At 58.0% G+C, this 56553-nt stretch carries 56 protein-coding genes (2 of these 56 running past the window's edge); 23 read left to right on the forward strand and 33 right to left on the reverse strand.

Annotated features, from left to right (window positions below; translation table 11 throughout):
• Positions 1–1591, forward strand: the 3' portion of a protein-coding gene (locus VSX58_RS12390; protein WP_327618356.1) for a hypothetical protein. The gene continues 587 nt to the left of window position 1, outside the view; 1591 of the gene's 2178 nt are visible here — the last part of the coding sequence; its start codon lies beyond the left edge, outside the window; its stop codon occupies positions 1589–1591.
• Complete coding sequence (locus VSX58_RS12395; RefSeq protein ID WP_327618357.1) at positions 1561–2310, forward strand: DUF3142 domain-containing protein; 750 nt, start codon at positions 1561–1563, stop codon at positions 2308–2310. The genes VSX58_RS12390 and VSX58_RS12395 overlap by 31 nt, the downstream gene beginning before the upstream one ends.
• Positions 2311–2325: 15 nt before the next feature.
• Here the strand turns inward: VSX58_RS12395 and VSX58_RS12400 are convergent, their stop codons facing one another.
• Positions 2326–2790: a tRNA (cytidine(34)-2'-O)-methyltransferase gene (locus VSX58_RS12400; RefSeq protein WP_327614198.1), complete on the reverse strand. Its 465-nt coding sequence runs from the start codon at positions 2788–2790 to the stop codon at positions 2326–2328.
• 219 nt (positions 2791–3009) lie between these two features.
• On the opposite strand from VSX58_RS12400, the gene VSX58_RS12405 reads away from it, so the two are divergent.
• Positions 3010–3300, forward strand: a complete 291-nt coding sequence (locus tag VSX58_RS12405) for a hypothetical protein (RefSeq protein WP_327618358.1) — start codon at positions 3010–3012, stop codon at positions 3298–3300.
• A 23-nt stretch (positions 3301–3323) separates the two neighbouring features.
• On the opposite strand, the gene VSX58_RS12410 is transcribed toward VSX58_RS12405, so the two are convergent.
• From VSX58_RS12410 to ygbI, 7 genes are all read right to left on the reverse strand, one after another.
• The gene (locus tag VSX58_RS12410) at positions 3324–4280 is read right to left on the reverse strand and encodes an AEC family transporter (RefSeq protein WP_327618359.1); all 957 of its coding nucleotides are present in this window, start codon (positions 4278–4280) and stop codon (positions 3324–3326) included.
• A 56-nt stretch (positions 4281–4336) separates the two neighbouring features.
• Positions 4337–5086 carry a glycerophosphodiester phosphodiesterase gene (ugpQ, locus tag VSX58_RS12415; RefSeq protein ID WP_327618360.1) on the reverse strand — a complete coding sequence of 250 codons (750 nt, stop codon included), beginning with the start codon at positions 5084–5086 and terminating at the stop codon, positions 4337–4339.
• Positions 5087–5089: 3 nt separating this feature from the next.
• The gene (locus VSX58_RS12420; protein WP_327618361.1) at positions 5090–6163 is read right to left on the reverse strand and encodes a sn-glycerol-3-phosphate import ATP-binding protein UgpC; all 1074 of its coding nucleotides are present in this window, start codon (positions 6161–6163) and stop codon (positions 5090–5092) included.
• Between the two features lie 49 nt (positions 6164–6212).
• Positions 6213–7058, reverse strand: a complete 846-nt coding sequence (ugpE, locus tag VSX58_RS12425; protein ID WP_327618362.1) for a sn-glycerol-3-phosphate ABC transporter permease UgpE — start codon at positions 7056–7058, stop codon at positions 6213–6215.
• Complete coding sequence (gene ugpA / locus VSX58_RS12430) at positions 7055–7942, reverse strand: sn-glycerol-3-phosphate ABC transporter permease UgpA (protein ID WP_327618363.1); 888 nt, start codon at positions 7940–7942, stop codon at positions 7055–7057. Before ugpA ends, ugpE begins: the two co-directional genes overlap by 4 nt.
• 82 nt (positions 7943–8024) lie before the next feature.
• Positions 8025–9362 (reverse strand): sn-glycerol-3-phosphate ABC transporter substrate-binding protein UgpB, encoded by a 1338-nt coding sequence (ugpB, locus tag VSX58_RS12435; RefSeq protein WP_327618364.1) that lies wholly within the window; start codon positions 9360–9362, stop codon positions 8025–8027.
• Positions 9363–9658: 296 nt separating this feature from the next.
• Positions 9659–10420 carry a DNA-binding transcriptional repressor YgbI gene (ygbI, locus tag VSX58_RS12440; RefSeq protein ID WP_327618365.1) on the reverse strand — a complete coding sequence of 254 codons (762 nt, stop codon included), beginning with the start codon at positions 10418–10420 and terminating at the stop codon, positions 9659–9661.
• A 305-nt stretch (positions 10421–10725) separates the two neighbouring features.
• Here ygbI and ltnD point away from each other — a divergent pair, with 305 nt between their 5' ends.
• The 5 genes from ltnD to VSX58_RS12465 all read left to right on the forward strand — a co-directional run bounded on the left by ltnD (position 10726) and on the right by VSX58_RS12465 (position 15883).
• Positions 10726–11640, forward strand: coding sequence for an L-threonate dehydrogenase (gene ltnD, locus VSX58_RS12445; protein WP_327618366.1), 915 nt, complete (start codon positions 10726–10728; stop codon positions 11638–11640).
• A complete protein-coding gene (gene otnK, locus VSX58_RS12450; protein WP_327618367.1) occupies positions 11637–12905 on the forward strand; it encodes a 3-oxo-tetronate kinase in 1269 nt (422 codons plus the stop codon). Before ltnD ends, otnK begins: the two co-directional genes overlap by 4 nt.
• A 14-nt stretch (positions 12906–12919) precedes the next feature.
• Positions 12920–13543, forward strand: a complete 624-nt coding sequence (gene otnC, locus VSX58_RS12455; protein WP_327618408.1) for a 3-oxo-tetronate 4-phosphate decarboxylase — start codon at positions 12920–12922, stop codon at positions 13541–13543.
• 2 nt (positions 13544–13545) lie between these two features.
• Positions 13546–14334: a 2-oxo-tetronate isomerase gene (gene otnI / locus VSX58_RS12460; RefSeq protein ID WP_327618368.1), complete on the forward strand. Its 789-nt coding sequence runs from the start codon at positions 13546–13548 to the stop codon at positions 14332–14334.
• 190 nt (positions 14335–14524) lie between these two features.
• Positions 14525–15883, forward strand: coding sequence for a GntP family transporter (locus VSX58_RS12465; protein WP_327614211.1), 1359 nt, complete (start codon positions 14525–14527; stop codon positions 15881–15883).
• Positions 15884–15987: 104 nt separating this feature from the next.
• Here VSX58_RS12465 and livF read toward each other — a convergent pair whose 3' ends face one another.
• The 5 genes from livF to VSX58_RS12490 all read right to left on the reverse strand — a co-directional run bounded on the left by livF (position 15988) and on the right by VSX58_RS12490 (position 20848).
• Positions 15988–16689, reverse strand: a complete 702-nt coding sequence (gene livF, locus VSX58_RS12470; RefSeq protein ID WP_327614212.1) for a high-affinity branched-chain amino acid ABC transporter ATP-binding protein LivF — start codon at positions 16687–16689, stop codon at positions 15988–15990.
• A gap of 5 nt (positions 16690–16694) precedes the next feature.
• Positions 16695–17465 (reverse strand): high-affinity branched-chain amino acid ABC transporter ATP-binding protein LivG, encoded by a 771-nt coding sequence (gene livG / locus VSX58_RS12475; protein ID WP_327618369.1) that lies wholly within the window; start codon positions 17463–17465, stop codon positions 16695–16697.
• The gene (locus VSX58_RS12480; protein ID WP_327618370.1) at positions 17462–18733 is read right to left on the reverse strand and encodes a high-affinity branched-chain amino acid ABC transporter permease LivM; all 1272 of its coding nucleotides are present in this window, start codon (positions 18731–18733) and stop codon (positions 17462–17464) included. The genes livG and VSX58_RS12480 overlap by 4 nt, the downstream gene beginning before the upstream one ends.
• Positions 18730–19656 carry a high-affinity branched-chain amino acid ABC transporter permease LivH gene (gene livH, locus VSX58_RS12485; protein ID WP_327614215.1) on the reverse strand — a complete coding sequence of 309 codons (927 nt, stop codon included), beginning with the start codon at positions 19654–19656 and terminating at the stop codon, positions 18730–18732. The genes VSX58_RS12480 and livH overlap by 4 nt, the downstream gene beginning before the upstream one ends.
• A 79-nt stretch (positions 19657–19735) precedes the next feature.
• The gene (locus tag VSX58_RS12490; RefSeq protein WP_327618371.1) at positions 19736–20848 is read right to left on the reverse strand and encodes a branched-chain amino acid ABC transporter substrate-binding protein; all 1113 of its coding nucleotides are present in this window, start codon (positions 20846–20848) and stop codon (positions 19736–19738) included.
• A gap of 533 nt (positions 20849–21381) precedes the next feature.
• Between VSX58_RS12490 and panM the strand changes: the two genes are divergently transcribed.
• Positions 21382–21792: an aspartate 1-decarboxylase autocleavage activator PanM gene (gene panM / locus VSX58_RS12495; protein ID WP_327618372.1), complete on the forward strand. Its 411-nt coding sequence runs from the start codon at positions 21382–21384 to the stop codon at positions 21790–21792.
• A gap of 64 nt (positions 21793–21856) precedes the next feature.
• On the opposite strand, the gene rpoH is transcribed toward panM, so the two are convergent.
• The 4 genes from rpoH to ftsY form a co-directional block, all read right to left on the reverse strand.
• Entirely contained in the window at positions 21857–22714 is an 858-nt protein-coding gene (gene rpoH, locus VSX58_RS12500; RefSeq protein WP_327614218.1) for an RNA polymerase sigma factor RpoH, read from the reverse strand.
• Positions 22715–23062: 348 nt separating this feature from the next.
• Complete coding sequence (ftsX, locus tag VSX58_RS12505; protein WP_327618373.1) at positions 23063–24031, reverse strand: permease-like cell division protein FtsX; 969 nt, start codon at positions 24029–24031, stop codon at positions 23063–23065.
• Entirely contained in the window at positions 24021–24692 is a 672-nt protein-coding gene (gene ftsE, locus VSX58_RS12510) for a cell division ATP-binding protein FtsE (RefSeq protein WP_327618374.1), read from the reverse strand. The genes ftsX and ftsE overlap by 11 nt, the downstream gene beginning before the upstream one ends.
• Positions 24693–24697: 5 nt before the next feature.
• Positions 24698–26050: a signal recognition particle-docking protein FtsY gene (ftsY, locus tag VSX58_RS12515; protein ID WP_327618375.1), complete on the reverse strand. Its 1353-nt coding sequence runs from the start codon at positions 26048–26050 to the stop codon at positions 24698–24700.
• A gap of 324 nt (positions 26051–26374) precedes the next feature.
• On the opposite strand from ftsY, the gene rsmD reads away from it, so the two are divergent.
• Positions 26375–26950 (forward strand): 16S rRNA (guanine(966)-N(2))-methyltransferase, encoded by a 576-nt coding sequence (rsmD, locus tag VSX58_RS12520; RefSeq protein WP_327618376.1) that lies wholly within the window; start codon positions 26375–26377, stop codon positions 26948–26950.
• A gap of 36 nt (positions 26951–26986) precedes the next feature.
• Positions 26987–27262 (forward strand): DUF1145 family protein, encoded by a 276-nt coding sequence (locus VSX58_RS12525; protein ID WP_327614264.1) that lies wholly within the window; start codon positions 26987–26989, stop codon positions 27260–27262.
• 3 nt (positions 27263–27265) lie between these two features.
• Here VSX58_RS12525 and VSX58_RS12530 read toward each other — a convergent pair whose 3' ends face one another.
• Together VSX58_RS12530 and VSX58_RS12535 are read right to left on the reverse strand one after the other, a co-directional pair.
• Positions 27266–27622: a DUF2500 domain-containing protein gene (locus VSX58_RS12530; protein ID WP_327618377.1), complete on the reverse strand. Its 357-nt coding sequence runs from the start codon at positions 27620–27622 to the stop codon at positions 27266–27268.
• A gap of 3 nt (positions 27623–27625) precedes the next feature.
• Positions 27626–27946: a DUF1820 family protein gene (locus tag VSX58_RS12535; RefSeq protein WP_327614224.1), complete on the reverse strand. Its 321-nt coding sequence runs from the start codon at positions 27944–27946 to the stop codon at positions 27626–27628.
• A 241-nt stretch (positions 27947–28187) separates the two neighbouring features.
• Here VSX58_RS12535 and VSX58_RS12540 point away from each other — a divergent pair, with 241 nt between their 5' ends.
• Positions 28188–28817, forward strand: a complete 630-nt coding sequence (locus tag VSX58_RS12540) for a lysoplasmalogenase (RefSeq protein WP_327618378.1) — start codon at positions 28188–28190, stop codon at positions 28815–28817.
• A 91-nt stretch (positions 28818–28908) separates the two neighbouring features.
• Positions 28909–31212 (forward strand): zinc/cadmium/mercury/lead-transporting ATPase, encoded by a 2304-nt coding sequence (locus VSX58_RS12545; protein ID WP_327618379.1) that lies wholly within the window; start codon positions 28909–28911, stop codon positions 31210–31212.
• 50 nt (positions 31213–31262) lie between these two features.
• Here VSX58_RS12545 and tusA read toward each other — a convergent pair whose 3' ends face one another.
• The gene (gene tusA / locus VSX58_RS12550; RefSeq protein WP_327618380.1) at positions 31263–31508 is read right to left on the reverse strand and encodes a sulfurtransferase TusA; all 246 of its coding nucleotides are present in this window, start codon (positions 31506–31508) and stop codon (positions 31263–31265) included.
• A gap of 214 nt (positions 31509–31722) precedes the next feature.
• On the opposite strand from tusA, the gene VSX58_RS12555 reads away from it, so the two are divergent.
• The 7 genes from VSX58_RS12555 (at position 31723) to aguA (ending at position 38964) form a co-directional block, all read left to right on the forward strand.
• A complete protein-coding gene (locus VSX58_RS12555) occupies positions 31723–32400 on the forward strand; it encodes a 7-cyano-7-deazaguanine/7-aminomethyl-7-deazaguanine transporter (protein ID WP_327618381.1) in 678 nt (225 codons plus the stop codon).
• 147 nt (positions 32401–32547) lie between these two features.
• A complete protein-coding gene (locus VSX58_RS12560) occupies positions 32548–33114 on the forward strand; it encodes a DcrB family lipoprotein (protein ID WP_327618382.1) in 567 nt (188 codons plus the stop codon).
• 278 nt (positions 33115–33392) lie between these two features.
• Positions 33393–34580 carry a sugar transporter gene (locus tag VSX58_RS12565; protein WP_327618383.1) on the forward strand — a complete coding sequence of 396 codons (1188 nt, stop codon included), beginning with the start codon at positions 33393–33395 and terminating at the stop codon, positions 34578–34580.
• Between the two features lie 39 nt (positions 34581–34619).
• Positions 34620–35522, forward strand: a complete 903-nt coding sequence (gene fieF / locus VSX58_RS12570) for a CDF family cation-efflux transporter FieF (protein WP_327618384.1) — start codon at positions 34620–34622, stop codon at positions 35520–35522.
• Positions 35523–35790: 268 nt separating this feature from the next.
• Positions 35791–36753, forward strand: a complete 963-nt coding sequence (pfkA, locus tag VSX58_RS12575) for a 6-phosphofructokinase (RefSeq protein WP_327618385.1) — start codon at positions 35791–35793, stop codon at positions 36751–36753.
• 234 nt (positions 36754–36987) lie between these two features.
• Positions 36988–37872: an N-carbamoylputrescine amidase gene (aguB, locus tag VSX58_RS12580; protein WP_327618386.1), complete on the forward strand. Its 885-nt coding sequence runs from the start codon at positions 36988–36990 to the stop codon at positions 37870–37872.
• Positions 37873–37875: 3 nt separating this feature from the next.
• On the forward strand, positions 37876–38964 hold the full coding sequence (gene aguA / locus VSX58_RS12585; RefSeq protein WP_327618387.1) for an agmatine deiminase: 1089 nt from the start codon (positions 37876–37878) through the stop codon (positions 38962–38964).
• A gap of 252 nt (positions 38965–39216) precedes the next feature.
• Here aguA and tpiA read toward each other — a convergent pair whose 3' ends face one another.
• Together tpiA and VSX58_RS12595 are read right to left on the reverse strand one after the other, a co-directional pair.
• Complete coding sequence (gene tpiA, locus VSX58_RS12590; protein ID WP_327618388.1) at positions 39217–39984, reverse strand: triose-phosphate isomerase; 768 nt, start codon at positions 39982–39984, stop codon at positions 39217–39219.
• 111 nt (positions 39985–40095) lie between these two features.
• The gene (locus VSX58_RS12595; RefSeq protein WP_327618389.1) at positions 40096–40692 is read right to left on the reverse strand and encodes a DUF1454 family protein; all 597 of its coding nucleotides are present in this window, start codon (positions 40690–40692) and stop codon (positions 40096–40098) included.
• A 173-nt stretch (positions 40693–40865) separates the two neighbouring features.
• Between VSX58_RS12595 and VSX58_RS12600 the strand changes: the two genes are divergently transcribed.
• Positions 40866–41288, forward strand: a complete 423-nt coding sequence (locus VSX58_RS12600) for a DUF805 domain-containing protein (protein ID WP_327618390.1) — start codon at positions 40866–40868, stop codon at positions 41286–41288.
• A gap of 6 nt (positions 41289–41294) precedes the next feature.
• On the opposite strand, the gene fpr is transcribed toward VSX58_RS12600, so the two are convergent.
• Both fpr and glpX read right to left on the reverse strand, forming a co-directional pair.
• Positions 41295–42041: a ferredoxin--NADP(+) reductase gene (gene fpr, locus VSX58_RS12605; protein WP_327618391.1), complete on the reverse strand. Its 747-nt coding sequence runs from the start codon at positions 42039–42041 to the stop codon at positions 41295–41297.
• A 146-nt stretch (positions 42042–42187) separates the two neighbouring features.
• The gene (gene glpX, locus VSX58_RS12610) at positions 42188–43198 is read right to left on the reverse strand and encodes a class II fructose-bisphosphatase (RefSeq protein ID WP_327618392.1); all 1011 of its coding nucleotides are present in this window, start codon (positions 43196–43198) and stop codon (positions 42188–42190) included.
• Between the two features lie 434 nt (positions 43199–43632).
• Here glpX and VSX58_RS12615 point away from each other — a divergent pair, with 434 nt between their 5' ends.
• Positions 43633–44946 (forward strand): L-cysteine desulfidase family protein, encoded by a 1314-nt coding sequence (locus tag VSX58_RS12615; RefSeq protein WP_327618409.1) that lies wholly within the window; start codon positions 43633–43635, stop codon positions 44944–44946.
• A gap of 99 nt (positions 44947–45045) precedes the next feature.
• Here VSX58_RS12615 and glpK read toward each other — a convergent pair whose 3' ends face one another.
• Together glpK and VSX58_RS12625 are read right to left on the reverse strand one after the other, a co-directional pair.
• Positions 45046–46557, reverse strand: a complete 1512-nt coding sequence (glpK, locus tag VSX58_RS12620) for a glycerol kinase GlpK (RefSeq protein ID WP_327618393.1) — start codon at positions 46555–46557, stop codon at positions 45046–45048.
• A gap of 52 nt (positions 46558–46609) precedes the next feature.
• A complete protein-coding gene (locus VSX58_RS12625; protein WP_327614241.1) occupies positions 46610–47449 on the reverse strand; it encodes an MIP/aquaporin family protein in 840 nt (279 codons plus the stop codon).
• Between the two features lie 525 nt (positions 47450–47974).
• Between VSX58_RS12625 and zapB the strand changes: the two genes are divergently transcribed.
• On the forward strand, positions 47975–48214 hold the full coding sequence (gene zapB / locus VSX58_RS12630) for a septal ring assembly protein ZapB (RefSeq protein WP_327614242.1): 240 nt from the start codon (positions 47975–47977) through the stop codon (positions 48212–48214).
• A 191-nt stretch (positions 48215–48405) separates the two neighbouring features.
• Here the strand turns inward: zapB and rraA are convergent, their stop codons facing one another.
• The 7 genes from rraA to priA form a co-directional block, all read right to left on the reverse strand.
• Entirely contained in the window at positions 48406–48891 is a 486-nt protein-coding gene (gene rraA / locus VSX58_RS12635) for a ribonuclease E activity regulator RraA (RefSeq protein ID WP_327618394.1), read from the reverse strand.
• Between the two features lie 138 nt (positions 48892–49029).
• On the reverse strand, positions 49030–49947 hold the full coding sequence (locus VSX58_RS12640) for a 1,4-dihydroxy-2-naphthoate polyprenyltransferase (RefSeq protein WP_327614244.1): 918 nt from the start codon (positions 49945–49947) through the stop codon (positions 49030–49032).
• Positions 49948–50091: 144 nt separating this feature from the next.
• Entirely contained in the window at positions 50092–51423 is a 1332-nt protein-coding gene (gene hslU / locus VSX58_RS12645) for an HslU--HslV peptidase ATPase subunit (protein ID WP_327614245.1), read from the reverse strand.
• A gap of 9 nt (positions 51424–51432) precedes the next feature.
• Positions 51433–51963 (reverse strand): ATP-dependent protease subunit HslV, encoded by a 531-nt coding sequence (gene hslV / locus VSX58_RS12650; RefSeq protein WP_048636608.1) that lies wholly within the window; start codon positions 51961–51963, stop codon positions 51433–51435.
• A gap of 82 nt (positions 51964–52045) precedes the next feature.
• A complete protein-coding gene (ftsN, locus tag VSX58_RS12655; RefSeq protein WP_327618395.1) occupies positions 52046–52879 on the reverse strand; it encodes a cell division protein FtsN in 834 nt (277 codons plus the stop codon).
• 85 nt (positions 52880–52964) lie between these two features.
• Entirely contained in the window at positions 52965–54008 is a 1044-nt protein-coding gene (gene cytR, locus VSX58_RS12660; RefSeq protein WP_327618396.1) for a DNA-binding transcriptional regulator CytR, read from the reverse strand.
• Between the two features lie 472 nt (positions 54009–54480).
• Positions 54481–56553, reverse strand: the 3' portion of a protein-coding gene (priA, locus tag VSX58_RS12665; RefSeq protein WP_327618397.1) for a primosomal protein N'. 123 nt of this gene lie beyond the right edge of the window; the window shows 2073 of its 2196 coding nt (coding positions 124–2196); its start codon lies off the right edge, out of view — the gene reads right to left on this strand; its stop codon occupies positions 54481–54483.

Here is a 56553-nt window from a genome sequence, read left to right on the forward strand (position 1 = left end):
GGATGACGGGCGCGCGGGAGAGCTAAAACGTTACCTGATCAACACGCAGGCCTTCTATCAGGGCGAATTCGCGCAGGCGCAGAGCGGCTTTCTGGCGCTGACGCAGGCCGCGCAGCCCTGGGTCGCCGAAACGGCGCGCTATATGCTGATTCGCGTGGCGCTTAACGCGGCGATGCAATCCGCGCTGGACGAATACAATATGTTCGATGCCGGCAAAGCCGATAAAAACATGGCATCGTCCGCCCTGCGGCGGATTGATGACTATCTGCGACAGTATCCGCGCGGCCTGTACGCCGCGTCCGCGCAGGGGCTCTACCGGCGGGCGTATTGGATCCTCGGCGATCTGGCGGCGCTGCCCAAGATTTATCAACAGGAGCTGGATCGCGCCGACAATGCCGGCGATCTGCAGGCATTAAGCGATGAGATCGACAACAAGCTGCTGGAGCGGGAAACCTTCGCCGCCACGCCGGACAGCCCGCTATTGGCGCTGGTGCAGGATCTTAAACGGCTGCGCGGGGAGCGCGGCGGCTGGGGACGCTTCCCGGAGCTCTCCGTCGCAGAGCTGGCGGCCCAGCAAACCTTGTTCGACCAGGCGGGAATGCAAAACGAATTTCATTATCTACAGACCGCCTACCGGTTTTATCGGCTGAAAGATTATGCGGCGGTGGCGAATGACGTTGCGCCGGCGCGCGAGCGGGATCTTACCGATACCACGCGCTTCAGCCTGCAAGTGCTGCGCGGCCGGGCGCTTCTGCAGCTGGCGCGCTGGGATGAAGCGGAGGCGCACTGGCGTCACCTGTTAAGCCTGGAGACCAACTATACCCAGCAGCAGTACCTGCAACTCGCCCTGGCGGAAACGCTGGCTAAGGCCGGCCGTCCAGAAAAAATATTCGCCGCCGACAGCCCGGTTAAAAACCTGCGCTTTCGTTCCGCGGTATTGAAAGTGAGCGCCGACGCCGATCTGCTGCGCCAGCAAACGGGGCCGCAGCAAACGCATGAGGAGCGCGCCGTCGCCCTGCATACGCTGCTCACCAAGTCGCTGACGCGCGCCGACTATGCCGGCTATCTGCAAGATAGCGCGCTCAGAAAAGCGATTCCGCCGTTGGAAGAGACGGAAAATATGGACTGGAGCCTGGACGACCCGGCCGTTTTCGACTGGAACGGCGCTGATACCGAAGCCGGGTATCAATGTCCGGCGCTGGACAGCGTGGTGAGCACGCTGAATCAGCGGCCGAACGATGCGCGCGCCATTAACTGCCTCGGCGAATTCTTCCTGCGAACCGGCGATATCGTCGGATTCGACTGGGGAGAGAGTAATATGCTGGATGAGTTAATCAACGCGCCGACGCAGTTCAAAGGGAAGGAATATAACCGGCTGGATGGATATATGCGGGTTATCGCCGATCCCGGCGCGCCGCCGGAGGATAAAAGCTACGCGCTCTACCGGGCGGTGTATTGCTATGCGCCCAGCGGTTTTAACGACTGCGGCGAACAGGATATCGCCAAAGAGACGCGCAAAGCCTGGTTTACCCAGCTGAAAACCGAGTTTAAAGGCAGCCTGTGGGCAAACAAGCTCAAATATTACTGGTAGCCCGGATCGTTCTCCTTGCCTGGCCGTTATGGAGCGGCGCGGCGGCGCGGGCCGATAGCGTCGATGCCGCGCAATATCAGGCTTTCTGGCTGTGGGCGGCGGTGCGGCCGCAGCCGGTGCTGCATCATGCCCATACGCTCTATCTGCATCAGGGGGAGATCGCCCGCCGGCAGGGGAAGGTGGTGTTTTTGCGCCAGGGCATCCCCGTCAGCAAATTGCGCGTCGCCCATCTGTGGCTCTCTTACCGGATGACGACGCTGTCGCTGTCGGACGAGCATCTGCGGCGCATACTGGCGTTACAGGAGAGCTGGCGGCGTCACGGCAATCGGGTCAGGGGAATCCAGCTGGATTTTGATGCCCAAAGCTACCGGCTGGCGGAGTATGCGGCGTTTTTGCGGCAATTGCGCCGACGGGTGCCGGATGACTGCCGCATCAGCATTACCGGATTGCTCGACTGGGCGCGGACCGGCGACGTGGCCGAGTTGAACCGGCTGCGCAGCAGCATTGACGAACTGGTGATCCAAACCTATCAGGGACGCGGCACCGTGACCAACTACGCCGACTATCTGCCGGCCTTGAACAAGCTGACCATCCCTTTCCGGCTGGGATTGGTGCAGTACGGTAAGTGGGACCGCGTTTGGCAACGGCGTCTCGCGGCGTCCCCCTACTACCGGGGTGAAGTGGTTTTTCTGGTTAATCCCCCGGGCAAAAAACGCTGACCGCCGGTGGCGCGATCAGGTTCGTCCGCCGAAACCGTTCTGCCGCCAGGCTTCGTAGCTGATGATGGCGACGGCATTGGACAGGTTGAGGCTGCGGCACTCCGGCTGCATGGGAATGCGGATACGGAAATCCGGCGCAAAGCCATCGCGGATATCATTCGGCAGGCCCGCGGTTTCCGAGCCGAACAGCAGCACGTCGCCGGGCTTATAGTCCGGCCGATCGTAAGGGCGGCTGCCTTTGGTGGTGCAGGCGAAAATGCGCTGTCCCGCGACCGCGGCCAGAAAATCCTGATAATTTTTATGGCGGCTGACGCTGGCGAGATCGTGATAATCCAGGCCGGCCCGGCGTAGCTTCTTCTCTTCAAAATCAAAACCCAGCGGCTCAATCAGATGCAGCGCGCAGCCGTTATTGGCGGCCAGGCGGATGATATTGCCGGTATTCGGGGCTATTTGTGGCTCATAGAGCGCAATATGAAACATGAGGTAACTTCAGTCGCAAAGAAAAATTCCGCCGCAGTATATAACATTCCCGGCGGGCGACCCAAAGCCTGACGCAGACGGAATACGGATAACTCCGCGCGACGTTTGCGCCGGCAGCGATTACACTGCTTTTAACGGCGCCGTGCACTTTCATTGAAATGCGGGCGGCGCCGAGAGATAGCTGGATGGTTTGGCACATTCCGTGCCTTGGAGGAGTGAATGAAACACGCAATCACACTGACGGCATTATCCTTTGCCCTGTTATCGCTGCCGCTGGCGGCGTCGGCCGACGCCGCGAAAGCGCCGTCGGCGCAGCAGCAGCAGTATGAAAACGGCATCAATAGCCAAAAGCAGTTACAGCAGCGCATGCAGCAGAACCAGCAACTGCGCCAGCAACAGCTGAATCAGCAGTTACAGCAGCGCAACGCCCAGCTACAGCAGCAGCAAAAACAGCAGTTGCAGCAGGAGAGACAACGCAGCGCCCAGCCGAAAACGCAGCCGCAGCAATAAACGCCCCTCGCCGCTGCGCGCGGCTATAATCGCACCCCCATCAGGGTTAGGATCAGCGGGGTAGTCAAGGCGGCCAGCGCCGTCGACATCAGCAGGCTGGTCGCTACCGGGCCACCCAGCACGTTGAACTGGCGCGACATCAGATAAACGTTTACGCCCACCGACATCGAGCCCAGTAAGACTACCGCCCGCGTCTCCATTTCCGGCAGACCGATCGCTATCGCGATGGCCCAAATCACCAGCGGCTGTACCAATAGCTTGATGACGCAAATAGCGGTGCTGATTTGCCAGCCATCGCGGATCTGATATTCCGCCAGCCCCATTCCCAGGGCAATCAGCGATAGCGGCATCGCAATCTGCCCCAGCATGCTCAGCGGCTGGTCGACATAGGACGGTAGGGGAAAACCGGTCAGGCTGAACGCCGTACCGGACAGGATGCCGATAATCAGCGGATTTTTCAGCACCCCCAGCGCGGTTTTGGTAAAACCCTGCAGCGAAAGCGCGCCGTTGCGCGCCCACTCGACGGAAACCGTCACCAGCGTCCAGAGGATCAGTCCGTTAAACACCACCACCAGCGCCACGGAAGGTATCGCCTCTTCACCCAACATCAGCGCAGCGATCGGCAAGCCGAGCACCACATTGTTGGAAAAGATGCCGCTTAGCGAAAAGATCGATCCGGAAACGCCGTCGAGATGAAAAATTTTACGCGCGACAAAACGGCCCAGTATAAAAACGATCAGGCAACTGCCGAAAAAGGCGATCAGCAGCCGGGCGTCGACCACCGGACGTTTGGAGAAATCGCTCATCAGGCGGAATAGCATGGCGGGCATCGCCACCGAGAAGACAAAACGGCTCATGCCATCGGTAATGGTCGTCGGCCATTTGCCGTAGCGGATCAGCGCGTAACCCAGGGCGATCAGAACAAACAGCGGTAGAGACAGAAAAATCTGGTGCCAGAGGGAAACCATAAATGCGAGCATCGCATCACTTCCTTAATCAACCGGCACCTTGGGATTCCTGTAAAAGCCGACAGATTTCAGCCGGTAGCAAAATCTGGCCCGATTAAATCTATCCGGTCAGTGCAGATACAGTCAACGCCCCAGTCAAGCAACGTCTTCGCCCGCGCCGGCTGATTGACGGTATAAACCAGGATCCGCAGTCCGGCGGCCTTCAGCGACGCCGTCCGTTCCGCCGTCAGCAGCCTGTGATTAAGGTGAATGGATGCGCACGCTAGCCGGCGGGTCAGGTTTTGCCAGTCGCGATCCCATTCGTCCAGCAGCAGGCCGCGCGGCAGTTCGGGCGCCGCCTGTCGGGCCGCTTCCAGCGACGTCGGCGAAAATGAAGACAGCAGCGGCATGGTGGGATGATCCCGCCACAGCCGGCGCGCCGCAAGGGCGACCTGGCGTCCGGTTTCCCGTTCGCGGCCCGTGGTGGGCTTAATTTCAATATTGGCCGCCATGCCGTACTGTTTACAGCGCGCGGCGACTTCCGATAGCAGCGGCAGCCGCGCGCCTGAAAATTTGTCGCCGTACCAGCTTCCCGCGTCCAGCGCGGCCAGTTGCTCCCACGGCAGGTCGCCAGCGATCCCCCAGCCGTTGCTGGTGCGCTCCAGCGTATCATCATGGAGTAAAAAAATTTGACCATCCTGCGATAGCTTGGCGTCAAACTCGATCATCTTATGACCAAACTCGGCGCCGACGTCAATCGCGGCCAGGGTATTTTCCGGCGCCAGCGCGCCGCCGCCGCGATGGGCGACGATTGCCGGATAAGGCCATTGCGTTACCATTATTTACTCCACCCGTAATCCGCTTTGCGAATCGAACAAATGCCATGACTGTGCAGGCAGATGCAGCCAAAGCGTTGAGCCCACCGCCGGACAGTGTTCGTAGGAGAGGCGCACGATGGCGTTCTGTCCGCCCCACTGTCCGTGCGCCAGATTGTCCGCGCCCAGCAGTTCCAGCGTCGACACCCGCAGCGGAATGCCGCCGCTTTCGCGGGTCGCCAGTTGAATATGCTCCGGCCTTACCCCCAGCGTCAACTCGCGTCCGCGCCACTGCGGTTTCGCCGCCGCCAGCGGCAGGGCCAGCTCGCCGTCTATTTCAAACCGGCAGCCGTCGTCGCTGATTCTGCCCGACCACAGGTTCATGGCGGGCGAGCCGATAAAACTGGCGACGAACAGCGATGCCGGGCGGCGATAAATATCGGCGGGCGCGCCAATCTGTTCGGCGACGCCTTTATTCATCACGATCACGCGCTGCGCCAGGGTCATGGCTTCAATCTGATCGTGAGTAACGTAGAGGCTGGTGGTCTTCAGGCGTTGGTGCAACTGCTGCAGCTCAAGCCGCATCTGCACCCGCAGCTTGGCGTCCAGGTTCGACAACGGCTCATCAAATAAAAATACCGCCGGCTCGCGCACGATGGCCCGTCCCATCGCTACCCGCTGGCGCTGTCCGCCCGATAGCTCGCGCGGCTTGCGCTCCAGCAGCGGAGCCAGCTCAAGGATGCGCGCCGCCTCGTCCACCCGCTGGCGAATTTGCGCTTTGCCGAAGCCGCGGATTTTCAGCCCGTACGCCATGTTGTCATACACGCTCATATGAGGATAGAGCGCATAGTTCTGGAACACCATCGCGATGCTGCGATCTTTGGGTTCAAGATTGGTAACGCGCTGGTTATCGATATAAATATCGCCGCTGGTGGTCTGCTCCAGCCCGGCGACCATCCTCAGCAGGGTGGATTTCCCGCAGCCGGAGGGGCCGACCATCACGATAAATTCGCCGTCGGCCACGTCGAGATCGATCGGGTGAATAATCTGCGTTTTGCCGTCGTATGATTTGGTGACGGCCTGAAGTTTTAAACATGCCATGATAAGGTTTCCGGGCAAATGTTAACGCCGCGCGGCGGCGATCCTGGGATTATTTCTCACTCTCGACCAGCCCGCGCACGAACCAGCGCTGCATCAGCAGCACCACCAGCAGGGGAGGCAGCATCGTCAGCAGCATCGCCGACATCACCTGATTCCACTGGGTGGCGGAATCGCCGGAGGCGACCATGCTCTTGATGCCGGCCACCGCCGTACCCAGGTTCGCGTCGCTGATAATCAGCAGCGGCCATAGATACTGGTTCCAGCCGTAGATAAAGGTGATGACGAACAGCGCCGCCAGATTGGTTTTCGACAGCGGCAGAACGATATCGAAAAAGAAACGCATCGGGCCAGCGCCGTCGATGCGCGACGCTTCCAGCAGTTCGTTCGGCAGCGTCATAAAAAACTGGCGGAACAGAAACGTTGCCGTGGCCGACGCCATCAGCGGCAGCGTCAGCCCGGCGTAGCTGTCTATCATGCGCAGGCTGGAGATCACTTCTACGGTAGGGAAAATACGCACTTCTACCGGCAGCATCAGCGTGAGAAAGATGGTCCAGAAAAACAGATTGCGCAGCGGAAAACGAAAATAGACGATGGCGTAGGCGGATAAGATGGAGACGACGATTTTGCCCAGGGTGATCGCCAGCGCCATCACCAAGCTGTTAAACAGCATCAGCCCGAAGGGCGTGGGGCTGTTCGCCAGGCCGTGCAGCCAGATATCGCGCAGGTTTTCCCACAGGTGGGTACCTGGGATCAGCGTCATCGGCGCCCGAAACACCTGTTCGTTGTCCAGCGTGGCGGCCACGATGGCGACATAGAGCGGGAACAGCACGGCGACAATGCCGACGGCCAGCATCAGGTGGCTGAAAATATCCAGCCCGCGGCGATTTTCAATCATTGGTAGTTCACCTTCCGTTCAACAAAGCGGAACTGGATCACCGTCAATCCGATAACCAACAGCATCAGCACCACCGACTGGGCGGCGGAGCTGGAGAGATCCAGCCCGGCGAAACCTTCCCGGTAAATCTTGTAGATCAGCGTGGTGGTGGACTGGACGGGGCCGCCGGCGGTGGCGGCATCGATGATGGGGAAGGTATCGAAAAAGGCGTACACCAGATTGACCACCAGCAGGAAAAAGCTCACCGGCGAGATGAGCGGCAGCACCAGATTGAAGAAACGGCGCACCGGCCCTGCGCCGTCAATGGCCGCCGCTTCGATCAGCGAACGGGGAATCGACTGTAACGCAGCCAGGAAAAACAGGAAGTTATAGCTTATCTGTTTCCAGACCGAAGCCAACACCACCAGAGACATCGCCTGGCCGCTGTTTTGCGCGTGGTTCCATGAGTAGCCCAGCACGCCCAGAAAATGGGTAATCAACCCCAGACCCGGGTTAAACAGAAACATCCACAGCACGGCGGCCACCGCCGGCGCGACGGCGTACGGCAGCATGATCAACGTTTGATACAGGCGGCTAAAGCGTAAAACATAGTCAACCAGCGCGGCGAGAAACAGCGAAATCAGCAGGCCGAAGCCGGCCACCAAAAAACTGAAGAGCAGCGTGGTGTAAAACGACGCCAGATAATAGCCGCTGCCGAATAGCTGCCTGAAGTTCTCCAGCCCGACAAATTCGCTGGATAGCCCGAACGGATCCATATTCTGCACCGAGTACCACAGCGCCTCACCGGCGGGCCAGATGAAGAAAATGACGGTGATCAGCAACTGGGGAAAAACCAGGGCATAGGGTAACCAGCTACAGCCGAAAACAGGACGGGATGATGTCATGCGTAACTCATTACTGATTTAAAAGAAACGGGAGCGGCGTTTAACCGCGGTTCCCCTGGCGCAGGGAAGCCGCGGTTCCCGACTATTTGGTTGACTGTTCAAAACGGCGCAGCAGCGCATTCCCGCGTTCAACCGCGCTGTCCAGCGCCTGTTGCGGATTCTTCTTGCCGGTCCAGACGCTTTCCAGCTCTTCATCCACTACGGTGCGGATTTGCGGCATATTGCCCAGGCGCAGGCCTTTGGTGTACGGCAGCGGCGGTTTGTTCAGCATTTGGCGAGTGGCGATATCCGCGCCGGGATTCTTAGCGTAGTAGCCCTGCTGGCGCGTCAATTCATAGGCGGCGGTGGTGATAGGCAGATAGCCCGTTTTCTGATGCCACTCCGCGGCGATTTCAGGCTGCGCCAGGAACCGCATGAATTCGGCGACGCCCTTGTAGGTGGCTTCATCTTTGCCGTTCATCACCCACAGGCTGGCGCCGCCGATACTGGCGTTCTGCGGCGCGCCTTTCACCTCGGCGTCATACGGCATCATGCCGACGCCGTAATTGAATTTGGCGTTCTTGCGGATGTTCGCCAGCGAACCGGAAGAGGCCGTGGTGATCGCGCACTCGCCGCTGTAGAACTTCTCCGTCGGCTCGTCTTTACGCCCGTAGTAGGTGAAATCACCTTTTTTATTCATATCTTCAAGCAGTTGAATGTGCTTGACCTGAACGGGCTTGTTGAATTCCAGCACCGCATCCGTGCCGTCGAATCCGTTGTTTTTGGTCGCTATCGGCAAAGCGTGCCAGGCGCTGAAGTTTTCGATTTGAATCCAGCCCTGCCAGCCGCTGGCATAGCCGCATTTCATGCCTGAAGCGCGCAGCTTGGCGGTGTATTCGGCCATTTGCTGCCAGGTTTTAGGCGGTTGTTCGGGATCGAGGCCGGCTTTTTTGAACGCGTCTTTGTTGTAGTAGAGCACGGGCGTCGAGCTGTTAAACGGCTGCGACAACAGGTGCCCGCTTTTGGCGTCGGTGTAGTAACCGGAAACCGTGGGAACGAAAACGGATTCATCGAAATCGATGCCCGCCTGCTTGAACACTTCATATACGGGTTTGATCGCCTTGCTGGCCATCATGGTGGCGGTGCCGACTTCGTAAACCTGTAGAATCGCCGGGGCGTTGCCCGTGCGGTAAGCGGCGATCCCGGCGGCCAGACTCTGTTCGTAGTTGCCTTTAAATACCGGGACGATTTTGACATCGCTGTGCGACTGGTTAAAACGGTCGGTCAGTGAGTTGACTTCGGTTCCCAGCTCCCCCTCCATTGAGTGCCAGAAAGGGATTTCGGTAACCGCCAGCGCATTGGCGTGGTAAGCCAGCGCTAATACAATGCATGCCGCGGTTTTATTGATGACATGCGCCTTACGAAATAGAGGATGAAGCATGCTTGTCTCCTGGGGTTTTAGCCTGACTTGGACAGAGAGCGCTTTTTATTCGGGGAGTAACATGACACGCGTGCATGACAGAAAAATAACTGATAAATGACGGTGCGATGACGAAACGGTGAACGAGGGCGGCGGCGGACAGAAGCGCCTAATAGGAAAAGGGGGAGTGAATAAGATAGATTTCAACGATTAATCAGTCGAGAATGCGGCCTGATATTACCGAGGGAAGCCAGCGCCGCCCCTATTTTCGTCGGGGGCGGCAAAATTTTTATCGCGCGGCCGATGGCGGGCGCCTTTCACCTGGCCACCAGCACCTCGATCGCCATTTTCCCCAACGCATCTTTCGCCGCGGCCGGCAGGGCGTCGTCGGTAATAATGCCGTCCAGGATCGTCAGCGGCGCGATCAGATAGGTGGCGATGCGGCCGTATTTTGACGTGTCGCAGAGCAGAAAGCGTTTGCTGCTGGCTTCCACCACCGCGCGTTTGACCGCCACTTTGTCTTCATTCGGCGTGGAGAGGCCGCGCAGGCTCCACGATGAGGCGGAGATAAAGGCGATATCGATAAACAGGTTGCGCAGCGCCTGCGCGGCGGCTGCGCCGACGCAGGAGCGGTTTTCCCGGCACAGCGTGCCGCCGGTGTGGATCAGGCGGCACTGACTGGATTCAATAAGAAAAGCGGCAATCACAAAATCGTTGGTCACGATCAGTAAATCATCCCGATCGGCCAACTGGCGCGCCAGCGACAGCGTGGTGGTGCCCGCGTCCAGATAGATGCAGCTGTTGGGCGGGATCTGCCGGGCCGCCAGCCGGCCGATCGCCTCTTTTTGCTGGCTGAACATCACGGATTTATCCTGATGCGACGGCTCAATCGTCAGCCGTTCGGGCGAACGTACGCCGCCGGAGACGCTCAGCAGCAGGCCGTCCTGTTCCAGTTTTTGCACATCCCGCCGCACGGTCATATGCGATACCCCGAGCCGCTCGGTCAGTTCCGTGATGCTCACTACGCCGCGTTCGGCGATCAGCGTCAGAATCTGTTGATGACGTTCTACTGGAATCATCCCTGCTCCTATCCGGTTTGATAAATATTGTGATAACCCGCGCAGTTATGGACGATTATTATCATAAATTCACGTGTTAAACCACGGTGTACGTAACGTCTTGGCGTTATTTCGCAGAATATAAAATCATAATATATTGATTTTAAAATAATAATGACTTTTCACTTTCCCTGGACGATCGGCGTAGGCGGTCGGATTAATGCAATGTTAATTTATGTGAGTTTAATCACCGCAGGTGAAGGGTTAAGGAATTATATTTAACACCATAGAACAAATAATCACTAAAATTAACAAAGGTGACGCAGATGAAAGAAAACGTAGAGTATGCCGTAGCGGTTATTGGTCTGGGTTCCATGGGCTTCGGCGCCGCGACATCCTGTATCAACGCCGGGCTGACCACCTATGGCGTCGATATTAATCCGCAGGCGCTGGAGCGTTTACGCCAGGCGGGCGCCGCGCAGGCCGAATCAAGCATCGACGCTTTCGCCGACCGGCTGGATGCGGTGCTGCTGCTGGTGGTCAACGCCGCGCAGGTGAATACGATTCTGTTCGGCGGGCCCAATGTCGCCGCCAAGCTGCGGCCCGGCACCGCGGTAATGGTCTCCTCAACCATCTCCGCGCAGGATGCCAAAAGCATCGCGCAGCGTCTGGCCGAACATCAGCTCATCATGCTGGACGCGCCGGTATCCGGCGGCGCGGTCAAAGCCGCTGCGGGCGATATAACGGTGATGGCGGCCGGTGCCGATCCGGCATTCGAAAAACTGAAGCCGGTGCTTGACGCCGTCGCGGGTAAGGTTTATCGCATCGGCGAAGAGATCGGGCTGGGAGCGACGGTGAAAATCATCCACCAGCTGTTGGCCGGCGTGCACATCGCCGCAGGGGCGGAAGCGATGGCGCTGGCGGCCCGCGCCGACATCCCGCTTGATATCATGTACGACGTGGTGACCCATGCCGCCGGCAACTCCTGGATGTTCGAAAACCGTATGCGTCACGTGGTGGACGGCGACTACACGCCGAAGTCCGCCGTTGACATCTTTGTCAAAGATCTGGGGCTGGTGACCGATACCGCCAAAGCGCTCCATTTCCCGCTGCCGCTGGCCTCCACCGCGTTCAATATGTTTACCTCCGCCAGCAACGCCGGATTCGGTAAAGAGGACGACAGCGCGGTGATTAAAATTTTCAGCGGCATTACGCTGCCGGAAAAGAAGGAGGCGTCATGATCAAACTGGGGGTCATCGCCGACGATTTTACCGGCGCCACGGATATCGCCAGTTTTCTGGTGAATAACGGGTTGCCGACCGTACAGCTAAACGGCGTGCCGCCGTCCGATTTTCAGGTCGAGACGCAGGCGGTGGTGATTAGTCTGAAGTCGCGCTCCTGCCCGGCGGAGCAGGCCGTGGCGGATTCGCTTAAGGCGCTGGCGTGGCTGCAACGGCAGGCGTGCCGGCAATTTTACTTTAAATACTGCTCAACGTTCGACAGCACCGCGCAAGGCAATATCGGCCCGGTTACCGATGCGCTGTTGGAGCAGCTCGGCGAAACGCAGACCGTTATCTCCCCGGCGTTGCCGGTGAACGGCAGAACCGTCTATCAAGGCCATCTGTTCGTGATGGAGCAACTGCTGTCCGAATCCGGCATGCGTCACCATCCGGTAACGCCGATGACCGACAGCAGCCTGCTGCGGGTAATGGAAAGGCAGGCGACAGGGCGTTGCGGGTTGGTTCCCTATCCGGTGATGGAGCAGGGCGCGGCGGCGGTTCAACAGCGGCTGGCGCAGTTGCGGGAGCAGGGCGTGCGCTATGCGGTGCTGGACACTCTGAACGAGCAGCATCTGCTCACTCAAGGCGAGGCGCTGCGCGACATGAAACTGGTGACCGGCGGCTCCGGTCTGGCGATCGGTCTGGCGCGTCAGTGGGCGCATGCCGCCGGCGCCTCCGCCACCGACGCCGGCAAACCGCTCTCCGGCCCCGGCGTGGTGCTGTCCGGCTCCTGTTCGGTGATGACCAATAAGCAGGTCGCCCGTTACCGCGAACAGGCGGCCGGCCGCGCCATCGATGTTGCGCGTTGCCTGCAAGGGGATGAAGCGCGGCGAGAGTATGCCCGCGAACTCGCCGCATGGGTGAATGAGCGCCGCGCTGAGGCGCTGGCGCCGCTGCTGTACGCGACCGCCTCTGCGGACGATCTCGCCCAGATTCAGCGGCGCTGGGGGGCGCAGGCCAGCAGTCAGGCGGTGGAGAGCCTATTTGCCGACGTCGCCGGCCAGCTACGGCGGCTTGGCGTTAGGCGCTTTATCATCGCCGGCGGCGAGACCTCCAGCATTGTGGTGCAGACGCTGGGCATCCATGCTTTCCATATCGGCCCGTCGATTTCTCCCGGCGTGCCTTGGGTCAGATCCACCAGTCATCCGCTATCGCTGGCGTTGAAATCGGGCAATTTCGGCGATGAAGATTTTTTTGCCCGAGCACAAAGGGAATTCGCAGTATGAATGAGTATTACCCTATGGATGAGCGGCGCGCGCGCGACGAGATGGTCAAACTGGGCGCCTCTTTCTTTCAACGCGGTTACGCCACCGGTTCGGCGGGCAACCTTTCGTTGTTGCTGGATGACGGCGCGCTGTTGGCGACGCCGACCGGCTCCTGTCTGGGGGAGCTTGAAGCGGACCGTTTATCCAAAGTCAGCATCGGCGGCGAATGGATTTCCGGCGATAAGCCGTCGAAAGAGGTCAGCTTTCACCTGGCGATTTACCGTAATAGCCCGGAATGTAAGGCGATTGTTCATCTGCATAGCACCTATCTGACGGCGCTTTCCTGCCTGGAAGGGATTGACCCGCAGGATGCCGTCAAGCCGTTTACGCCCTACGTGGTGATGCGGGTCGGGCAGGTTCCGGTCGTCCCCTATTATCGTCCGGGGGATGCGCGGCTCGGCGAGGATCTGGCCAAGCTGGCCGCGCGCTATCGAGCGTTTCTGTTGGCCAACCATGGCCCGGTGGTCACCGGTAAAAATTTGCGTGCGGCGGCGGACAATATGGAAGAGCTGGAAGAAACCGCCAAGCTGATCTTTATTCTCGGCGACCGGCGTATTCGTTATCTCACCGCGGAAGAAATTGCTGAATTGAGGAGTTAATCATGCCTAAGTTTGCCGCCAATCTTTCCATGCTATTTACCGAGTTGCCATTTATCGATCGTTTCAACGCTGCGGCCGAGGCCGGCTTTGCAGCGGTGGAATACCTGTTTCCTTATGAATATCCGGCGGCGCTGCTGGCGGAAAAGCTGCGGGAAAACGGCCTGAAGCAGGTGTTGTTCAATACCGCGCCCGGCAATGTCGCGGCGGGGGAGTGGGGCGTTGCCGCGCTGCCCGGTCGCCAGGACGAGGCGCGCCGGGATATCGACGCCGCGCTGGAGTACGCGCTGGCGCTGGCGTGTCCGTCGGTGCATGTGATGGCCGGCGTGGTGCCGGACGGCGCCGATCGCGACCTCTATCGGCAAACCTTTATCGAAAATTTGCGTTACGCCGCCGATAAATTTGCGCCGCACGGCGTCAACATCATGATTGAGGCGTTAAGCGCCAAGGTGAAAGCCAATTATCTGTTTGCCAGCCAGTATCAGGCGTTGGAATTGGTAAACCGGATCGAACGGCCGAATGTCTATATTCAGTTGGATTTTTTCCATGCGCAAATTGTGGATGGCGGCCTGACGCAAATTATTCACCATCTTGGCGACCGTATCGGACATATTCAAATTGCCTCGGTTCCGGCGCGGAACGAGCCGGACGAAGGGGAAATTAATTATCCTTTCCTGTTTGACGAGTTAGACCGGGTGAATTACTGCGGGTGGATTGGCTGTGAATATAATCCGCGGGGCGATACCGTAGCTGGGCTAGGGTGGGCGAAGCCCTGGTTGAAAGAGAAAAAATAGTACCGCCCGCCAGTTTTTATTATTAACGCCAGAGAAGCGTTTATTGAAAAAACGAGAAAAGAGCCGGTTTCCGTATTATTTCCATGCGGAAATCCGGGCGTCTTTTCCTTTAAATAGCGCATTAATACCCTATAGATTTCCGCGTGGTCGATATTGTCGCGCCGGGGTATATATTAATGAGAACATAAATATGGCCACCTCACTGTTACTCTGCATCGCCATCGCCGGGGTGTTATTACTGCTCCTGATGATTATTAAATTTAAGATACAGCCTTTCGTGGCTCTGCTGGTCGTGAGTTTACTTGTCGCGTTGGCGACCGGCATTCCCACCGGCGAGGTCATGAAGGTGGTTACCTCCGGCATGGGCGGTATTCTCGGCTCGGTGGCGATTATTATCGGTCTCGGCGCCATGCTGGGCCGGATGATTGAGATCTCCGGCGGCGCGGAGTCTCTGGCGCATCGCTTCGCCCAGTTAATGGGCCCCGGCCTGATGGTGGCGGCATTGACCATCGCCGCGTTTATTCTGGGGATCCCGGTCTTTTTTGACGTCGGGTTTATTATTCTCGCGCCGATTGTTTACGGCTTTGCCAAAGTCGCCAAAGTCTCGCCGGTAAAATTCGGTCTGCCGGTGGCGGGCGTGATGTTGACGGTACACGTCGCTCTGCCGCCGCATCCCGGTCCGGTGGCTGCGGCGGGCTTGCTGAACGCGGATATCGGCTGGCTGACGATGGTCGGCCTGCTGGTGTCCATTCCCGTCGGAGTGATTGGCTACTGGATCGCTAAATTTATGAATCGCCGCAACTATACGCTCTCCATCGAGGTGTTGGAGCAGTTACAGTTAGCGAAACCGGAAGATGCCACTCCGGCGACCGCGCCGCTCTCCGCGCCGTCGGCGGGGTTGATCGCCGCCCTGATCGTCATTCCCATCGCCATTATTATGCTCGGCACCGTATCGGCCACCGTGCTGCCCGCCGGCCATGCGGCGCGCGACGCCATGTCCCTGATCGGCTCGCCCGCGGTGGCTTTGCTGATTGCGCTGGGTCTGGCCTTTTGGCTGCTGGCGCTGCGCCGCGGCTGGTCGCTGGAAAAAGCCGGCGGCGTCATGGGCGACGCCATGCCCGCGGCGGCGATGGTGATTATGGTGACCGGCGCGGGCGGGGTGTTTGGTAAAGTGCTGGTGGAGTCCGGCATCGGCAAGGCGCTGGCGGATACGCTGAGCAGCATTCATCTGCCGCTGGTGCCCGCCGCGTTTATTCTTGCTCTGGCCCTGCGCGCCTCGCAGGGGTCGGCGACCGTGGCGATCCTCACCACCTGCGGCCTGTTAAGCGAAGCCGTTAGCGGCCTGAATCAGATGCAACTGGTGCTGGTGACGCTCTCCGCCTGCTTCGGCGGATTAGGACTCTCTCACGTCAATGATTCCGGATTCTGGATTGTGACCAAATATTTGGGGCTGTCCGTTGCCGACGGTCTACGAACCTGGACCGTGCTGACCACCGTGCTGGGGCTGGCCGGTTTTATCTTTACCTGGGCGCTGTGGTTCTTCTGCTGATCGCGCTCCGCCGCCTGTTCGCCAATGGCCGCTCGATGCGGCCGTCGTCGGCGGCGGCGGAGCGTCCATCTGGGATGCAGGCCGGGAAACCGGCCTGATATCAATCAACCGCCCAGATAGGCCGAGCGCACCGCTTCATTCGCCAGCAATGCCGCGCCGCTGTCTTCCAGCACCACATGGCCGTTTTCCAGCACATAGCCGCGATCGGCCAACCGTAACGCCTGATTGGCGTTTTGCTCGACGAGGAAAATGGTCATGCCTTCTTCGCGCAGTTGCTGAATCGTATCGAAAATTTGCAAAATGATGATCGGCGCCAGCCCCAATGAGGGCTCGTCGAGCAGCAATAAACGCGGCTGACTCATCAGCGCGCGACCGATGGCCAGCATCTGCTGCTCGCCGCCGGACATGGTGCCGGCGCGTTGGGCGCGACGTTCGTACAGGCGGGGAAACAGATCGTACACCCGTTCGATCCGCTGTTGATACTGGCTGCGGTCGGCAAAAAATCCGCCCATCGCCAGGTTCTCTTCCACCGTCATGCGGGAAAATACGCGGCGCCCTTCAGGCACGATGGCGATCGCTTCCCGCATGATTTTCGCGGTCTGCCAGTGGGTGATATCTTTCCCATCGAACGTAATGACGCCTTCCGTCGCGCGCGGGTCGCCGCACAGCGTGCCCAGCAGCGTGGTTTTCCCGGCGCCGTTGGCGCCGATAAGCGTAACGATCTCGCCCTGTTCGATATGCAGGCTCACCTGATGCAGCGCCTGAATCTTCCCGTAGTGGGCCGAGACCTGATTTAATGACAGCATAAACGTTATCCTTCACCCAGATAAGCACGGATGACATCCGGGTTATTGCGAATTTCGGCCGGCGTTCCGTGGGCCAGCGGCGTTCCCTGATTGACGACGTAAATCCGATCGGAAATCCCCATCACCAGCTTCATATCATGTTCAATCAGCAGCACGGAAACCTGATGGCGGTCGCGCAGCTCGACGATCAGCTGGTTCAACTCCTCGGTCTCTTTCGGGTTGAGCCCGGCCGCCGGCTCATCCAGCATCAGCAGTTCCGGGCGGGTAACCATACAGCGGGCTATCTCCAGGCGGCGCTGCTGGCCGTAGGCCAGATTGCCCGCCTGACGGTTGGCTAACGCCAGCAGCCCGACGCGTTCCAGCCACTCGGCGGCCCGCTGCTGCGCGTCGGCCTCCGCGCGCCGAAAGCCCGGCGTTTTCAGCAGCCCGGCGAATATGCCGCTTTTGAGGTGCTGATGCTGGGCCACCAGCAGGTTTTCAATCACGGTCATTTCACGAAACAGACGCACATGCTGGAAGGTGCGCACCACGCCCATCCGGGCGATTTTCTGGCCGGACAGGCCTTCCAGATGCCGATCGCGCAGCATGATGGCGCCGCCGGTGGGGCGATAAAAACCGGTCAGACAGTTAAATACCGTGGTTTTCCCGGCGCCGTTCGGGCCGATGAGCGAGACGATCTCTCCCGCGTTTAAATCCAGTTCAACGTTGTTGACCGCCAGCAGACCGCCGAAACGCATCATCAGACCTCTGACGGATAGTAATGGCTGCGTACTCATGCCTGCTCTTCCTTCTCGCTAACTTTCAGCTTCATCTGCGGGCGTTTCATCGGCAACAGACCTTGGGGACGCCAAATCATCATCAGGACCATCAACGCGCCCAGCAGCAGCATGCTGTATTCGTTCAAATCGCGCATCAGCTCGCGCGACACCACCAGCAGTACGGCGGCGAGGATCACCGCGAACTGCGAGCCCATGCCGCCCAGAACCACAATCGCCAGGACAAACGCGGATTCGGCGAAGGTGAAGGATTCCGGGCTGACGAACCCCTGGCGGGCGGCAAACAGCGTGCCGGCAAAACCGGCGAACGCGGCGCTGATGGTAAACGCCGTCAGCTTGATGCGCGTCGGGCTCAGCCCCAGCGAACGGCAGGCGATCTCATCGTCGCGCAACGCTTCCCAGGCCCGGCCCAGCGGCATGCGCAGCAGGCGATTGATGACAAACAGGGTCAACACCACCAGCAGCAGCGCCACCAGATAGAGGAAGATAATACGGTCGCTGGGGTCGTACTTCAGTCCGAAGAAGTTATGGAAGGTATCCCAGCCGTCGCGCGCGGTGCGGCTGAACTCCAGGCCGAAGAAAGTCGGCTTGGGGATCTGGCTGATGCCGTTCGGACCGCCGGTGATTTCGGTGTTGTTCAGCAGCAGGATACGGACGATTTCGCCGAACCCCAGCGTCACGATGGCCAGATAGTCGCCGCGCAGACGCAATACCGGGAAGCCGAGCAGAAAACCGGACAGGGCGGCGGTCATGCCGGCCAGCGGCAGACTTTGCCAAAATCCCAGGCCATAGTAGCTGTTCAGCAGCGCATAGGTATAGGCGCCGATGGCGTAGAAGCCGCCATAGCCTAATACCAGCAGACCGGACAGGCCGACGACGACGTTTAATCCCAGGCCCAGCATCACATAAATCAGGGTCAGGGTGGCGATATCCACCGTTCCGCGCGACACCAGAAAAGGCCAGGCGATGGCGGCGATGATAAGCAGGGCCGCCAGCAGTTTCTGCCGCGGCGTGCTGCCGTCGAAGCTCGGCAGCACCAGCGACGGACCGGAAAACCGCTGCATGCTCTGCTGGAGGAGCGGTCGGATTAACTGAAAGAAGAAAACCACCAGGCAGCCGACGCCGATCCAGTGCCAGCGCACCCGATCGGCGCCCCTGACGACCAGTCTGGTGCCGTCGAGCTCTAACTGCATGCCCATGATAAAAGCGGCCAGCACCAGCAGCGTGAATGCCGAAATGCACGCATTGAGAAGATTGAGCTTTTTCATACTTTCTCAACCTCCGGACGGCCGAGAATACCGGTGGGCATCACCAGCAGCACCACGATTAGTAGCGCGAAGGAGACCGCGTCTTTGTACTCGGTGCTCAGATAGGCCGACGTCAGCGCTTCCGCCACCCCCAGAATCAAACCGCCGATCATCGCGCCGGGAATGCTGCCGATGCCGCCAAGCACCGCGGCGGTAAAGGCTTTCATCCCCGCCATAAAGCCAATGTAGGGGTTAATCACCCCGTAGAACTGCCCCAGCAGCACGCCGGCCACCGCGGCCATCGCCGCGCCGATCACGAACGTCAGCGAGATGACCCGGTCGGTGCTGATGCCCAGCAGGCTGGCCATTTTCAGGTCTTCGGCGCAGGCGCGGCAGGCGCGCCCCATGCGCGAATAGCGAATAAATAGCGTCAGCGCCAGCATCGCCAGGAAGGTGACGATCCAGATGGTTAACTGCATGGCGCCGATGGTCGCGGCGAAGCCATTGCTCTCGCCCAGCGTCCACTGTCCGGTGACCAGGCTCGGCAGCGCGAGGTCGCGGGAGCCCTGGGTAAGACTGACGTAGTTTTGCAGGAAAATTGACATCCCGATGGCGGAAATCAGCGCGATCAGGCGCTTGGAGGTGCGCACCGGTTTGTAGGCGACGCGCTCGATGCTCCAGCCATAGGCGCTGGATATCACCACCGCGGCGATAAACGCCACGCCGATTAATAGCCAGCCCGCATCGATGCCCATCATCATCAAGGCGGCGATAACGATAAAAGAGACATAGCTGCCGATCATATACACTTCGCCGTGGGCGAAGTTGATCATGCCGATAATGCCGTAAACCATGGTATAGCCAATGGCGATCAGCGCATAGGTGCTGCCCAACGTCAGGCCGTTGAACATCTGCTGAAGAAAATAGAGGAACTGCTCGGACATACCTTAACCTTAAATTCTGCCCCCGCCTGTTGTGAGCGCGGGGACACCGGTATTGAGGGGTTAATACAGATGCGGTTGATTATTTCACTGCGCTGGACGTACCGTCTGCATGCCACTCGAACACGCCAAACTCAAACCCTTTCAGGTCGCCTTTTGCATCCCAGCTCAATGGTCCCATGACGGTATCAACGGCTTTGGCCTTCAGATCGCTCACCAGCTCTTCCGGCTCCATGCTGCCGCTGCGCTGCATGGAAGTGGTCAGAGATTGTATGGCGGCATAGGTGGTCCAGATGAACGGGCCGCTCGGATCCAGTTTTTTCGCCTTCAGCGCATCGACGATCGGCTGGTTGGCGGGGACCTGATCGTAACGCTTGGGCAAGGTAACCAGCATACCTTCAGAGGCTTCGCCGGCGATGTTGGACAAGGAGGAGTTGCCTACCCCTTCCGGCCCCATAAATTTGGTGTTCATGCCGGCATGGCGGGCCTGACGCAAAATCTGCCCCATTTCCGGGTAGTAGCCGCCAAAATAGACGAAGTCCACGTTTTCTTTCTTCAGACGCGCCACCAGCGTGGAGAAATCTTTATCGCCCGCGGTCACGCCTTCAAACAGCACTACATTAGCGCCGGCTTTTTTCAGGTTATCCTGAACGGCGCGGGCCAGGCCTTCACCGTATTGCTGCTTGTCATGCACCACGGCGATGCGCTGAGGTTTAATCGTATCGACAATGTATTTGGCCGCGGTCGGACCCTGATCGGAATCGAGGCCGGTGGTGCGCAGCACCAGTTTATAGCCGCGGGTGGTGAGATCGGCGTTGGTTGCGGCCGGCGTAATCATGATCACGCCCTCTTCTTCATAAATATCGGACGCGGGCTGAGTGGAGGATGAACACAAATGGCCGATCACATAGCGAATGCCGTCATTGATCACTTTGTTGGCGACGGCGACCGCCTGTTTCGGGTCGCACGCGTCATCATATTCAACGCCAACCAGCTTATTCCCGTTGACGCCGCCTTTGGCATTGATATCGGCGATGGCCTGGCGCGCGCCGATGAATTCCATATCGCCGTACTGCGCGACCGGGCCGGACATCGCCCCGACCACCGCGATTTTGACATCTTCGGCGTTTGCGGCCTGACTCAATGCGATGGCCATACAACCCATCAACAATGCTTTACCTTTACTAAATTTCATCCGTTTACCCCATGTATCGTTATTATGGATACTGTCGAAAAATTGACGGCCCTGCGTCATAAGATAACCTTTTTCCTGATAGACAAGAATAGGTCAGGTCTGTTATTCGTGATATTTTATAATAAGGCTTTATTTTTCATGTTATTAAACAGGCGTTTTATGCTGCGAATCAATCGGCTCCCGCAGGAATAAGCTGTATGATCAGCATAAAATACTAGTTTTAATGTTCGGTATTTATTTTATTTATAGTGACTTGTGCTGCATTACGCGTTAATTAATGATGTTTTGCTCGAAAAGTCGGTCGATCGAAAAAACGTTTCCCTGCTATACCCTAAATAATTCGAGTTTCAGGACAAAAATGCCAAAGCGTTTTTGAACGCCGCTTGCGGTGGCCCCACGGATGGGGCGAGCGTTAAAGCTAACGCACATGAAGCTTGAAGTATGACGGGTATAACCGTAATGAATGGATTGCGTCACCGCCTCACCGCCGATCAGATACACTATGCTTCACTCATTTAACGGAGTGCCAGTAAATGAAATTAACCGTTGAGCGTCTCACCGTATTCAGCGCCCAGGATAAAATGGATTTATCTAAAATCTGGCCGCATCAGCATATTGAGCTGTTGGAAAAAGAACTTACCGAGGAGCGACGCTTGTTCGTCGCCCGTTTTAACGACCGGCTATTGGCCGGCGTGTTAGTGGAAATCAAAGGAGAATACGCGCAGCTAAACGATCTTATGGTGCGCGTGGAGACCCGAAGACGCGGCGTCGGGCTGTATTTGGTGGAAGAGACGCTCAGGGCGCTGCCCGGCATTAGGGAGTGGTGGCTGGTGACCGCCGACCACGCGACGGTTAATGAGTCGGTGCTGGGGAGATTTATGCTTAGCTGCGGTTTCTCGCCGGTATCCGGCGGCTGGCGCTATGTAAAGAATGAAAATCAGTGAAGACGGACAAAAGCAAAACGACCGGGCGGAGGCACCGGTCGTTTATGCGTTAATGCGGCTATAATCAGGCTTCTATCGCCGCGCGCAGCTTTTTCATGGCGTTCTTTTCCAACTGGCGCACACGTTCGGCGGAGACGCCGTACCGATCGGCCAATTCCTGCAGCGTCGATTTGTTGTCATCGTCCAGCCAGCGCGCGCGGATAATGTGCTGACTGCGCTCGTCCAGTCCTTCCAACGCGTAGGTTAGCTTATCGGCCGCGTGGCTTTCCCAGTTGTCTTCCTCAATGCCGTCGGCGAAATCGGATGACTTATCCTGTAGATAAAGCATCGGCGACATGGCTTTGCCGTCGTGCGTCTCTTCGTCCGGCGTCGGATCGAAAGTCATATCCTGCGCCGCCATGCGCGACTCCATCTCCAGCACGTCTTTACTGGTCACGCCCAGCTCGCGGGCCACCAGTTCGACCTCATCCTGATTGAACCAGCCAAGGCGCTGTTTGGATTTCCGCAGGTTGAAGAACAGCTTACGCTGCGCTTTGGTGGTCGCGACTTTCACAATACGCCAGTTACGCAGTACATATTCGTGGATTTCAGCCTTGATCCAGTGCACGGCAAAGGAGACCAGACGAACCCCCACTTCAGGATTAAAACGGCGCACCGCTTTCATCAGGCCGATGTTGCCTTCCTGAATCAGATCCGCCTGCGGCAGGCCGTATCCGGCGTAATTGCGGGCTACGTGAATAACAAAACGCAGGTGCGACAGGATAAGCTCTTTGGCGGCTTCCAGATCGCCCTGATAATGCAGCCGTTCAGCCAAAGCCCGCTCTTCCTCCGCCGTCAGCATCGGATAGGCATTGGCGGCTCGAATGTAACCTTCCAGACTGCCCTGGGGAACTAAGGTGAAAGTTTGCATATCTTTGGTCATTCAACCTCTCTCATGACTACGGTTTATGCGACGCTCCTGATGAGGAGCTCGCTCGTGCGATGGTTAAAAAACAGCGCGTAAAAACAGCGTGTTTAAAACAGGTCGCGATATTCATATTGCGCACTTCGACACCTTACGGCAATTCGTCAAAGCTCATCGCGCTATTCAATCTACTCAGACTGTGATTTTTCTCACAAGTTCCCTATTTTTATCCATCTTATTTAACATATCAAGACGAATCGCTGGGGGAAATCTTGAACCGGCGGGGGCGAAAAAAACGCGATGGCCGAAGGGGGTTCCCTTGCGCGCACAGCCCGACGCACAAGGGAAGAGTATAGCAAAAAAAGATTACTCCGGTGTAAAACGACGTAAATGTTGGACGGTCGCCAGCCACGCGGCCAGCCAGCCAATCATCGCGGCGATAAGCAGCAGCAGCAGGGATTCATCCCAGCTAAGCCCCTTGACCGCAAACGTGGTGCCGAAGACCGACGCCACCTGGGCGACGACCGCGTCAAGCCGCCACACCAGCGCCTGAGACAGGATTAACGACAGCACGGCGCCCGCAAACCCCATAACGGCGCCGCCGTTGAGGAACGGGCGCAGAATAAAGCCGTCCGTCGCGCCAATCAGCTTCATGACGTTAATGGTTTCCCGCCGGCTAAAGATACTCAGGCGCACGCTGTTGCCGATCACCAGGAAGACGGCGATCACCATCAGTACGCCGATCGTCGCGGAAATCTGCCCAACCAGGCTGGTCAGGGCCACCAGACGGGCGAACCAGCTGTCGTCCATCCGCACCTCGTCCACGCCCTGGGTGGCGGCGACCCGATCGCGCAGCGAGGTGAGGGTTTCCGCGCTTTGGAAGGTCATTTTCGGGGTAATGACGGCCACCGCCGGCAGCGGATTCTCTTCCAGCATATCCAGCGCGCCGCCAAAGCCCGACCAGTTACGGAATTCGCCCATCGCCTCATTGCGCGACAGATAATTGACTTTTTCGACCCCGTCTTCCGCTTGAAGCCGGGTAATCACCGCCTGCGCGGCGTTGTCGTCCAGGGATTTGTCCAGATAGACGGTGAGCTGCGGCGTGGGATACCACTGCGCGGCGGCCTGGCTGACGTTTTTCCACACCAGATAACAGATGCTGGGCAACGCCAGAGAGATCGCTATCACCATAACGGTTAACAGCGTCGCCAGCGGCTGACGCAGCATATCGGCCAGCGTATTCATCCAGGCATAACGCCACTGCTCCTGCCAGCCGCCGCGTAACGACCTGGCCTTCGTTCCCGGTTTTTTCACATTACGGGTATTATTCGCCATGGCGGTTTCCCCCGATCATGCGGCCGTTGGACAGCGTCAGGACGCGGTAATTTCGTCGGGATATCAGCCCGGTATCATGGGTCGCCATCAAGACGGTGACGCCCACCCGGTTGAACTCTTCGAACAGGCGGAGAATGCCTTCGGACAGCGCATCATCCAGATTGCCGGTAGGCTCATCGGCCAGCAAAACCGCCGGTTTGTTGACCACCGCCCGCGCGATGCCGACCCGCTGCTGCTCCCCGCCGGAGAGCTGGATAGGGTAGTTTTTGGCTTTATCCAACAGGCCCACTTTATCGAGCGCGGCGGAGACCCGGCGGCGAATGTCTTCGCTGCTGGCGCCGGCGATGATGAGCGGCATGGCGACGTTGTCGTAAACGGTACGCTCCATCAGCAGATGGTGATCCTGAAAGATCATCCCGATCTGGCGGCGCAAGAACGGCACTTCACGCTTTTTCAGGCGGCTGATGTTATGTCCGCCGAACAGAATTTGACCGGCGCTGGGACGTTCAATACCGCAAATCAGCTTCAGCAGGGTGCTTTTCCCCGCGCCGGAATGGCCGGTCAGGAAGGCCATTTCCGCCGGGCGCAGATGAAAATCCACTCCCTGCAATGCTTGACGTCCACCGAGATAAGCTTTACTGACCTGTTCAAAGCGAATCATCCGTTTTAATCCTCACGGGCAAAGAGTGCCTCAATAAAATCGTCGGCCTTAAACGGCCGCAAATCTTCGATGCCTTCGCCGACCCCGATATAGCGAATAGGAATGCTAAACTGGTCGGCGATGGCGAAAATCACCCCGCCTTTGGCGGTCCCATCGAGCTTGGTGAGCGAAATCCCCGTCAGACCGACCGCCTCGTTGAAAAGCTTCGCCTGGCTCACCGCGTTTTGTCCGGTGCTGGCGTCCAGCGTCAGCATTACTTCGTGGGGCGCGTCGGCGTCCAGCTTCTTCATCACGCGCACAATCTTCTTCAGCTCTTCCATCAGATGGGCTTTGTTCTGCAGGCGGCCGGCGGTATCGGCAATCAGCACGTCCACCCCTCGGGCTTTCGCCGCCTGGATGGCGTCGAAAATGACGGAAGCCGAGTCGGCTCCGGTGTGCTGTGCGACCACCGCGACATGGTTGCGCTGGCCCCAGACCTGAAGCTGTTCAACCGCGGCCGCGCGGAACGTATCCCCCGCCGCCAGCATGACGGATTTACCCTGCGCCTGAAATTGCCGCGCCATTTTGCCGATGGTGGTGGTTTTACCCACGCCGTTGACGCCGACCATCAGGATAACGTAGGGGGTTTTGCCCTCGATATTCAGCGGTTCATCAACTTTAGCAAGTATCGCCGCCATTTCTTCTTTCAGCTTGGCAAAAAGCGTATCGGCATCTTTCAACTGCTTACGGTTGGCGTGCTCCGTCAGGTTGGCGATGATCTTACGCGTGGTTTCGACGCCGACATCGGCAATCAGCAGCTGCTCTTCCAGCTCTTCGAACAGATCATCGTCGATTTTCTTGCCGCGAAACAATCCGATAAATCCTGAACCCAGATTCTGGCGGGTTTTTACCAGGCTGCGTTTCAGGCGCGTAAAGAATCCTTCCCGGGTCGGCCGCTCCTGTTCGCGCGCGGCGGGCGCGTCGTTCTCGGCGCGGGACGCGTCCTCCGGCTCATTTTCCACGGCCGGCGCGTCTTCCGCCGCCGGCGTCTCTTGAGCAGCCGGAAGCGCGCTATTCTCGCCCGGCTTTTCTTCCTCTTCGACGGGCGCGCTTTCCCGCTGCGGTTCTGTCTCTGTCGCTGCGGCGTGCGCTTCTTCCGGCCGCGGCTGTTCGACCGGCTCGGGGGTTTCCGCTGCGGGGGTTTCCGCTGCGGGAGTTTCCTGCGCCGCGGCCGGATGGGTATCGGCATCGGCGGCGGGTTCTGCGGCCGGTGTCTCGGGGATCTCAGACTTCTCTTGCGGTTGCTCCTGTTGTTCTTCTTCCTGGCGGCCTAGCCCAAGCCAGGAAAAAAAACCGCGCTTTTTCTTCTCTTTTGCCATCTTGCAATCGCGCTCCACGCCGCCTACTGCGGCGAATAAATAATTAAAACCAATCTATTTTGACGATAAGCCACGAGTTTAACACTTTCCTGCCGACAGCAACACGCGGCCGGTGGGGGCGGCGGCAGACAATCTCGGTAACGAAGTATGTCAAATTGCGCATTTACGCGCTCAAGGCCGGCGCGCTTTTCAAGGCGCGCCGCGACGGACGAGGCAAACCCGCCATAAATCTATTGGGTATCTGCCTTAAGCGCCGTTAGAATAGCGCCTAAATTTTCCTGACAATACCGCGCCGGCCGCCAGGCGCGGCAAGCAATAGTGCGTATGGCTAAAAAAAATGCATCGTCAGCCGCCGGGCAGATCCGAATTATCGGCGGCCAGTGGCGCGGCAGAAAACTTCCCGTGCCCAATAGCCCCGGCTTAAGGCCCACCACCGATCGCGTGCGTGAAACCTTGTTCAACTGGCTGGCGCCGGTTATCCAGCAATCGCGCTGCCTGGATTGCTTTGCCGGCAGCGGCGCTCTGGGACTGGAGGCGCTGTCGCGTCACGCCGCTCATGCCACGCTTCTGGAACGGGAGCGTAGCGTGGCGCAGCAATTAACGCAAAATCTGGCGCTGCTCCGGGCGGAGAACGCCCGCGTCGTGAATGCCGACGCCCTGCAGTGGCTGGCTCAGGCCGGCGAGCCTTTCGATGTGGTATTCCTCGATCCGCCGTTCCGCAAAGATTTATTGAATAATGCGCTATCGCTGTTGGAACGGCAGGGCTGGCTAGCGCCTGACGCATGGATCTACGTGGAAACCGAGGTTGAAAACGCGCAATTGGTTATTCCGGACGGCTGGCAGCTGCATCGGGAAAAAATCGCCGGTCAGGTGGCGTACCGCTTATATCTCCGCCAATAATCATCGTAGAGAAAAGATAATAAGGTGAACGTGATGATATGGATTAATCTTGGCCGATTATTGATGTTGGGAGTATGGGGATTTCTGCTGTTTAACCTGATTCAGCCTTTTCCCAGACCGCTGAATATTTTTATGACGGTGGCGATGGTATTCACCATTCTGATGCACGGTTTCCAACTGCTGTTGCTCAAGGCCAGCCAGCCCAAAGAGAGTCCGGCGTTGAGCCGGGCGCTTCAGGCGCGCATTTTTTTATTCGGCGTGTTTGAACTGCTCGCCTGGCAGAAAAAGCTGCCGAAACAGCCGAAGAAGTAACGGTTATTCCCGTTCGGGCGCGAAGCTGATAAAGCGCGCGCCCTTAAGCTGCAGCGTGCCCCGCATCGCGTGATCGAGCCGGTGGTAATCGCCCGCGTTAAGCCGCAGCGTGATGTCGGCGCCGCCGTTTACCGGGCGAAAGGTGGCCTCATAACGCATGTCTTCCAGCCTGTCCTCATCGCCGTGGGCGCGGCTGCGCGTTTTGGGAAATTCCCGTTTGGTTTTTACTTCCGCCAGTATCGTTTGCAGCGGCGCCGCGTCGTTGCGCGCCTCCTGATTGCGCTGGTGCTGATATTGGCGCCAGGCCAGCGCCAGAATCAGTGCGATAGCCAGTAGCAGTAACGGCGGGAGATCGCGCATACGTTAGGGTTTTTTGCCGGGCAGATAGGGGAAGTGCGTGACGTTATCGCCGAGTTCGGAGATCCGGGCGCTGCCTCTTTCCGTCACCGCGTCGATGCGGATCACCGCCTGTAAAGGGATGAAGCTGCGGCTGACGCCGGAAAATTCGGTTTTCAGCTTTTCGGTGGAGGGGTCGACCAGCACCGTTGACTGGCTATCGAAAACGAAATCGGCAATTTCAATAAAACCAAACAGATTGCTTGATACCAATTCACGCACGTAAAGCTGGTAGTTTTTACCATTATTCATAAACTGAATACGATAAAGTGCGGGTTCATTGCTCATTCAACCATACTCTCCTGCAAGATAGTGACATGCGCCGATCCGCAGTCTATATGGACCGATAACATAGCATGAAGCGCCGATGCACGCATCTGTCTCGCCCGATGTTGTTGATCCTTGCCGCCATCCCCTACACTGAATGCATAGAGCGACGGACGCCGTAATAAAATCAATCATTCCGGAGGGATATACGGCTGATTCCGGGCTTGTATCCGGCTTGTTTAATACCGAATAAGGATAATTTATGCTTTGGTCGTTTATCGCCGTGCTTTTTTCCGGCTGGTTGTATGTCGACGCCAGCTACCGTGGCCCGGTATGGCAGCGCTGGCTGTTCAAACCCGTCACCCTGCTATTACTGCTGGCGCTGGCCTGGCAAACGCCGCTGCTCAGCGTGCCGGGCTATCTGATCGTCGTCGGGCTGCTGGCGACGCTGGTGGCCGATACGCTGATGCTGCTGCCGACGCAGCGGCTGCTCTATGCGTTCGGCGCCTATTTCGTCTCCCATTTGCTGTATACGATAAGCTTTGTCACCAGTCAGACGACTCTCACCGTTTTCTGGCCGCTGGTGCTGGCGCTGATCATTCTGGCGGCGGTGCTGATTGCGATCGTTTGGAGCCGGCTGGATACGCCGCGTTGGCCGGCGTGCGCGTTTATCTTGATGACGACCGTCATGGTCTGGGTCGCCGGCGAGCGTTATTTCGCCCTCGGCACGGATTATAACTTCTCGCTGCTGGCGGGCGCCGCGCTGCTGTTTATCGCCCATGCGGTCTGGTTTATTCACCACTATCGAATAAATTTTCGCGCTCATCAGGCCATTGTGGCGGCGTGCTATTTCTGCGGCCATTTTTTAATCGTCCGCTCTCTCTATTTTTAGCGTCGCCGGGGCGAGCGAAACGCTGGATTAGCCCGATATGACGGTGTAAAGTTCAGGATGAGAATCACTATCATCAACACGGGAGGAAGGTATGCATTCTCATCACCACCATAGCGCTGAAAAGTCGGCCTGTTGCCATGAACACGCCCGCCATCCGTCGCGCGCGGAGAAAAGCTGCTGCGCGGCGAAACATGCGCCAGGCGCGGTAGCCAATACCGGGCGGGGGCCGGATCAAAGCCCGTCGGAAGGCGGCGATAACGCCGATTCCGACGACCCCGATGGGAGCGACGGCGACCGACCGTCGTTATGCCAGCGTTTCAGCTGGAAAATCAGTGGGATGGACTGTCCCAGCTGTGCTCGAAAAATTGAAAACGCCGTAAAAAATCTTACCGGAATAGAACAGGCCAAAGTGCTGTTCGCCACCGAAAAACTGGTTGTTGACGCCCGTAATGATGTCCGCCCGCAGGTGCGGCACGCGGTTCAGCAAGTCGGTTTCGCCCTACACGATCTCGCTCCGCAAACTCCTCTTTCTCCTGATTCACGCCGTTTTATCCATGAATATGGCTTCCTGGCGCTTTTTTCGCTGCTGACGGCGGCGAGCTGGGGGTTTTCGCTGCTGAACGGGCCCGGCGGACAGGTCGCTTTTATCGCCACCACCATTTTGGGCCTGATTCCGATAGTGAAAAAAACGGCGCGGCTTATCCGTTCCGGTACGCCTTTCGCGATTGAAACGCTGATGAGCGTGGCGTCCATCGGGGCGTTGCTGATTGGCGCGACCGCCGAAGCCACGTTCGTCCTGCTGCTTTTTATGCTGGGCGAGCAACTGGAGTCTTACGCGGCCAATCGCGCCCGACGGGGCGTTACCGCGTTAATGGCGCTGCTGCCCGAAGAGGCCACGCTGATCCGCGATGAGCGGCGTTTCAGCGTGCCGATCGCCAGCCTGGCGCCCGGCGATGTGATCGAAGTGGCGCCCGGCGGCCGCCTGCCGGCCGATGCGCGGCTGCTGACCGCCGAAGCCGGTTTTGATGAAAGCGCGTTAACCGGCGAGTCGGTGCCCGTGGAGCGCGAACGGGGCGATAAGGTGGCTGCCGGGAGCCTGTGCGTCGATCGCACCGTGCGGCTGCGTGTGGTGTCGCAACCGGGCGATAGCGCCATCGATCGTATTCTGCAATTGATCGAGGAAGCGGAAGAGCGACGCGCGCCGATAGAGCGTTTCCTCGATCGCTTCAGCCGTTACTACACGCCGGCCATTATGCTGCTCTCTTTGCTGGTGATTCTGATCCCGCCTCTGTTTCTGGCCCAGCCCTGGCAGGAGTGGATTTATCGCGGTCTGACGTTATTGCTGATTGGCTGCCCCTGCGCGCTGGTGATCTCCACCCCGGCGGCGATTACTTCCGGCCTGGCGGCGGCGGCCCGTCAGGGCGCGCTGATCAAAGGCGGTGCGGCGCTGGAGTCGCTGGAGGGCATCCGCGCGGTGGCGTTCGATAAGACCGGCACGCTAACCGAAGGAAAGCCGCAGGTTACGGATATTTTACCTGCGGCGGGAGTCAGCGAGGCCGCGCTGCTGGCGCGCGCCGCCGCCATAGAATCCGGCTCGTCTCATCCGCTGGCAAAAGCCATCGTGCAGCGGGCGCTGGCGACCAGCGCATTTTTACCTGTCGCGGACGATCTACGGACGCTGGCGGGCGTCGGCGTCGAAGGCACGATTGCCGGTAAGCGTCTGCAGATTAGCTCTCCGGCCAAACTACCGGCGGATATGCTGGATGCCGACTGGCGACAGCGCGTCGCAGCGTTGGAAAATGAAGGGAAGACGACGGTCGTCGTACATGAAGACCGCCTGGTGATGGGGCTGCTGGCATTGCGCGACACATTGCGTCACGACGCCGGCTCGGCGCTGGACGCGCTGCGAGAGCTGAACATTCGCTGCATTATGCTGACGGGCGATAATCCCCGCGCGGCGGCGGCGATCGCCGGCGAGTTGGGCATCGAGTACCGCGCCAGCCTGCTGCCGGCGGATAAAGTGGCGGCGGTCGGCGAGCTTAATCGCCTTCACCCCACGGCGATGGTGGGGGACGGCATTAATGACGCCCCGGCGATGAAAGCGGCCGCCATCGGCATCGCCATGGGCGGCGGCACCGACGTCGCGCTGGAAACGGCGGACGCCGCGCTAACCCACAGCCGCCTCGGCGGATTAGCCATGATGATCCGTCTATCGCGGGCCACGCAGCGTAATATTCGGCAGAATATTACGATTGCGCTGGGGCTGAAGGCGCTGTTTCTCATCACCAGCGTGCTGGGGATAACCGGCCTGTGGCTGGCGGTGCTGGCGGACTCCGGCGCCACGGCATTGGTCACGGCCAACGCTTTGCGGTTGCTGAAAAAACGGGATGGATAGAGATCCTCGGCGGCGTCAGGGGGTTATCTCCTGACGCCGGAGACGGGCGGTTAGCCGCCCTTACGCAGCAAATAGCGATAGGGCAACCGTTCGGTCGCCTGCGCCAGCAGGCGATGGTCCATATACCGGCAGAATCCGGGAATATCGCGGGTTGTCGCCGGATCGTCCGCCAGGATCAATAGCGTTTGTCCGGGACCCATCTGGCGTACCGTTTTGCGTACCATCATCACGGGTTCGGGACAGCGTAATCCCTGCGCATCAAGGGTCTTATCGGGATTGGCGAAAGGATCGGTCATCAACGTTCTCTGCAGTTAAGGAGCAATAAATAAAACCAGCATAGTTTACGCCGGGGATTTTCAGGCGCAAGCCACGACAACGTTTGCGCAAAAAACAACCATTGCATTGCGAAGATAAATGCGTATCATGCGGCGCGCATGCACAGACGTGCGGCATGGCCGCGCGAAATATTTCTTGGGTTCCCTCACCCCAATAACCAAAAAGGTCGCAGACATGTATCGATTTACCGCCCAACAGCGGCTGACGGCGCTGGTATGGCTTTCGCTATTTCATATTCTGATCATCACATCCAGTAATTATCTGGTGCAGCTTCCGGTGTCGATTTTCGGTTTTCACACCACCTGGGGCGCGTTTACCTTTCCGTTTATTTTCCTGGCTACCGACCTAACGGTGAGGATTTTCGGCGCGCCGTTGGCCCGCCGCATCATCCTGACCGTTATGGTGCCCGCGCTGCTGGTGTCCTATCTGATCTCCGTGCTGTTTTATCAGGGAGAATGGCAGTCGTTCAGCGCGTTGGGACAGGTCAATATCGTGGTCGCCCGCATCGCCATCGCCAGCTTTATGGCCTATGTCCTGGGGCAAATTCTGGATGTTCACGTCTTTAACCGGCTGCGCCAGCGTAACGCCTGGTGGGTGGCCCCCGCCGTTTCGACGCTGTTCGGCAATCTCAGCGATACGCTGGCTTTTTTCTTTATTGCGTTTTACCGCAGCACCGATCCCTTTATGTCCGCCAACTGGGTTGAAATCGCCATGGTGGACTATACGTTTAAACTATTGATAAGCATGCTGTTCTTTCTGCCGATGTACGGCGTGATGCTGAATATGGCGCTGAAACGCCTGAGCGAGCGGCAGCCCGGCATGCCTTATCTATCAGTGGAAAACCGCCGCTAAACGGCGTTTTGCCGGCCGAATAGGGCGGCGAAACGCTGCTAGGCTACGCGTCTGAATTTATGGTTTGTGACAACAATCCGCTTGTTTTTACTCGCGGAATAGCGTGCGATAATGATTTATCCGTTCCAGCAACAGAAAGAGAACCCTATGCCGAATGTAGTGAAGTACCTCGGAATGAGTCTTTTGGTCGTTATGCTTGCCGCCTGTGACGGCAACAAGGATGATAGCGCGGCGGCGCCAGCGCAGGATAAACCGGCGGCCGAAGCCCCGGCGGGCGTGGCTATTGAACTGATGTCCGGCAAAATCGCATTCACCCTGCCGGCGGATATGCGCGACCAAAGCGGCAAACTGGGTACTCAGGCGAATAATATGCACGTTTACGCCAACGAAAACGGGCAAAAAGCGGTGATCGTAATCCTGGGCGATAACACCACGGAAGCGCTATCCGTGTTGACGCAGCGTCTGGAAGATCAGCAGCGTACGCGTGACGCCAACCTGCAGGTGGTGACCAATAAAACCATCGATGTAGACGGGCAGAAACTGCAGCAGCTGGATAGCATTATCACCAGCAGCGGACAGCAGGCCTACTCATCCATCGTACTCGGCAAGGTGGACGAACACCTGCTGACGCTGCAGATTACGCTGCCGGCGGGCGATCAGCAGCAGGCCCAGACCGACGCGGAAAATATTATTCGTACGCTGAAGCTGAAGTAATCAGGCAACCCTAAACGCCCGCGCGGACGCATACTCTAAATCATTCGAGCGGCGCTTGCGCTGGCCCCAACGGGGCGAGCAACAAAGGCGGCGCGCATGCGGCTTGAAGTATAACGAGTATAGCGTGCGGGACGGGGGCCGGCGGGTTAGAAAGCATCCGTTACTGATTACAGTTTGACATCAGAACGTTATACTTTTCCGGTAACATTAAGGCTTCGCGTAATCCCCTCACTGAGCTGATTTTCGCATTCTTCCATTTTAACGTTTGATACCAACATATGACTCGTTCTCCCAGATCGACCGCATGGCTGCGGGTTGTCAGCCTTGCTTTGGCGGCATTCATCTTCAACACCGCTGAATTTGTTCCCGTGGCGCTCTTGTCCGACATCGCCGTCAGCTTTTCGATGAGCGCCGCGCAGGTTGGGCTTATTATTACGATCTATGCCTGGGTGGTGAGTCTTATGTCGCTGCCGTTTATGTTGCTTTCCAGCAAAATGGAGCGGCGCGGCCTCTTGATCAAAGTTTTTATTCTGTTCGCCGTCAGTAATTTTTTATCCGGCGTGGCGTGGAACTTCTGGGTATTGGTGATCGCCCGCGTCGGCGTGGCGCTGTCCCACGCGATTTTTTGGTCAATCACCGCGTCTCTGGCGGTGCGTCTGGCGCCTCATGGCAGAAAAGCGCAGGCGCTGAGCCTGCTGGCGACGGGAACCGCGCTGGCGATGGTGCTGGGCCTGCCTTTGGGCCGCTTGGTCGGTCAATATTTAGGCTGGCGCATCACTTTTTCGATTATCGGCATTGTGGCCTGCGTGATTATGCTGGTGATGATGAAACTGCTGCCTTTGTTGCCCAGCCGCCATGCCGGATCGTTAAAAAGCTTGCCCGAGCTGTTTAGACGCCCGGCATTGCTCTGCGTTTATGGCTTAACGGTGGTCGTGGTCACCGCGCATTTTACCGCCTACAGCTATATCGAACCTTTCGTACAGAAGGTGGCGATGATGAGCGACGGTTTTATCACCGCGCTGCTGCTGCTGTTCGGCGGCGCCGGGATTATCGGCAGCATGCTATTCAGCCGGTATAGCAGCAGGTATCCCACCGCCTTCCTGACGACGGCCATCGCGCTATTGCCCCTGTGCCAGATCCTGCTGCTGCCGCTCTCTTTCAGCAATATCACCCTGGCGTTGCTGTGCTGTATTTGGGGGATCTCGATTATGGCGATAGGGCTGAGCATGCAGGTTAAAGTGATGACGCTGGCTCCCGATGCCACCGATGTCGCCATGTCTCTCTTTTCCGGTATTTATAATGTGGGGATCGGCGGCGGCGCGCTGCTGGGCAACCAGGTGATTACGCATATGAGTCTGGCGGATATTGGTTTCATCGGCGCGGCATTAGGCGTGATCGCTTTGCTATGGTGCGTTTTTATCTTCAGGCGCTATGCTCTGGTATTAAACAACACCGTAATCAATTAACGATAAGCGGCGAGGGTTCCGGGCTTGAAGAGGAGCGTTATGAATTCACAATACCGGCGTCTCGTCACCATGGCGGCAATCGGGGCGACGACCGTAGCCTGTTTGTTGTTTATGATGAAGCTGTTCGCCTGGTGGTATACCGGTTCGGTAAGCCTGCTGGCGTCGCTGGTGGATTCCCTGGTCGATATCGCCGCTTCGCTGGTGAATCTGCTGGTGGTGCGTTACTCGCTTCAGCCGGCGGACGCCAAACATACCTTTGGTCACGGGAAGGCTGAAGCGCTGGCCGCGCTGGCGCAGAGTATGTTTATCTCGGGCTCCGCGCTGTTCCTTATTCTGACGGGACTGCAGCATATGGTAACCTCCCAGGCGCTAACCTCGCCGGAGATCGGGATTTGGGTGACGGCGATCGCTTTGGCGTCGACTTTGCTGTTGGTGTCGTTCCAGCGCTGGGTGGTTAAACACACCTATAGTCAAGCCGTGCGGGCGGATATGCTGCATTATCAGTCCGATCTCCTGATGAACGGGGCGATTTTGCTGGCCCTGGTGCTGAGTCGCTACGGCATGACGCGCGCCGACGCGCTGTTCGCGCTGGGCATCGGCGTTTATATTCTGTACAGTGCGATGCGGATGGGGTATGACGCCGTGCAGTCTCTGCTGGACCGCGCGCTGCCGGATGAAGAGCGCGACGCCATCGTCAGAATTATCGCCGACTGGCCGGGGATTCGCGGCGCCCATGATTTGCGCACCCGCCGGTCCGGGCCGACCCGGTTCATCCAGCTGCATCTGGAGATGGATGACGCGCTGCCGCTGGTGCAGTCGCACCAGATTGCCGATGACGTAGAGCAGGCGTTGCTTAAACAGTTCCCGGGTTCTGATGTTCTTATTCATCAGGATCCGGTTTCGACGGTGCCGGAAGCGCAGCGGGGGATGTTGAATGTCTAGCCGTCCCCGCGTCGCCGTCGGCTGCCCGAGGCGAAGATGGCGGCGAAAAAATATTGCGCGAATTAGCCTGACCTGAATCAATTCAGCAATGGGTATTTGTTATAATATGTCTTGATTAAAAAATTAAAGGGATACTGTCGACGGCGCCCAGTAGGCTGCAAGCAACGGCGAAGCCGCTACTGCTTGAAAGGCGAACGGAAAAAGCGTCGGCAGTCAATTTTCGATAGAAGAATCCTGCGAAATTACATCTACAAGTCCAGAGGTTGTCATGATTAAAAAAATCGGAGTATTGACGAGTGGCGGCGATGCGCCCGGCATGAATGCGGCAATTCGTGGTGTGGTGCGCGCCGCGTTAACGGAAGGGCTGGAGGTTTTCGGCATTTATGATGGCTATCAGGGCTTGTATGAAGATCGAATGAAACAGTTGGATCGTTACAGCGTATCCGATGTGATAAACCGCGGCGGAACCTTTCTCGGATCCGCGCGTTTTCCGCAGTTTCGTGAAGAGTCGGTTCGCCAGGTCGCCGTAGAAAACATGCGCAAACACGGTCTGGACGCGCTGGTGGTTATCGGCGGCGACGGTTCCTACATGGGGGCCAAATGCCTGACGGAAATGGGGTTCCCCTGTATCGGTTTGCCCGGCACCATCGATAACGATGTCGCGGGCACCGACTACACCATCGGTTACTTCACCGCGCTGGAAACGGTGCTGGAAGCCATTGACCGTCTGCGCGACACCTCTTCGTCCCACCAGCGTATCTCCATCGTCGAGGTCATGGGGCGCCACTGCGGCGATTTGACCCTGGCGGCGGCGATCGCCGGCGGCTGTGAGTTTATCGTGGTGCCGGAAGAGCCGTTTAGCCCGAAAGATCTGGTGAGTGAAATCAAAGCCGGCATTGAGAAAGGGAAGAAGCACGCCATCGTGGCGATCACGGAGCTGGTGTGCGATGTCGATGATCTGGCGAAATACATCGAGAAAGAGACCGGCCGCGAAACGCGCGCTACGGTGCTGGGGCATATTCAGCGCGGCGGTTCTCCGGTGGCGTACGATCGCATTTTGGCTTCCCGCATGGGCGCCTACTCAATCGAACTGCTGCTGCAAGGCTACGGCGGCCGCTGCGTCGGTATCCAGAATGAAAAGCTGGTGCATCATGACATTATCGACGCGATTGAGAACATGAAGCGTCCTTTCAAGAAAGACTGGCTGGATACGGCTAAAAAGCTGTTCTGATGCGTCATGCGCTGTTTGCCTGAAAAAATCCCGCTGCCGCCAGCGGGATTTTTTTCATGGCCTCCGAGCCGTCGCCGCGGCGATATTTTACGATCGTCTCTTCCGACGCCGCGTTTTCTGCGCCGCTTATTCCTCGTAGTGAATTATTGCGATTAACTGGCATAATGAAGCGGTCACCAACACACGCCGGCTTTGCAGGACGATGGGCGTAAATAAGATTATCGAGGTTTTCGCATGAAAAAAGTTACCGTTGCCGCAACACAAATGGCGTGCTCCTGGGATCTGCCCAGGAACGTTGAAAATGCCGAAAAACTGGTGCGGCAGGCACATGCAAAAGGGGCGCAGGTTATCCTGATTCAGGAGCTGTTCGCCGCGCCCTATTTCTGTATCGATCAGAGTCCCGAACACTATGCGTTGGCGCAAGAGTTGGAAACCAGCCCGCTGATCAAACATTTTTCCGCGCTGGCCGCCGAGCTGGAAGTCGTTCTGCCGTTGAGCTTTTTTGAGCGCGCCAATAACGCGTACTACAACTCGCTGGTGATGATTGACGCCGACGGCTCCGTGCTCGATGTTTACCGTAAAACCCATATCCCCAACGGTCCGGCATATCAGGAAAAACAGTTCTTTATACCGGGCGATACCGGCTTTAAAGTGTGGCGGACGCGCTATGCGAAAATCGGCGTGGGCATCTGCTGGGACCAGTGGTTTCCTGAAACCGCCCGCTGCCTGGCGCTGCAGGGCGCGGAGCTGATTTTCTATCCGACCGCGATTGGCTCCGAACCGGCCTATCCCGATATCGACAGCCAGCCGCACTGGACGCGGGTTCAGCAGGGGCATGCCGCCGCCAACCTGGTGCCGGTGATCGCCTCCAACCGCATCGGTACCGAAGCCAGTAAATATATCGACGGCCTGGAAATGACCTTCTACGGCTCCTCTTTTATCGCCGACCAAACCGGCGCGCTGGTGGCGCAGGCTAACAAGAGCGATGAAGCCGTACTGGTGCATACCTTTGATCTGGACGCCATTACCGCACAGCGTGCGGCCTGGGGTCTGTTTCGCGATCGCCGTCCTGACATGTACGGCGCGATCGCCAGCTCTGACGGCAAGACCCGGAGATAAGCGATGTCACAACTGACCATGCCGCATCGGGACGGTTTCGTCATGCCCGCCGAATGGGCGCCGCAGGACGCCGTATGGATGCTTTGGCCCTATCGGCGGGATAACTGGCGCGATGACGCTCTGCCCGCGCAGCGGACCTTTGCCGCGGTGGCCGGCGTCATTGCGCGCAACACGCCGGTGATCATGGGCGTGCCGGCCCGCTGCATGGATGACGCCAAACGTATCATGCCCGCTGGCGTTACGCTGGTCGCCATGGAAAGCGATGACGCCTGGATGCGCGATACCGGTCCGACCATGGTGCTGAACCGGGCCGGGGAGCGCCGCGGTGTTGACTGGCGCTTCAACGCCTGGGGCGGCGAGCTCGGCGGTCTGTATCAAGACTGGCGTCAGGATGAAAAGGTTGCCGCGCAGGTGCTCTCCTATCATGGCGACGCGCGTTACGCCGCGCCGCTGGTGCTTGAAGGCGGCTCAATCCATACCGATGGCGAAGGAACCCTGCTGACGACGGCCGAGTGTCTGCTGAATCCCAACCGCAACCCGCAGCTGGATAAAGCGCAGATTGAGCAATTGATGCGCGATTATCTGGGCGTTTCGACCATCGTTTGGCTGGCGGAAGGGGTTTATAACGACGAAACCGACGGTCATATCGATAATATGTGCTGTTTTGTGCGTCCCGGCGAAGTCGCGCTGCACTGGACGGACGATGAGAGCGATCCGCAATTCGCCCGTTCCGCGGCCGCCTATCAGGCGTTATCCCGCGCCAAAGACGCGCGCGGGCGTCGGCTGAAAATCTGGAAGCTGCCGGCTCCCGGCCCGCTGTACGTTACGCCGGAAGAAGCGCGGGGCGTAGATATCGGCAATGCGGTTGAGCGCTATGCGGGGTCGCGTCTGGCGGGGTCGTATGTGAACTTCTTAATCAGCAACCGGCAGATTATTTTCCCGCTGCTGGACGCCCGTACGGACGACGTCGCGCGCGATTTATTGCAGCAGATGTTCCCGGACTATGCGATAAGCGGCGTGCCGGCGCGCGAGATCCTGCTGGGGGGCGGCAATATCCACTGCATTACCCAGCAAATCCCCGCCGCGCAATAACCGCTCGTCTTTAAGGTAAAAATGCCTGCGTAAGCAGGCATTACAGACTGTTGGCAAACTTATCTGCCTTTATCGAACGGTGATAATGGAATGGAAGAGTAAAGCGTCCGCGCCAGGGATGGCGCGGTTCGAGCTTACAGGGACGTACTTGCAGCGTCTTTACGATCCATCCATTATCGCCGCTCACCGCACTTTGTCAGCAACCTTAAATGCCTGCGCAAGCAGGCATTTTTTCTGGCGATAATGTCGCGCTTAGCCGCGTTTCGCTTCCGCAGCGGCTTTGACGATCACGGCGAAAGCGTCGGCTTTCAGCGATGCGCCGCCGACCAATGCGCCGTCGATATCCGGCTGAGTGAACAGTTCCGCCGCGTTGCTGGCGTTTACGGAACCGCCGTACTGGATGGTTACCTGATCGGCAACGGCTTTATCCTGTTTGGCGATATGATCGCGGATAAATTTATGCACGGCCTGAGCCTGCGCCGGCGTGGCGGACTTGCCGGTGCCGATAGCCCAGATGGGTTCGTAGGCGATCACCGCGTTTTCAAACGCCTTGGCGCCCAGCGTATTCAGCACCGCGTCCAACTGACGGGCGCAGACGGCTTCAGTTTGGCCCGCTTCGTTTTCCGCTTCGGTTTCGCCGATGCACAGTACGGGGATCAGACCGGCTTCTTTCAGCACGCCGAATTTTTTCGCGATGAATTCATCGCTTTCTTTGTGATAGGTACGGCGTTCAGAGTGACCGATGATGATGTATTGAGCGCCGATGTCTTTCAGCATGGCGGCGGAAGTATCGCCGGTAAAGGCGCCGGAAAGATTGACGTCTACGTTCTGCGCGCCCAGCGCGATACGGCTGCCGGCCAGCAGATGATTAGCCGTATCCAGATAGATTGCCGGCGGCGCGATGGCGATGCCGCAGCCGTCGACATCGCTTAATTCTTTGCGCAAGCCCGCGATCAGTTCGTTGACCATGTGGGTGCTGCCGTTCAGTTTCCAGTTACCCATAACTAATGGATGTCGCATTTTTTTTCCTCCAGACGGAATAGCGAATGAATCAAAATCTACTGCCTGCCGACAGTATAAAGATGAAATATCACCGTGGCTCTGTTTTTCGTCATTAAATTAGCCTGTCGGTTACTGTTCGGATAGCGTTAGCTTAATCGGTTCAACAGCAAAAGTTAGCCCTTTTTCGCTGTTATCCGCCACCACATAGCGCAGGGCGCCTTCGGTTTGCTGGTAAAAATGTTGCCCTTTCCCTTTTCCGAGCAATTCCGTGACTTTATGGATGCTCTGCTCTTCCGTCAGCGACGGCGCGAAAACCCGCGCCAGCGCCGCCATATAGCGGATAGCCTGCGCGCGCCGCGCGTCGGCCTCGGTATCGTCCGGCTGCGTAAGATAGGTGATTTGCAGCGTTTTAATTTTCCCGGTTCCCTTCTCCAGCGCCGTTGAGGCATACAGCCGATCGTTGATGCGGCTGGCGGCGCGGGTCAGCAGATTGGAGTTATGGCCGGTATCGACGACCTTAAACTCGCCGAGCGGCAGCGTCGGATTGCTCAGATTATAGCGCGTACGGAACTGTACGATGGTCTGGTCGAAGGTGGGCGCGCCCGCCAGCAGATAGGGGGCGGCGGGCGATGATTTGGGCGGAAAAATCGGATCGGACCAGGCGTCGGGGAGATACAGCGCCAGTGCAGATAGCGTAAACAGGGGCACGAGGTATTTTTTTATCATAGGTACATTATCAGATGAAATGCGCAATCAGCCAAGCGCGGCGCTAACGACGATAGATTTGATTAAAGCGGTATTTGTCGCCGCTTGTCAAAATTCGCATAAAGATTGTCGGCGTCGCGCGCGGTTAGGGTAAACTCAGCCAAAATCAAACGACGATGCAGAGCCTGTATTTAATGACGTTGCAACAATGGTGTTTTTCGTTTAAAGGCCGGATCGGCCGCCGTGATTTCTGGATTTGGCTGGGCGTTTGGCTGGCGCTGATGATGACGCTGTTCGCGCTGGCCGGCAATAATTGGCTGGATACGCAATCGGCCGCCTTTGGGCTGGTGGCTTTGCTGTGGCCGACGGCGGCGATATTGGTAAAGCGCCTGCATGACCGCGATAAAAGCGGCTGGTGGGCTTTGCTTTTGATCGTGGCGTGGATGCTTGCCGCCGGCAACTGGTCTATGCTGCCGGGGGTCTGGCAGTGGGGCGTCGGGCGCTTTATTCCGTCGCTAATCGGGATGATGGTGTTTCTCGACTGCGGCGTTTTCGCCGGCACGCCCGGAGATAATCGGTTCGGGCCGCAGGCGGAATCGGTTAAATTCCGCCCCTGATGCCCTTTACCAATAGTGCTCGCTGGTGATATGGCCGGGCCTGCGGCGCAGGTGTTTGGTCATCTGCCGTTCCTCTTTCAATATTTGCTGCGTATCGCGCACCATCTGCGGATTACCGCACAGCATGATATGGCTGGTCGCGGCGTCCATCGGCAAACCCACGGCGGACTCAAGCGCGCCGCTGGCGATCAGCGCCGGGATGCGGCCGGTCAGCGAGCCCGGTTGTTCTTCGCGGCTGACCACCGTTTGGATATGCAATTGCCCCTGATAGCGCTGCTGCAGCTGCTGCATCAGCGGCAGGTAGCTTAAGTCGCGCGCAAAACGGGCGGCGTGAACCAGTACGATATTGTTAAAACGCGCCAGATCGCGCCCTTCCTGCAAGATGGAAAGATAGGGGCCGATCGCCGTACCGGTCGCCAGCATCCACAGGGTGGCGCATTGCGGGATCTCCTCCAGCACAAAGAAACCGGCGGCGTCTTTGGTCACCATGATCTCATCGCCGGGGCGCAGCGCGTGCAGCCGCGGGCTTAGTTTCCCCTCGGGCACGTTGACCAGATAGAATTCTAGGGTAGGGTCGCTGGGCGCGTTGACGTAAGAGTAGGCCCGTTGAATGCGCTCGCCCTCCATGTCCAGCGCCAGCTTGGCGTACTGTCCGGCGGTGAAGGAGGCGGTGGCGGCGTGAATACGAATGCTAAACAGACTCTCTGTCCAGTTTTCCACCTGAATAACTTTGCCGGTTACCCATTCAGCCATCGTTCTGTGCTCCTGTATCTGCTTGAGGTTCGACGCCTGGCGCGATTGATTTCTGCCGCGCCAGAGCGGCCGTAAAATCGGCCGCCTCTAAGATACGCTAATTGTTAACAACTGTGAAACAACCAGCCGATGAAAACATCGCCGGGCTACAGCAGTAAAGCATGCAGCGCCCGATCCTTACGATCGAGGTAGTGGGTGGACTGAATGCGGCGAATGGTGCGCGATTTGCCGCGGATCAACAGCGTTTCCGTCGTGGCGATATTTCCTTTGCGCGCGATCCCTTCCAGCAGATCGCCTTTGGTGATGCCGGTAGCGGAGAAGATGACGTTGTCGTTGCGCGCCATATCGCCGAGTTGCAGCACTTTTCCGGCTTCGATGCCCATTTGCCGGCAGCGTTCCAGCTCCTCTTTTCCGATGCGGCGGTTCTCTTCGCTGTCGCCTTTAACCTGATGCCGGGCCAGCAGCCGCCCTTGCATATCGCCGTCGAGCGCTCTGATCACCGCCGCGGAGATAACGCCTTCCGGCGCGCCGCCGATGCCGTATAGCACATCGACCTCGCTATCCGGCATGCAGGTAAGAATCGAGGCGGCGACGTCGCCGTCGGGAATGGCGAATACCTTCACGCCGAGCTGCTGCATTTCCGCGATAACGGCGTCATGGCGCGGTTTGGCCAGCGTAATCACCGTTAGCTGGCTGAGCGGTTTATCCATTTTCCGGGCGATATTGCGCAGGTTTTCCGCCAGCGGCCGCTCCAGGTCGATAGTGCCTTTGGCCTGCGGGCCGACGATCAGTTTCTCCATGTACATATCGGGCGCGTGCAGAAAAGCCCCCTTTTCGCCGACGGCCAGCACCGCCAGCGCATTGGCCTGACCCATTGCGGTCATGCGGGTGCCTTCGATCGGATCGACGGCGATATCCACCGTATCGCCGTGGCCGGTGCCCACCTGCTCGCCGATAAACAGCATCGGTGCTTCATCAATTTCGCCTTCACCGATGACAATCTGGCCGTTGATATCGACCTGATTGAGCATAATGCGCATGGCTTGCACCGCCGCATTGTCGGCGGCGTTTTTATCGCCGCGGCCTAACCATTTATAACCTGCCAGCGCTGCCGCTTCGGTGACGCGCGAGAATTCGATGGCTAATTCACGTTTCATGGATACCTGTCTGTTATTAAACCGGAGAAAGGGGTGTGTGGGCGGAGATTTTATCACACCCGAGGGCGGCGCTCGTTGATGTCAGGTAGGAAAATGCCCGAAAGCGGGGGCGCGCGGCGCGGCGTCGGACGCGGTCTTATCGGGCGGCGGGCGGAGCGGGTAAAGCCGCAGGGAGCAGTAACTTTATTATATAAATTTACTTATAGTTAGATTTAAATCCATATATTTTTTATAAAAAGAGAAAATTTTCCTAATTATTTCTTTTGAGACGATGAAAGTTGAAAAAAATTTCTCTCCTGCCTGGAATATGATTGTTCATAACGAAAGCCGGCAGCTATGGCCCAAAATAATTCGATCCGCGGGAAAGCCAACGCGCCTGCGGCTTGAAGTATGAAGGGGATATCGAACAATCAGGTTGGGCGAAGGTATGAATGATGAATAAGCACGAAAATCCTCCGTTGTGGAACGCGTTTATCCGCGTCGTACGGCAAGAGGTTAAACCGGCGGTAGGCTGCACCGAGCCGATTTCGGTGGCGTTGGCCTCCGCAATGGCGGCCTCGTATCTGTCCGGGGGCGTGGAGGGCGTGGCGGTCAAGGTCTCGCCGAACCTGATGAAAAACGGGATGGGCGTCGCGGTTCCCGGCACCGGGATGGTGGGGTTGCCGATCGCCGCCGCGGTCGGCGCATTCGGCGGCGATCCGCAGGCCGGGCTGGAGGTGCTGCGCTACGCGCGCCCTCAGGCCATCGACGCCGGGAAAGCGCTGCTGGCTCAAGGCGGCGTTCGCGTCGGTATGATGCAGCCCTGCGAGGATATTCTTTACGCGCAGGTTACCGTCTACAGCCAGGGGGAGTCGGCCACGGTGACGATCGCCGGCAGCCACACGCGCGTCATCCGCATCGAAAAAAACGGCGAGGTGCTTTGCGATGAACGTTTGAGCGACGGCGCGGAAACCGATGAATCCGTCGACGGCGCCTGTCTGAGCGATGTGACGACGCGCGACGTTTACGATTTCGCCACGCAGGTCGAATTTGAGCGTATCCGCTTTATTCTTGATGCGGCCGAACTGAACGCGGCCCTTTCCCGAGAAGGGCTGAGCAAACATTACGGGCTGCATATCGGCGCTACCCTGGCGCGTCAGCGTGAGCAGGGGTTGCTGTCGCACGATCTGCTCTCCGATATCATGATTCGCTCGGCTTCGGCCTCCGATGCGCGCATGGGCGGCGCGGTGCTGCCGGCCATGAGCAATTCAGGCTCGGGCAATCAGGGGATTGCGGCGACCATGCCGGTGGTGGCGGCGGCGGAGTATTTAAACTGCGGCGAGGAGAAACTGGCGCGCGCGCTGATGCTTTCTCACCTAACGGCCATCTATATTCATAGCAAACTTCCCCGGCTTTCGGCGCTGTGCGCGGCGACGACGGCCTCTATGGGGGCGGCGGCCGGTATCGCCTGGCTGATCGCCGGACGCTATGAGCCCGTGGCGATGGCTATCGGCAGCATGATCGGCGATGTGAGCGGCATGATATGCGACGGCGCCTCTAATAGCTGCGCGATGAAAGTCTCCACCAGCGTCTCGGCCGCTTATAAAGCGGTGCTGATGGCCCTGGATAACAGCGCGGTCACCGGCAATGAAGGCATCGTCGCCCACGATGTGGACCAGTCGATCGCCAATCTGTGCGCCCTGGCCTGCGGCTCGATGCAGCAGACCGATACGCAGATTATCGAGATCATGGCGAGCAAGGCGCGATAGGCGAACGCCGTAAGCTCGCTGCTTCCCCCGCGACGACGGGCGCGTGCGGAGGCGTGCTCTTCCCGCGCCCGAAATCGCCTCCGCGCCCGTATAAGCGCGCTACTCGTCGCGATCTTCCCACGCGCGCGCGCGCGCCACGGCTTTCTGCCAGCCTTTGTAACGGAAATTGCGTTCAACCGTTTCGATACTGGGGCGGAATTCCCGTTCGATCGTCGCTTTGCTTTTCACCTCATCCAGGTCGTTCCAGAATCCGGTCGCCAGCCCCGCCAGGAAGGCGGCGCCCAGCGCGGTGACTTCCCGAATTTCCGGGCGCTCGACGCGGGTGCCGAGAATATCGGACTGAAATTGCATCAGGAAGTTGTTGGCCACCGCGCCGCCGTCCACGCGCAGGGATTTCAGCCGGGTATCCGCGTCGGCCTGCATGGCGTCCAGTACATCGCGGGTCTGGTAAGCGATGGATTCCAGCGTGGCGCGGATGATGTGGTTGGCGTTTACGCCGCGCGTCAGGCCGAAGATCGCCCCGCGGGCGTACGGGTCCCAGTAGGGCGCGCCGAGTCCGGTAAAGGCGGGAACGACGTAGACGCCGTTGGTGTCCTTAACCTTGGTGGCGAAGTATTCCGAGTCCATGGATTCGCCGATCAGTTTGAGCTCATCCCGCAGCCACTGGATAGAGGCGCCGCCAACGAAGACGGAGCCTTCCAGCGCGTAGTTGACTTCGCCGCGCGGCCCGCAGGCGATGGTGGTCAACAGGCCGTGTTTCGACAGCACCGCTTCCTCACCGGTGTTCATCAGCAGAAAACAGCCGGTGCCGTAGGTGTTTTTCGCCATGCCGGGGTGCACGCAAAGCTGACCGTACAGCGCCGCCTGCTGATCGCCGGCGATGCCGGCGATAGGAATGCGCGTCCCGCCTTTGCCGCCGATATTGGTCTGCCCGTAGATCTCCGAGGAGGCGCGGACTTCGGGCAGCATGGCGCGCGGAATATCCAGCGCCTGCAGCAGGCGTTCATCCCACTCCAGCGTATGGATGTTGAACAGCATGGTGCGCGAGGCGTTGGTGTAATCCGTAACATGCACGCGCCCCTGCGTCATTTTCCAGATCAGCCAGGTATCGACCGTACCGAACAGCAACTCGCCGCGCTGGGCGCGTTCGCGCGAGCCTTCGACGTGATCCAGAATCCATTTGACTTTGGTTCCTGAGAAGTAGGGGTCGACCACCAGCCCGGTGGTATCGCGGATATACTGTTCCAGACCGTCTTTCTTCAGCTGTTCGCAGATTTCCGCGGTGCGGCGGCACTGCCAGACGATGGCGTTGTAAATCGGCTTACCGCTCTCTTTTTCCCATACGATGGCGGTTTCACGCTGGTTGGTGATGCCGATGCCGGCAACTTCATCGGAGCTGATATCGGCCTTGGCCAGCACTTCCACCAGCGTGGAGCTTTGCGAAGCCCAGATTTCCATCGGGTCGTGTTCCACCCAACCCGCTTTCGGATAAATTTGGCTGAATTCACGCTGTGAAACGCTGACGATGTTGGCGTCATGATCCAGCACTACGGCGCGGGAGCTGGTGGTTCCCTGGTCGAGAGCGACGATATATTTCTTTTCCGGGTTCATAAATCCAATCCTGTTGTTGTTAACCGTAAGGAGAGTCACCGTGGCGTTAAATTTAACGGCTCTCGGTGTGAACTGTGGTTTCGCTATCGGCTTGGCAAGTATCGCAAGGCAGGTTGCGGCCGATCAGCATGCGGTAGCCGAACGCGCCCAGTCCGGCGCCGACGATGGGACCGAAAATCGGCACCAGGAAGTAAGGGATGTCCCGTCCTCCGGTGAAGGCGATCTCCCCCCAGCCGCTCAGGAAGGCGAACAGCTTGGGACCGAAGTCACGCGCCGGATTCAGCGCGAAACCGGTGAGCGGCCCCAGCGAGGCGCCGATCACGGCGATTAAGATACCGATCAGCAGCGGCGCCAGCGGCCCGCGCGGGATGCCGTTGCCGTCGTCGGTCAGCGCCAGAATCAGGCACATAAGGATGGCGGTAATCACGGTTTCTACCAGAAAGGCCTGCATGACTGAAATTTGCGGGTGCGGATAGGTAGAGAAGATACCGGCGAGATTCAGGCTCTCCACGCTGCCGCGCACCATGCCGTGCGTCTGTTCAAAATTGATGAACAGATTGTAATACAGGCCGTAGACCAGCGCCGCGGCGCAGAATGCGCCCGCTATCTGAGCCAGAATGTAGGGAATGACTTTGCGGCGATCGAAACAGGCGAACAGCCACAGGGCGATGGTGACCGCCGGGTTGAGATGGGCGCCGGAGATCGCGGCGGTCAGGTAGATGGCCATGGCCACGCCCAGACCCCAGATGATGCTGATTTCCCATTGCCCGAAGCTGGCGCCCGCCAGTTTTAATGCGGCGACGCAGCCGACGCCGAAAAAAATCAGTAGGCCGGTACCCAGAAATTCGGCGATGCACTGGCCTTTTAGGGTTGAACTGTCTGATTGACTCATAATTATTATCCTGTTGTGTAGGGTACAACATTATTGTGGGTCTTGAAGAGCGCGCCTGAAGAACGGCCCGCCGGGTTAAATGTGTTCATGATGTGAATTTATCGTTAATGTTCGAAAACGAGAAATATCGAAATTAAAATGTGTGTTGTTCGTCAAAGAAATGAGCGTATTCGCTTAGATACTTGAGCCTTAATGATTGATGACGCCTATCTTATGTTAACCCCCGGGTTAAATTTATTAACATAAGCAGCAGGGCGGCGGCGGTTAACGCCCTTTTTCGGTTTGTGCTGATAGAGGTTGTCGAGAAAAGCTGCCACACTCGTCGTTCTATGGGATGTTTGCTAGACAGAGATAGATTGGCTACATACAATTCTACTATCGTCGGTCCAGTTATCAGACCGGTTCTGCCGGCGGTTTGCGTCCACGGGCGGCCTGTCAGGCGCGCCGTCGTACGGCGGCCGCAGCGGATGTTTTGGGCTGGTATTCACCGATTTTTATGCCTTGCGATTAAAAGGGGTTTGAAGAATGTCATTTGAAGTGTTTGAAAAGCTGGAAGCGAAAGTTCAGCAAGCGATTGATACTATTACGCTGTTGCAAATGGAAATCGAAGAGCTGAAAGAGAAAAACAACGCCTTGTCGCAAGATGTTCAGGCTGCGTCGGGCGCTCGCGAAGCGCTGGTGCGTGAAAACGAACAATTGAAAGAAGAACAAACGATGTGGCAGGAGCGCCTGCGCGCCCTGTTAGGGAAGATGGAAGAGGTCTGACTTTTGCAAAAAAGGGCGAAGCTTCGCCGAATGCGGGTCACTTAAGCCGGTTTTTAGGGGAAACACAGAGGGAGGTTCCCGTAGGGACGCCTCCCCTCTGTGGTCGCCCCGTGTATCTCGATGCTTAAACGATCGGCATTAGAAGCTTCGCCCTTTTTTCGCCCCGGGAGCGCGGCGGCGATTGAAGCGGATTATTCGATATCCAGCGGATCTTCCGCCAGAATGATCCCGGTGTTATCCGCGTAGAGGTGATCGCCCGAGAAAAAGGTGACGCCGCCGAAATTAACGCGAATATCGCTCTCGCCGATCCCTTCGCTGGCTGCGCCGGCCGGGATTGCCGCCATCGCCTGAATGCCGATATCCAGTTCGGCGAGGTCGTCCACCTGACGCACCGCTCCGTAGACGACAATGCCTTCCCATTCGTTCTGGGCCGCCAGTCTCGCCAGTTCCGCGTTGATTAACGCCCGGCGCACCGAACCGCCGCCGTCGACCAGCAGTACGCGCCCGGCGCCGTTCTCTTCCAGTAAATCATAAAGCAGGCCGTTATCCTCAAAACATTTCACCGTGGTGATTTGCCCGCCAAATGAAGTACGCCCGCCAAAGTTAGAGAACAGAGGCTCAACAACATTCACCTCTTCGTGATAAATATCGCACAGTTCGGAAGTATCGTATTTCATAGGATTTACGTCAGGTTGCCGCAGGGATAGTGAGTATATCCCTTTCTGGCGGATGTTGGCAAAATCATCAAATGTTAACTTGATGCGTATCAGTAAAGCATCGCGTCAGGCCGAGAATAAAGCCGGACTTTACAACGACTAGCTGAGTATTACGCCCACGGCGAACAGGATGTTGGTCAGCAGCGCGCACTTGACGGTCTTTTCCAGCATAGGGCGCATGCTAAACGCGCTGGTTTCACGTAAAACGTAAACGGCCTGCTTGAGCAGCAACGGCAGCGCCAGGATGAATAACCAACCGGCCAGACTATGCAGATAGAAAATGGCGAACAGTCCGAGACAAACCGGCGCCAATAGCAGCAGCATGGTGTGGTAGCAGCGTGCCTTCTGCGCGCCGAGACGTACCGCCAGCGTGTTTTTTCCGCTGATTCGGTCGTTATCGATATCGCGCAAGTTATTGATATTCAGGACGGCGGTGGCCAGCAGGCCGCAGGCGGTGGCCGGCAGCATAACGATACTGTCGAAGTGGCCGGTTTGCAGGTAATAGGAGCCGGCAACGCTCAGCCAGCCGAAAAATATCAGCACCGAGATGTCGCCCAGCCCGATGTAGCCATAAGGCTTGCTGCCTACGGTATAGGTGATGGCGGCGAGAATGGCCAGCAGGCCGAGGATCAGGAATCCGACGATATCGGTTGGTTTTTCGCAGGCGGCGATCACCAGTGAAACGCCGGAGATAATCGTTAGGGCAACGGTGACAATCAGCGCGTTTCTTAACTGCGTCAGGCTAATCGCCCCCGTCTGGATACCACGCAGCGGGCCGATACGATCTTCGGTGTCGCTGCCTTTTATCGCATCGCCATAGTCATTCGCCAGATTGGAGAGAATCTGCAATAACCCGGCCGTAAGCAGAGCCAGCAGCGCGATACCCGGTTTAAAACTGCTGTGCCAGCTTGCAATCGCCGAACCGGTGACGATGGAAGCGAAAGCCAGCGGCAAAGTTTTTGGACGCAGGCTGTCCAACCAGGCTTGGGTTTTGCTTTTATGGGTTGATAAGGTCATGGCGTGCTTCAATTTTTATTAACGATCCCTATAGGAATACATTTATTTTTTATAAATAAAAAGGGTTAACGACAGTGCTATAAACACAAGTGGGAGGCCTTGGCCTCCCACTTGACTGTTAACAGGACGATCCGTGCAGGCGGATTATAAGATAAATCGGCTCAGATCTTCATCTGCTACTAATTCATCCAGGTGACTACGTACGTAATCTGCGTCAATGGTAACATTTTGACCATTCATTTCGCTGGCATCGTAAGAGATATCTTCAATCAAGCGCTCCAGAACGGTATGCAAACGGCGCGCGCCGATATTCTCGGTACGTTCGTTGACCTGCCACGCCGCTTCCGCAATCCGGCGGATTCCGTCCGTCGAAAACTCGATATTGACACCTTCCGTTGCCATCAAGGCCTTGTACTGCTCGGTCAATGATGCGCTCGGCTCCGTTAGGATACGCTCAAAATCTTCCGTCGTCAGCGCCTGTAATTCAACGCGGATCGGCAAACGTCCCTGCAGCTCGGGGATCAGATCCGACGGGCTGGCGACTTGGAATGCGCCGGAGGCGATAAACAGGATATGGTCGGTTTTAACCATACCGTGTTTGGTTGAGACGGTGCAGCCCTCCACCAGCGGCAGCAGGTCGCGCTGCACCCCTTCGCGGGACACATCCGGGCCCGAGCTTTCGCCGCGTTTACAGATTTTATCGATCTCATCGATAAACACGATGCCGTGCTGCTCGACCGACTCGATCGCCTGCTGCTTCAGCTCTTCCGGATTCACCAGTTTGGCCGCTTCTTCTTCCACCAGCAGCTTGAAGGCTTCTTTGATTTTGACCTTGCGCGCTTTCTGCTTCTGCCCGGCCAGATTCTGAAACATGGATTGCAGCTGGTTGGTCATCTCTTCCATGCCCGGAGGGGCCATAATCTCAACGCCGACCGGCGCGGCGGCCAGATCGATTTCGATCTCTTTATCGTCCAGCTGGCCTTCGCGCAGTTTCTTGCGAAAAGCCTGACGCGCCGCCGACGGTTCGTGGTTTTCTTCCGGCTGCCCCCAGTTATTTTTCGCCGGAGGAATCAAAACGTCGAGAATACGCTCTTCCGCCAGCTCTTCGGCGCGATGGCGGTTCTTCTCTATGGACTGCTGACGTACCATTTTGATCGCCGAATCCGTTAAATCACGGATGATCGAGTCGACTTCTTTGCCTACATAGCCGACTTCGGTGAATTTGGTGGCTTCAACCTTGATAAAAGGCGCGTTTGCCAGCTTGGCCAGACGGCGGGCGATTTCGGTTTTACCCACCCCGGTCGGACCAATCATCAGAATATTTTTCGGCGTCACTTCGTGACGCAGCGACTCTTCCAACTGCATTCTTCGCCAGCGGTTGCGCAGCGCGATGGCTACCGCGCGCTTGGCGTTATGCTGACCGATGATATAGCTATCAAGTTCGCTGACTATCTCGCGCGGGGTCATTTCAGACATAGTTGATCCTTACGCCTTTGAGGCTAATTCTTCAATCGTGTGGAATTGGTTGGTATAGATGCAGATATCGCCAGCAATACCTAACGATTTCTCGACAATATCCCGCGCGCTGAGCTCCGTGTTTTCCAGCAAAGCGCGAGCGGCCGCCTGCGCATAGGGGCCGCCGGAACCGATCGCGATCAAATCATTTTCCGGCTGCACGACATCGCCGTTGCCGGTAATAATTAATGAAGCGTTTTCATCCGCTACGGCAAGCAGAGCCTCCAGACGGCGCAGCATACGGTCCGTCCGCCAATCCTTCGCCAGCTCTACCGCGGCTTTCACCAAATGTCCCTGATGCAATTCCAGCTTGCGTTCAAAGAGCTCGAACAGGGTAAAGGCGTCTGCCGTACCGCCGGCGAAACCGGCAATAACGCGATCGTTATAGAGGCGGCGTACTTTACGCACGTTGCCTTTCATGACGGTATTTCCCAGCGTCGCCTGTCCATCACCGCCGATGACCACATGGCCGTTGCGGCGTACACTTACAATTGTTGTCACGAGTCAGTCCCCGTTACCGGATAAAAAGACCCCCGCTGGCGCGGGGCATATTGATTTATAGATGGGGACGAGGCGGCGTTTTTCAACCCCCGCTGGCGAGCGGAATACAACTGGCAGTACCGATCTCCTTGAGCCGCTGTAGCATTTTGTCGGCGGCGGCCCGGTTATTGTAAGGACCCAGCATGATCCGATTCCATCCGCCGTTGGAGGCGATCCGGCTTTCAATGCCGGCAAACGCCAGCTGCGCTCTCACCGATTCGGCGGGCTCCATGCTCTTGAATGAGCCGCATTGCACCATCCAGCGCTGTGATTTTTCCGGTTTCGCCGCTTCCGGCTGCTTCGCCGTTTCCGGTTTCACCGCTTCCTGCTTCGGCGTTTCCGGCTTTGGCGCGGCCGGGGCGGCGGCGACCGGCGTTCGGACCGGCGGCGTTACCGGCCGGGTCTGTTCCGGCGGCTTGATGGTGACCTGCGAACGCGGTATTTGCGTTTGATCGTTATAGGGCACTTCCGAGAGCTGGGTCGGCTGGCGACGCATGTCGGACTGCATCTGCTCCAGCAACTGGCGTTGTTCATCGGTCAGCTGCGCCGGCGACTGGATCACGCCTCCGGCGGACGGCTCCGTGGGGGTCGATACGCCCAGTTGGCGGTTCTCCAGCTCTTTGATATAGCGCCAGCGCTCTTCCGGCTTGGGCGGCAACCCGCTGCCTTTACCCGAATTCTGATGCGGCAACACCGGCGAATCCGCCGGTTTGTTGTGGGCGATGAAATATAGCCCGCCCGCAAAGGTGACCAAAACAGCGACAGCCAGCGCTATCATGGTCTTGGACATTCCTGAAGCGTTGCTTTTTCTTCGGCTGGTTGTCTTTTTCCGGCGCGTATTGGAACGCCCTCGGCTGACATAGTCTCTTTGTGCCACTGTCGTTTCGCTGTGAATTGAATAAATGAGTTAATCAGGGTGCCATGTTACTGAACACGAAAATATTTGACCAGCTCCTGAAGTCTTAAAGCCGGTTTCGGGCGTAATTTAGCGGCGCGGTGCTGTCGCGGATGACCAGTTCGCTGGCCAGCAGGCGAGAGCCGCTATGCACCCGATGTCCGTGCAGCCGCTCTAACAGCAGCAGCATCGCTTCGCGCCCGAGCTGGTAACGCGGCTGCGCCACCGTGGTTAACGGCGGCGAACAGTATCGCGCCTGCACGATATCATCAAAACCGACGATAGATATATCGCGCGGTATATCCAACCCCATTTTTTTTGCCTGCGAAAGCACGCCGATCGCCATGATATCGCTATGGCAGAAAATCGCGCTGGGGGGCAGAGGGTGTTTCATCAGGGCGATCAGGCCGTTTACCCCGGTTTCATAGCTAAAGTCGCCGCGAATAATATATTGGTTATCGACGGTGACGCCACTGCGGCGCAGCGCCTGAATATAGCCCTGCAGGCGATATTGGCTCAGGTGCATATGCTCGGGGCCGGCAATGCAGGCGATGCGCTGATGGCCGAGCTGCTGCAAATAGTGTACCGCCTCAAAGGAGGCGGTCAGGTTATCAATGTGCACGGCCGGTAATTCCAATTCCGGCGCGAACTCGTTGACCATGATTATCGGCGGCAGGCTGCGCTGCTCTTCTTTGCTTGCATCAAACGGCAGATTCGAACCGAGAAGCAGCATGCCGTCGATCTGCTTGGTAATGATCAAATCGACGAAGGTTTTCTCTCTCTGGTGCTGATGGGCGCAATCGCCGATCAGCACTAGATAGCCATGTTCAGCCGCGGTTTCTTCGATTCCCCGAAAAATATCGGAAAAAAAAGGATCGCAGATATCGGGAACGATAGCCAGGATGGTGCGCGACTCATTGCGTTTCTGATTGCGGGCGGAGGCGTGGGGAGAATATCCGACAGCGATGACCGCCTGTTCGATTTTTTGTCGTGTTGTCGCGGACACTTTTTCCGGATTCATCAACGCGCGGGATACGGTGGCCGTCGATACGCCGGCCTTATCCGCTACGTCTTTCATCGTCGCTGTGGTGATGCCTTTCTTCTGCTCCAACGCTATTCTCCTTGCGTCAGTCTGAACCGGCGCTATCGGCCAAGGGCGTTTGCAACCTTCAGACTGTGGTTACAGACAGTCATTATCAATGACAAGTATTGCGTTTAATGACAAACCGGCGCGATGAGCGCGAGATACCCGAGGCGACCGCGGGGGGATGCGTCCCTACGAACCTCCCCGTGTTTCCCCCGACAAAAACGCCTGCGTTTTTGAACGCCGCTTGCGGCGGCCCGCAGGGCGAGCCTCTCCAGCGGGGCGAGTAATATCTGGCCTTGTCAGCCGTCGGAAACTGTCATTATCCGCGGCAGTATTTATTGTATTGTGAGCTGCGGTTGACGCCGCCCCTCAGAATACTGCGTTTCACCCACAGTCTTAACAGATTGCCCGCAAATTTTGCGGCTTAATTTACATCACAAGTGTGACTGATGTCGGTTTCTGGATGCGTTTCGCAATAACGGCGCGGCCGAACGCACTAACTGTCCGTCGGGTCGACGTCCAATACCCACTTCACTTTGCGCGCCTGCGGCAGCGTGCCGATTAACGGTATCGAGGCGCTGACCAAGCGTTGCAACAGCGCCCGGGAGGGATGCTGCAGCAGCAGTTGCCAGCGAAAACGCCCTGCGCGCTTGGGCTGCAGCGCCGGCACCGGGCCGAGCAGCCAGAGAGATTCGTCCCGCAACGGACTGCTTTCCAACAGATTTTTCAACTGCTGCAGGAATAACGCCGCCTGCTGGTTATCATGATCGTCGGCGCGGAACAGAATGTGATTGGTGTAGGGCGGCAGAAAAACGCTGCGCCTCTCTTGCAGCGTTTGGCTGGCGAAGGCGTCATAGCCTTGTTGCAACAAAATTTGCAGCAGCGGGTGCTCGGGATGGTGCGTTTGCAGCACCACTTCGCCCGCTTTGCCCGCGCGTCCGGCGCGCCCCGACACCTGCGTGTAGAGCTGGGCGAAACGTTCGGCGGCGCGGAAGTCGGCGGAAAACAGCGAACTGTCGACATCGAGCAGCGCCACCAGCGTCACGTTGGGAAAGTGATGGCCTTTGGCCAGCATTTGCGTGCCGATCAAAATGCGGGCGCCGCCTTGCCTGACCTGGGAAAGCTGCTGCTCAAGCGCCCCTTTGCGGCTGGTGGTATCGCGGTCGATGCGCGTGATCGGCGTGTCGGGAAAGAGGGGCGCCAGCGCCTGTTCCAAACGCTCGGTCCCCATTCCGACCGGCACCAGATTGGTCGACCCGCACTGCGGACACTGATCCGGTACCGGGCGATGGCTATCGCAATGGTGGCAGCTCAGGATACGCTGCTGCTGGTGCAGCGTGTAATAGTGATCGCAGCGCGGGCATTCGGCGATCCAGCCGCATTCGTGGCACATCACCACCGGGGAGAAGCCGCGGCGGTTAAGGAATAAGATGACCTGATTATCCTGGGTCAGATGGTGCCGGATACGGGTTATCAACGGCTGGGACAGCCCGGCGTTAAGCGGCTGCCCCTTTAAATCCAGAATGTGCTGGCTGGCTAATCGGGCGTTGCCCGGCCGTTTACTGAGTTTCAGCTGTCGATATTTGCCGATCTGCACATTGTAGAGCGTCTCCAGCGCCGGCGTGGCCGTCCCCATCACGATCGGGATACCTTCTTCCCTGGCGCGGAACACCGCCAGATCGCGCGCATGGTAGCGCCAGCCGTCCTGCTGCTTGTAGGAGCCATCGTGTTCTTCATCAATAACGATAACGCCCAGACGCGCAAATGGCGTGAACAGCGCCGAACGGGTGCCGATAACGATCGCCGCTTCGCCGCTGCGGGCGCTGAGCCAGACGGCCAGCCGCTCGCTGTCGTTTAAACCGGAGTGCAGCACCGCGACCGGGGCGTTGAAGCGTTCGCGAAAGCGCGCGATGGTCTGCGGCGTCAGGCCAATCTCGGGCACCAGCACCAGCGCCTGTTTTCCGGCGGCCAGCACGTTTTCCAATACGCTGAGGTAAACCTCGGTTTTCCCCGAACCGGTGATCCCCGCCAGCAGCCAGGCGGCGAAATGCCGATCTTCGCTGCGGATTGCCCCAACCGCGGTGGCCTGTTCGGTGTTGAGCCGCAGCCGGTCGCCGGATACGCTGAAATCCTCGCGCCAGTCGCGAACGGCTTGCTCGGCGGCCTTTAAATCGCACAGCCCTTTTTTACGCAGCGCCTGCAGCGCGCTTTCCGCCAGCCCGGTTTCGCCGACCTGGTGGCGATAAAGCGGCGCCTGAAGCAGGGCGGCCAGCGCCTGCTGCTGCTTGGGCGCGCGCTTGAGCGCATGCAAAGGCGTGGCTTTGCCCTGTTCGGTGGCGAACCACTGCCAAAGCGGCGCTCGATGCGCGGGTTTCCCCTGGCGCAGCAATATCGGCAGGGCGTGGAACAGCACTTCTCCGATCGGATAGTGATAGTATTCCACCGCCCAGGTTAAAATGCGCCACAGGCTGGCGGGAAACAGCGGTTCGTCGTCGAGGACCGCGTGTAGCGGTTTTAGCTGTTCGAGGGGCAGTTCGCTGGATTCGCTGATAGCGGCGATGATACCGAT

It is taken from the genome of Brenneria populi, assembly GCF_036016195.1.
In the GTDB taxonomy this organism is placed as follows: domain Bacteria; phylum Pseudomonadota; class Gammaproteobacteria; order Enterobacterales; family Enterobacteriaceae; genus Brenneria; species Brenneria populi.

Bases quoted from the DNA above. Each gene is read 5' to 3' on its own strand.
- VSX58_RS12400 (WP_327614198.1), bottom strand. From the start codon at position 2,790: ATGTTTCATATTGCGCTCTATGAGCCACAAATAGCCCCGAATACCGGC.
- VSX58_RS12405 (WP_327618358.1), top strand. From the start codon at position 3,010: ATGAAACACGCAATCACACTGACGGCATTATCCTTTGCCCTGTTATCG.
- VSX58_RS12410 (WP_327618359.1), bottom strand. From the start codon at position 4,280: ATGCTCGCATTTATGGTTTCCCTCTGGCACCAGATTTTTCTGTCTCTA.
- ugpQ (WP_327618360.1), bottom strand. From the start codon at position 5,086: ATGGTAACGCAATGGCCTTATCCGGCAATCGTCGCCCATCGCGGCGGC.
- VSX58_RS12420 (WP_327618361.1), bottom strand. From the start codon at position 6,163: ATGGCATGTTTAAAACTTCAGGCCGTCACCAAATCATACGACGGCAAA.
- ugpE (WP_327618362.1), bottom strand. From the start codon at position 7,058: ATGATTGAAAATCGCCGCGGGCTGGATATTTTCAGCCACCTGATGCTG.
- ugpA (WP_327618363.1), bottom strand. From the start codon at position 7,942: ATGACATCATCCCGTCCTGTTTTCGGCTGTAGCTGGTTACCCTATGCC.
- ugpB (WP_327618364.1), bottom strand. From the start codon at position 9,362: ATGCTTCATCCTCTATTTCGTAAGGCGCATGTCATCAATAAAACCGCG.
- ygbI (WP_327618365.1), bottom strand. From the start codon at position 10,420: ATGATTCCAGTAGAACGTCATCAACAGATTCTGACGCTGATCGCCGAA.
- ltnD (WP_327618366.1), top strand. From the start codon at position 10,726: ATGAAAGAAAACGTAGAGTATGCCGTAGCGGTTATTGGTCTGGGTTCC.
- otnK (WP_327618367.1), top strand. From the start codon at position 11,637: ATGATCAAACTGGGGGTCATCGCCGACGATTTTACCGGCGCCACGGAT.
- otnC (WP_327618408.1), top strand. From the start codon at position 12,920: ATGGATGAGCGGCGCGCGCGCGACGAGATGGTCAAACTGGGCGCCTCT.
- otnI (WP_327618368.1), top strand. From the start codon at position 13,546: ATGCCTAAGTTTGCCGCCAATCTTTCCATGCTATTTACCGAGTTGCCA.
- VSX58_RS12465 (WP_327614211.1), top strand. From the start codon at position 14,525: ATGGCCACCTCACTGTTACTCTGCATCGCCATCGCCGGGGTGTTATTA.
- livF (WP_327614212.1), bottom strand. From the start codon at position 16,689: ATGCTGTCATTAAATCAGGTCTCGGCCCACTACGGGAAGATTCAGGCG.
- livG (WP_327618369.1), bottom strand. From the start codon at position 17,465: ATGAGTACGCAGCCATTACTATCCGTCAGAGGTCTGATGATGCGTTTC.
- VSX58_RS12480 (WP_327618370.1), bottom strand. From the start codon at position 18,733: ATGAAAAAGCTCAATCTTCTCAATGCGTGCATTTCGGCATTCACGCTG.
- livH (WP_327614215.1), bottom strand. From the start codon at position 19,656: ATGTCCGAGCAGTTCCTCTATTTTCTTCAGCAGATGTTCAACGGCCTG.
- VSX58_RS12490 (WP_327618371.1), bottom strand. From the start codon at position 20,848: ATGAAATTTAGTAAAGGTAAAGCATTGTTGATGGGTTGTATGGCCATC.
- panM (WP_327618372.1), top strand. From the start codon at position 21,382: ATGAAATTAACCGTTGAGCGTCTCACCGTATTCAGCGCCCAGGATAAA.
- rpoH (WP_327614218.1), bottom strand. From the start codon at position 22,714: ATGACCAAAGATATGCAAACTTTCACCTTAGTTCCCCAGGGCAGTCTG.
- ftsX (WP_327618373.1), bottom strand. From the start codon at position 24,031: ATGGCGAATAATACCCGTAATGTGAAAAAACCGGGAACGAAGGCCAGG.
- ftsE (WP_327618374.1), bottom strand. From the start codon at position 24,692: ATGATTCGCTTTGAACAGGTCAGTAAAGCTTATCTCGGTGGACGTCAA.
- ftsY (WP_327618375.1), bottom strand. From the start codon at position 26,050: ATGGCAAAAGAGAAGAAAAAGCGCGGTTTTTTTTCCTGGCTTGGGCTA.
- rsmD (WP_327618376.1), top strand. From the start codon at position 26,375: ATGGCTAAAAAAAATGCATCGTCAGCCGCCGGGCAGATCCGAATTATC.
- VSX58_RS12530 (WP_327618377.1), bottom strand. From the start codon at position 27,622: ATGCGCGATCTCCCGCCGTTACTGCTACTGGCTATCGCACTGATTCTG.
- VSX58_RS12535 (WP_327614224.1), bottom strand. From the start codon at position 27,946: ATGAGCAATGAACCCGCACTTTATCGTATTCAGTTTATGAATAATGGT.
- VSX58_RS12540 (WP_327618378.1), top strand. From the start codon at position 28,188: ATGCTTTGGTCGTTTATCGCCGTGCTTTTTTCCGGCTGGTTGTATGTC.
- VSX58_RS12545 (WP_327618379.1), top strand. From the start codon at position 28,909: ATGCATTCTCATCACCACCATAGCGCTGAAAAGTCGGCCTGTTGCCAT.
- tusA (WP_327618380.1), bottom strand. From the start codon at position 31,508: ATGACCGATCCTTTCGCCAATCCCGATAAGACCCTTGATGCGCAGGGA.
- VSX58_RS12555 (WP_327618381.1), top strand. From the start codon at position 31,723: ATGTATCGATTTACCGCCCAACAGCGGCTGACGGCGCTGGTATGGCTT.
- VSX58_RS12560 (WP_327618382.1), top strand. From the start codon at position 32,548: ATGCCGAATGTAGTGAAGTACCTCGGAATGAGTCTTTTGGTCGTTATG.
- VSX58_RS12565 (WP_327618383.1), top strand. From the start codon at position 33,393: ATGACTCGTTCTCCCAGATCGACCGCATGGCTGCGGGTTGTCAGCCTT.
- fieF (WP_327618384.1), top strand. From the start codon at position 34,620: ATGAATTCACAATACCGGCGTCTCGTCACCATGGCGGCAATCGGGGCG.
- pfkA (WP_327618385.1), top strand. From the start codon at position 35,791: ATGATTAAAAAAATCGGAGTATTGACGAGTGGCGGCGATGCGCCCGGC.
- aguB (WP_327618386.1), top strand. From the start codon at position 36,988: ATGAAAAAAGTTACCGTTGCCGCAACACAAATGGCGTGCTCCTGGGAT.
- aguA (WP_327618387.1), top strand. From the start codon at position 37,876: ATGTCACAACTGACCATGCCGCATCGGGACGGTTTCGTCATGCCCGCC.
- tpiA (WP_327618388.1), bottom strand. From the start codon at position 39,984: ATGCGACATCCATTAGTTATGGGTAACTGGAAACTGAACGGCAGCACC.
- VSX58_RS12595 (WP_327618389.1), bottom strand. From the start codon at position 40,692: ATGATAAAAAAATACCTCGTGCCCCTGTTTACGCTATCTGCACTGGCG.
- VSX58_RS12600 (WP_327618390.1), top strand. From the start codon at position 40,866: ATGACGTTGCAACAATGGTGTTTTTCGTTTAAAGGCCGGATCGGCCGC.
- fpr (WP_327618391.1), bottom strand. From the start codon at position 42,041: ATGGCTGAATGGGTAACCGGCAAAGTTATTCAGGTGGAAAACTGGACA.
- glpX (WP_327618392.1), bottom strand. From the start codon at position 43,198: ATGAAACGTGAATTAGCCATCGAATTCTCGCGCGTCACCGAAGCGGCA.
- VSX58_RS12615 (WP_327618409.1), top strand. From the start codon at position 43,633: ATGAATAAGCACGAAAATCCTCCGTTGTGGAACGCGTTTATCCGCGTC.
- glpK (WP_327618393.1), bottom strand. From the start codon at position 46,557: ATGAACCCGGAAAAGAAATATATCGTCGCTCTCGACCAGGGAACCACC.
- VSX58_RS12625 (WP_327614241.1), bottom strand. From the start codon at position 47,449: ATGAGTCAATCAGACAGTTCAACCCTAAAAGGCCAGTGCATCGCCGAA.
- zapB (WP_327614242.1), top strand. From the start codon at position 47,975: ATGTCATTTGAAGTGTTTGAAAAGCTGGAAGCGAAAGTTCAGCAAGCG.
- rraA (WP_327618394.1), bottom strand. From the start codon at position 48,891: ATGAAATACGATACTTCCGAACTGTGCGATATTTATCACGAAGAGGTG.
- VSX58_RS12640 (WP_327614244.1), bottom strand. From the start codon at position 49,947: ATGACCTTATCAACCCATAAAAGCAAAACCCAAGCCTGGTTGGACAGC.
- hslU (WP_327614245.1), bottom strand. From the start codon at position 51,423: ATGTCTGAAATGACCCCGCGCGAGATAGTCAGCGAACTTGATAGCTAT.